The 57,671-nt window shown below is 32.3% G+C and carries 54 protein-coding genes (2 of these 54 running past the window's edge); 34 read left to right on the forward strand and 20 right to left on the reverse strand.

The annotated features are described in order from the left end of the window. The 17 genes from Q0876_RS12810 to Q0876_RS12890 form a co-directional block, all read left to right on the forward strand. Nucleotides 1-560, forward strand: partial view of a glycosyltransferase family A protein gene (locus tag Q0876_RS12810; RefSeq protein ID WP_299228486.1) — the 3' portion only. The gene continues 334 nt to the left of window position 1, outside the view; 560 of the gene's 894 nt are visible here — the last part of the coding sequence; its start codon lies beyond the left edge, outside the window; it ends in the stop codon at nt 558-560. Continuing rightward, the gene (locus Q0876_RS12815) at nt 557-1,309 is read left to right on the forward strand and encodes a DapH/DapD/GlmU-related protein (protein WP_299228488.1); all 753 of its coding nucleotides are present in this window, start codon (nt 557-559) and stop codon (nt 1,307-1,309) included. The genes Q0876_RS12810 and Q0876_RS12815 overlap by 4 nt, the downstream gene beginning before the upstream one ends. After that, nucleotides 1,302-2,642 carry a hypothetical protein gene (locus Q0876_RS12820; protein ID WP_299228490.1) on the forward strand — a complete coding sequence of 447 codons (1,341 nt, stop codon included), beginning with the start codon at nt 1,302-1,304 and terminating at the stop codon, nt 2,640-2,642. The genes Q0876_RS12815 and Q0876_RS12820 overlap by 8 nt, the downstream gene beginning before the upstream one ends. A 30-nt stretch (nt 2,643-2,672) precedes the next feature. Continuing rightward, a complete protein-coding gene (wecB, locus tag Q0876_RS12825; protein ID WP_299228492.1) occupies nt 2,673-3,767 on the forward strand; it encodes a non-hydrolyzing UDP-N-acetylglucosamine 2-epimerase in 1,095 nt (364 codons plus the stop codon). A 12-nt stretch (nt 3,768-3,779) separates the two neighbouring features. Beyond that, on the forward strand, nt 3,780-5,006 hold the full coding sequence (locus Q0876_RS12830) for a hypothetical protein (protein WP_299228493.1): 1,227 nt from the start codon (nt 3,780-3,782) through the stop codon (nt 5,004-5,006). Between the two features lie 99 nt (nt 5,007-5,105). Further along, the gene (locus Q0876_RS12835) at nt 5,106-6,131 is read left to right on the forward strand and encodes an acyltransferase (protein WP_299228495.1); all 1,026 of its coding nucleotides are present in this window, start codon (nt 5,106-5,108) and stop codon (nt 6,129-6,131) included. Nucleotides 6,132-6,141: 10 nt separating this feature from the next. Beyond that, on the forward strand, nt 6,142-7,128 hold the full coding sequence (locus Q0876_RS12840; protein WP_299228497.1) for an acyltransferase: 987 nt from the start codon (nt 6,142-6,144) through the stop codon (nt 7,126-7,128). Nucleotides 7,129-7,187: 59 nt separating this feature from the next. Then, on the forward strand, nt 7,188-8,411 hold the full coding sequence (locus Q0876_RS12845; protein ID WP_299228499.1) for a glycosyltransferase: 1,224 nt from the start codon (nt 7,188-7,190) through the stop codon (nt 8,409-8,411). A gap of 1 nt (nt 8,412) precedes the next feature. Further along, nucleotides 8,413-9,579 (forward strand): glycosyltransferase family 4 protein, encoded by a 1,167-nt coding sequence (locus Q0876_RS12850; protein ID WP_299228501.1) that lies wholly within the window; start codon nt 8,413-8,415, stop codon nt 9,577-9,579. A 5-nt stretch (nt 9,580-9,584) separates the two neighbouring features. Further along, nucleotides 9,585-10,859 carry a hypothetical protein gene (locus tag Q0876_RS12855; protein ID WP_299228502.1) on the forward strand — a complete coding sequence of 425 codons (1,275 nt, stop codon included), beginning with the start codon at nt 9,585-9,587 and terminating at the stop codon, nt 10,857-10,859. Then, nucleotides 10,843-11,832, forward strand: coding sequence for a glycosyltransferase (locus tag Q0876_RS12860; protein WP_299228504.1), 990 nt, complete (start codon nt 10,843-10,845; stop codon nt 11,830-11,832). The genes Q0876_RS12855 and Q0876_RS12860 overlap by 17 nt, the downstream gene beginning before the upstream one ends. Nucleotides 11,833-11,835: 3 nt before the next feature. Further along, entirely contained in the window at nt 11,836-12,975 is a 1,140-nt protein-coding gene (locus Q0876_RS12865; RefSeq protein WP_299228506.1) for a glycosyltransferase family 4 protein, read from the forward strand. After that, entirely contained in the window at nt 12,972-13,520 is a 549-nt protein-coding gene (locus Q0876_RS12870) for a WcaF family extracellular polysaccharide biosynthesis acetyltransferase (protein WP_299228508.1), read from the forward strand. The genes Q0876_RS12865 and Q0876_RS12870 overlap by 4 nt, the downstream gene beginning before the upstream one ends. Beyond that, complete coding sequence (locus tag Q0876_RS12875; RefSeq protein WP_299228510.1) at nt 13,517-14,272, forward strand: glycosyltransferase family 2 protein; 756 nt, start codon at nt 13,517-13,519, stop codon at nt 14,270-14,272. Before Q0876_RS12870 ends, Q0876_RS12875 begins: the two co-directional genes overlap by 4 nt. A 200-nt stretch (nt 14,273-14,472) precedes the next feature. Further along, nucleotides 14,473-15,585 (forward strand): glycosyltransferase family 4 protein, encoded by a 1,113-nt coding sequence (locus tag Q0876_RS12880; RefSeq protein WP_299228512.1) that lies wholly within the window; start codon nt 14,473-14,475, stop codon nt 15,583-15,585. A gap of 84 nt (nt 15,586-15,669) precedes the next feature. Then, nucleotides 15,670-16,431 (forward strand): polysaccharide biosynthesis/export family protein, encoded by a 762-nt coding sequence (locus Q0876_RS12885; RefSeq protein WP_299228514.1) that lies wholly within the window; start codon nt 15,670-15,672, stop codon nt 16,429-16,431. Nucleotides 16,432-16,434: 3 nt separating this feature from the next. Then, nucleotides 16,435-18,777, forward strand: coding sequence for a polysaccharide biosynthesis tyrosine autokinase (locus Q0876_RS12890; RefSeq protein ID WP_299228516.1), 2,343 nt, complete (start codon nt 16,435-16,437; stop codon nt 18,775-18,777). 11 nt (nt 18,778-18,788) lie between these two features. Here the strand turns inward: Q0876_RS12890 and rpe are convergent, their stop codons facing one another. From rpe to Q0876_RS12925, 7 genes are all read right to left on the reverse strand, one after another. Next, complete coding sequence (gene rpe / locus Q0876_RS12895) at nt 18,789-19,451, reverse strand: ribulose-phosphate 3-epimerase (protein WP_299228518.1); 663 nt, start codon at nt 19,449-19,451, stop codon at nt 18,789-18,791. Nucleotides 19,452-19,668: 217 nt separating this feature from the next. Beyond that, nucleotides 19,669-20,532, reverse strand: a complete 864-nt coding sequence (locus Q0876_RS12900) for a sigma-70 family RNA polymerase sigma factor (RefSeq protein ID WP_094967995.1) — start codon at nt 20,530-20,532, stop codon at nt 19,669-19,671. A gap of 90 nt (nt 20,533-20,622) precedes the next feature. After that, nucleotides 20,623-20,997, reverse strand: a complete 375-nt coding sequence (locus tag Q0876_RS12905; protein ID WP_299228520.1) for a hypothetical protein — start codon at nt 20,995-20,997, stop codon at nt 20,623-20,625. A 43-nt stretch (nt 20,998-21,040) separates the two neighbouring features. Beyond that, on the reverse strand, nt 21,041-22,348 hold the full coding sequence (locus Q0876_RS12910) for an outer membrane beta-barrel protein (RefSeq protein WP_299228522.1): 1,308 nt from the start codon (nt 22,346-22,348) through the stop codon (nt 21,041-21,043). Next, nucleotides 22,338-22,898 (reverse strand): sigma-70 family RNA polymerase sigma factor, encoded by a 561-nt coding sequence (locus tag Q0876_RS12915; protein ID WP_299228524.1) that lies wholly within the window; start codon nt 22,896-22,898, stop codon nt 22,338-22,340. Before Q0876_RS12915 ends, Q0876_RS12910 begins: the two co-directional genes overlap by 11 nt. 11 nt (nt 22,899-22,909) lie before the next feature. Further along, nucleotides 22,910-23,872 (reverse strand): hypothetical protein, encoded by a 963-nt coding sequence (locus Q0876_RS12920; RefSeq protein WP_299228526.1) that lies wholly within the window; start codon nt 23,870-23,872, stop codon nt 22,910-22,912. Nucleotides 23,873-23,941: 69 nt separating this feature from the next. Next, nucleotides 23,942-24,910: a hypothetical protein gene (locus Q0876_RS12925; protein WP_299228528.1), complete on the reverse strand. Its 969-nt coding sequence runs from the start codon at nt 24,908-24,910 to the stop codon at nt 23,942-23,944. A gap of 117 nt (nt 24,911-25,027) precedes the next feature. On the opposite strand from Q0876_RS12925, the gene Q0876_RS12930 reads away from it, so the two are divergent. The 4 genes from Q0876_RS12930 to Q0876_RS12945 are packed head-to-tail and all read left to right on the forward strand — an operon-like array spanning nt 25,028 to nt 28,849. After that, nucleotides 25,028-27,334 carry a phosphotransferase gene (locus Q0876_RS12930; protein WP_299228530.1) on the forward strand — a complete coding sequence of 769 codons (2,307 nt, stop codon included), beginning with the start codon at nt 25,028-25,030 and terminating at the stop codon, nt 27,332-27,334. Continuing rightward, nucleotides 27,324-27,842 carry a CDP-archaeol synthase gene (locus Q0876_RS12935; protein WP_299228532.1) on the forward strand — a complete coding sequence of 173 codons (519 nt, stop codon included), beginning with the start codon at nt 27,324-27,326 and terminating at the stop codon, nt 27,840-27,842. The genes Q0876_RS12930 and Q0876_RS12935 overlap by 11 nt, the downstream gene beginning before the upstream one ends. Nucleotides 27,843-27,845: 3 nt before the next feature. Beyond that, nucleotides 27,846-28,427: a CDP-alcohol phosphatidyltransferase family protein gene (locus Q0876_RS12940; protein WP_299228534.1), complete on the forward strand. Its 582-nt coding sequence runs from the start codon at nt 27,846-27,848 to the stop codon at nt 28,425-28,427. 8 nt (nt 28,428-28,435) lie between these two features. Further along, complete coding sequence (locus Q0876_RS12945; protein ID WP_299228536.1) at nt 28,436-28,849, forward strand: GtrA family protein; 414 nt, start codon at nt 28,436-28,438, stop codon at nt 28,847-28,849. A 66-nt stretch (nt 28,850-28,915) separates the two neighbouring features. Here Q0876_RS12945 and Q0876_RS12950 read toward each other — a convergent pair whose 3' ends face one another. Together Q0876_RS12950 and rpsO are read right to left on the reverse strand one after the other, a co-directional pair. Further along, on the reverse strand, nt 28,916-31,165 hold the full coding sequence (locus Q0876_RS12950; protein WP_299228538.1) for a polyribonucleotide nucleotidyltransferase: 2,250 nt from the start codon (nt 31,163-31,165) through the stop codon (nt 28,916-28,918). A gap of 196 nt (nt 31,166-31,361) precedes the next feature. Next, nucleotides 31,362-31,631: a 30S ribosomal protein S15 gene (gene rpsO / locus Q0876_RS12955; protein WP_299228540.1), complete on the reverse strand. Its 270-nt coding sequence runs from the start codon at nt 31,629-31,631 to the stop codon at nt 31,362-31,364. 179 nt (nt 31,632-31,810) lie between these two features. Here rpsO and Q0876_RS12960 point away from each other — a divergent pair, with 179 nt between their 5' ends. Beyond that, nucleotides 31,811-32,647, forward strand: coding sequence for a hypothetical protein (locus Q0876_RS12960; RefSeq protein ID WP_299228541.1), 837 nt, complete (start codon nt 31,811-31,813; stop codon nt 32,645-32,647). 148 nt (nt 32,648-32,795) lie between these two features. Next, nucleotides 32,796-33,899 (forward strand): PAS domain S-box protein, encoded by a 1,104-nt coding sequence (locus Q0876_RS12965; protein WP_299228542.1) that lies wholly within the window; start codon nt 32,796-32,798, stop codon nt 33,897-33,899. 27 nt (nt 33,900-33,926) lie between these two features. Here the strand turns inward: Q0876_RS12965 and accD are convergent, their stop codons facing one another. From accD to Q0876_RS12980, 3 genes are all read right to left on the reverse strand, one after another. Continuing rightward, complete coding sequence (gene accD / locus Q0876_RS12970; RefSeq protein ID WP_299228543.1) at nt 33,927-34,787, reverse strand: acetyl-CoA carboxylase, carboxyltransferase subunit beta; 861 nt, start codon at nt 34,785-34,787, stop codon at nt 33,927-33,929. 36 nt (nt 34,788-34,823) lie between these two features. Continuing rightward, nucleotides 34,824-35,891, reverse strand: coding sequence for a class II fructose-bisphosphate aldolase (fbaA, locus tag Q0876_RS12975; RefSeq protein WP_299228545.1), 1,068 nt, complete (start codon nt 35,889-35,891; stop codon nt 34,824-34,826). A gap of 134 nt (nt 35,892-36,025) precedes the next feature. Next, nucleotides 36,026-38,521: a BamA/TamA family outer membrane protein gene (locus Q0876_RS12980; protein WP_299228547.1), complete on the reverse strand. Its 2,496-nt coding sequence runs from the start codon at nt 38,519-38,521 to the stop codon at nt 36,026-36,028. 161 nt (nt 38,522-38,682) lie between these two features. Between Q0876_RS12980 and Q0876_RS12985 the strand changes: the two genes are divergently transcribed. Next, nucleotides 38,683-39,399 carry an RNA methyltransferase gene (locus Q0876_RS12985; RefSeq protein WP_299228549.1) on the forward strand — a complete coding sequence of 239 codons (717 nt, stop codon included), beginning with the start codon at nt 38,683-38,685 and terminating at the stop codon, nt 39,397-39,399. A gap of 94 nt (nt 39,400-39,493) precedes the next feature. Beyond that, nucleotides 39,494-40,750 carry a DUF5103 domain-containing protein gene (locus Q0876_RS12990; RefSeq protein ID WP_299228550.1) on the forward strand — a complete coding sequence of 419 codons (1,257 nt, stop codon included), beginning with the start codon at nt 39,494-39,496 and terminating at the stop codon, nt 40,748-40,750. On the opposite strand, the gene Q0876_RS12995 is transcribed toward Q0876_RS12990, so the two are convergent. Next, a complete protein-coding gene (locus tag Q0876_RS12995) occupies nt 40,747-41,286 on the reverse strand; it encodes a cysteine dioxygenase family protein (RefSeq protein ID WP_299228553.1) in 540 nt (179 codons plus the stop codon). The two genes, Q0876_RS12990 and Q0876_RS12995, sit on opposite strands and share 4 nt — an antisense overlap. 93 nt (nt 41,287-41,379) lie before the next feature. On the opposite strand from Q0876_RS12995, the gene Q0876_RS13000 reads away from it, so the two are divergent. Beyond that, nucleotides 41,380-42,747, forward strand: a complete 1,368-nt coding sequence (locus tag Q0876_RS13000) for a pyridoxal-dependent decarboxylase (protein ID WP_299228555.1) — start codon at nt 41,380-41,382, stop codon at nt 42,745-42,747. 104 nt (nt 42,748-42,851) lie between these two features. After that, complete coding sequence (gene apaG / locus Q0876_RS13005) at nt 42,852-43,238, forward strand: Co2+/Mg2+ efflux protein ApaG (RefSeq protein ID WP_299228556.1); 387 nt, start codon at nt 42,852-42,854, stop codon at nt 43,236-43,238. Between the two features lie 3 nt (nt 43,239-43,241). Here apaG and Q0876_RS13010 read toward each other — a convergent pair whose 3' ends face one another. Continuing rightward, nucleotides 43,242-44,240, reverse strand: a complete 999-nt coding sequence (locus Q0876_RS13010) for a DUF6695 family protein (RefSeq protein ID WP_299228558.1) — start codon at nt 44,238-44,240, stop codon at nt 43,242-43,244. A 140-nt stretch (nt 44,241-44,380) separates the two neighbouring features. Here Q0876_RS13010 and pruA point away from each other — a divergent pair, with 140 nt between their 5' ends. Next, nucleotides 44,381-46,006 carry an L-glutamate gamma-semialdehyde dehydrogenase gene (gene pruA, locus Q0876_RS13015; RefSeq protein WP_299228560.1) on the forward strand — a complete coding sequence of 542 codons (1,626 nt, stop codon included), beginning with the start codon at nt 44,381-44,383 and terminating at the stop codon, nt 46,004-46,006. Nucleotides 46,007-46,152: 146 nt separating this feature from the next. Next, nucleotides 46,153-47,958 carry a T9SS type A sorting domain-containing protein gene (locus Q0876_RS13020; protein WP_299228562.1) on the forward strand — a complete coding sequence of 602 codons (1,806 nt, stop codon included), beginning with the start codon at nt 46,153-46,155 and terminating at the stop codon, nt 47,956-47,958. 79 nt (nt 47,959-48,037) lie between these two features. Here Q0876_RS13020 and rsmG read toward each other — a convergent pair whose 3' ends face one another. Then, nucleotides 48,038-48,667 carry a 16S rRNA (guanine(527)-N(7))-methyltransferase RsmG gene (gene rsmG, locus Q0876_RS13025; protein ID WP_299228564.1) on the reverse strand — a complete coding sequence of 210 codons (630 nt, stop codon included), beginning with the start codon at nt 48,665-48,667 and terminating at the stop codon, nt 48,038-48,040. Nucleotides 48,668-48,811: 144 nt separating this feature from the next. On the opposite strand from rsmG, the gene Q0876_RS13030 reads away from it, so the two are divergent. Then, a complete protein-coding gene (locus Q0876_RS13030; protein ID WP_299228565.1) occupies nt 48,812-49,912 on the forward strand; it encodes an acyl-CoA desaturase in 1,101 nt (366 codons plus the stop codon). Nucleotides 49,913-49,929: 17 nt separating this feature from the next. Further along, on the forward strand, nt 49,930-51,114 hold the full coding sequence (locus Q0876_RS13035; RefSeq protein WP_299228567.1) for a pyridoxal phosphate-dependent aminotransferase: 1,185 nt from the start codon (nt 49,930-49,932) through the stop codon (nt 51,112-51,114). Between the two features lie 2 nt (nt 51,115-51,116). On the opposite strand, the gene Q0876_RS13040 is transcribed toward Q0876_RS13035, so the two are convergent. From Q0876_RS13040 to trkA, 5 genes are all read right to left on the reverse strand, one after another. Then, on the reverse strand, nt 51,117-51,386 hold the full coding sequence (locus Q0876_RS13040) for a hypothetical protein (RefSeq protein WP_299228569.1): 270 nt from the start codon (nt 51,384-51,386) through the stop codon (nt 51,117-51,119). Nucleotides 51,387-51,405: 19 nt separating this feature from the next. After that, a complete protein-coding gene (locus Q0876_RS13045; RefSeq protein ID WP_299228571.1) occupies nt 51,406-51,666 on the reverse strand; it encodes a hypothetical protein in 261 nt (86 codons plus the stop codon). 174 nt (nt 51,667-51,840) lie between these two features. Continuing rightward, nucleotides 51,841-52,092, reverse strand: a complete 252-nt coding sequence (locus Q0876_RS13050; RefSeq protein ID WP_299228573.1) for a hypothetical protein — start codon at nt 52,090-52,092, stop codon at nt 51,841-51,843. A gap of 153 nt (nt 52,093-52,245) precedes the next feature. Further along, nucleotides 52,246-53,739 (reverse strand): TrkH family potassium uptake protein, encoded by a 1,494-nt coding sequence (locus Q0876_RS13055; protein ID WP_299228575.1) that lies wholly within the window; start codon nt 53,737-53,739, stop codon nt 52,246-52,248. A gap of 8 nt (nt 53,740-53,747) precedes the next feature. Continuing rightward, nucleotides 53,748-55,100: a Trk system potassium transporter TrkA gene (gene trkA, locus Q0876_RS13060; RefSeq protein WP_299228577.1), complete on the reverse strand. Its 1,353-nt coding sequence runs from the start codon at nt 55,098-55,100 to the stop codon at nt 53,748-53,750. 134 nt (nt 55,101-55,234) lie between these two features. On the opposite strand from trkA, the gene ubiE reads away from it, so the two are divergent. The 3 genes from ubiE to Q0876_RS13075 form a co-directional block, all read left to right on the forward strand. Next, the gene (gene ubiE / locus Q0876_RS13065; protein ID WP_299228579.1) at nt 55,235-55,966 is read left to right on the forward strand and encodes a bifunctional demethylmenaquinone methyltransferase/2-methoxy-6-polyprenyl-1,4-benzoquinol methylase UbiE; all 732 of its coding nucleotides are present in this window, start codon (nt 55,235-55,237) and stop codon (nt 55,964-55,966) included. A gap of 32 nt (nt 55,967-55,998) precedes the next feature. Further along, complete coding sequence (locus Q0876_RS13070) at nt 55,999-56,712, forward strand: porin family protein (RefSeq protein WP_299228580.1); 714 nt, start codon at nt 55,999-56,001, stop codon at nt 56,710-56,712. A 184-nt stretch (nt 56,713-56,896) separates the two neighbouring features. Continuing rightward, nucleotides 56,897-57,671: the 5' portion of a Na(+)-translocating NADH-quinone reductase subunit A gene (locus Q0876_RS13075; RefSeq protein ID WP_299228582.1), read on the forward strand. 575 nt of this gene lie beyond the right edge of the window; only the first 775 of its 1,350 coding nucleotides appear in the window; the start codon lies at nt 56,897-56,899; its stop codon lies off the right edge, out of view.

Consider the following 57,671-nt stretch of genomic DNA (forward strand, 5'->3'; position numbering starts at 1 on the left):
TAGTGTATTATATGGAACAATTTCCAAATTCAGGATATGGTTTATGTTCGTTAGATCAAGATAAATATCATATGTTCCCATTTGAGCTTAATCAAAGTGAAGCCTATCACAGACATTATTTCGAACAGCAACTATTTCATAAAGCACCATTGTCGTCAATAATTAAAACGTCAGCTTTTACTGCTGTTGGTGGGTTTTCTGGGAAACAACATTTAGGAGATTTTGAAATGTGGCATGTTTTATCACAGCAGTTCCCAGTGGTTTTAATGCCTCATGGTGTAGTTTGGTACAGAGAGCATGATGCTCAACAAATGAATGATAATTTGAGAGACCCTTACGTTCCGTTTAAATATATTTTATGTGCCAAAGCACTTATTGCTAGTGGAAAATGTCCTTTAGGTGCTCACGAAAAAACAAAGGCATTGAAGGCTTTGAAATATAATGAGGCTAGATCAATACTTTCAGCAGTTAAACATCATTCACTAAAAAAAGCATTAGAATTATATAAGGCTAGCGAACTTAATTTCTTTCAAATCATCAAAAGCATCACTAAGACATGATTAAAATAATTAAATTATTAGTTATCAATACATTTAGTCGCTTTAAACGAAAAGTATACTGGTTATATAGATTGTCGCATTCCCAATTAGGAAATGGGAGTAAGATTGACTTTCCAGTAATTAGAGAAGGGAAAGGCAAACTCAAACTAGGAAAACATAGTTTTTTAGGAAAGTATTCTGAAATTGGTATTGGAGAACAAGCTCATTTATGTTGTGGGAAACATGCGCTCATTGAAACTAAAGGAACTATTTTAATTGATAAAACCTGTAGTCTTACTATTGGAGATGATTTTAAATTGGGACGTAATTCTAGATTGTTTGTAAAAGGGAATTGGACCTTTGGAAATCATATTACTATAGAGACCAACTGTGCTGTTTTTGCTAGAGAGCCAAATGCAAAAGGTGTTTTAAGTATAGGTGATAATACAAATATTGGTGATTTCACTATTCTTGATGTATTTGATGATATTACTATTGGGAATGATGTTGCAATTGGTCCTAATTGTACCATTTATACTCACGACCATATCTATACAAACAAAGAAGTAGCTGCATGGAAAGGCGGAATAGTTACAAAACCTGTACATATCAAAAATGGTGCATGGATAGGTTCTAATGTTACACTTTTACCAGGCGTGACCATAGGAGAAAGAGCTGTAGTAGCTGCAGGGTCAATTGTTACAAAAAGCGTAGAAGCCAATAGTATTTATGGAGGCAATCCGGCAAAATTGATAAAAAATATTGATTAATATACTTTACATAGCTTATCAGTTTCCGCCGTTAAATATTGGAGGGTCAGCACGTCCAGCTAAATTTGCTAAGTATTTAAACGATTTTGGAATTCATCCTATTGTGGTCACATTAGATAGTAATGACTATTCAAAAGTTTACCCAAACCCCAAATCTGATAGCAATTTACTTAAAGGCTATGAAGACAAGTTAGATGTCATTGAAATTCCTACTGAAGATTTATTACAACGTTCGAAAAATAAGATTCGAAATTTTTTAGAAATTTATTTCAATATCTACAGAGGTAATGAAAAAAAGTATTGGGAAGCCAATTATCATAAAGTAATAGCCGATTATTTAAAGCATAATTCTGTATCAGCAATTTTGGTAACAGCACCACCATTTAGTATACTTCCGTTAGCCGTTAAAACTTCAAAAACCTACAAGCTTCCTTTAATTGTCGATATGAGAGACCCTTGGACCATGTGGAACATGTCTCCATACAGTAATTATGTCAATTTTTTAAAAGCAAAGTACACCGAACGAGCTGTTTTTAAACAAGCAAGGAAAATCATTGCAACCTCTAAAGTAACACTCGATGATTTTAAAAGTTTGCATCCATCAATAGCTAAAGAGAAATTTGTATACATTCCAAATGGGTTTGAACATGATGTTCAATTTAAAAGTATTGCGTATAAACCAAAGGCAAAAATCACTATTGGTTATGTAGGGAGTTTTTATTACACACCTGAGAGCAGAGCACAGATTATGATGAAATGGTATAAAAAGAAGGCTCATAGAAAATTACAATATATTCCTCGTAAGGAAGATTGGTTGTATCGAAGTCCGTATATGTTTTTTAAGGCATTGCACCAATTGTTTTTAGAATCTCCTGAATTAGAAGATAGAATCTGCATTAGGTTTGCTGGAAATAGAGAGCCATGGTTTGACAGTATGGTATCTGAGTATAATTTAGAAAATAACATTGAACATTTAGGATGGATATCTAGAGAGGCTTCATTAGAATTTCAAGCGTCATGTGATTTTTTGTTAATGACTTCGGCAAAAGTCATTGGAGGAAGAGATTACAGTATTGCTGGAAAAACATTTGAATATTTTACAATTCAAAAACCTATTCTTGCTTGTGTTGCCGATGGTGCTCAAAAAGACGTTTTAGAGCATTCTAAAATGGCTCATTTTATTGATGTTGATAATGCTAAAAAAGCAGCCAAGCAATTAAAAGATGTGTTTTTGACCGAACGAACTTTGCGTCCTAATGAAGCATATATCAACTCTTTTAAAGTTGAAGAACTAACAAAACAGTTAACAGATGTAATCAAATCTGTGATTTAAAATATATCATCTGAAAAGACAAATAAAAACATGAAAAAATTACTAATAGTTGTAGGTACACGACCTAATTACATAAAGATTACGCAGTTTAAAAAGGTTGCAGAATCTCAATTTAAAGGACAATTTGATGTAAAAATTGTGCACACTGGTCAGCACTTTGATAAGTCTATGGCAGATGTATTCTTCCAACAATTAGATATATGGCCTGATTATTTTCTCAATATTTCTCAGGCATCAGCAAATATACAAATGGGAGAGATCATGGTGCGGCTTGAAAAGGTTATAAGCGACTTTAAACCAGATATGGTCTTAGTACCAGGCGATGTGAATTCAACTTTAGCTGCTGCTTTAACAACCTATAAATTGGGTATAACACTAGGTCACTTAGAAAGTGGATTAAGAAGCTTTGATCGTTCTATGCCAGAGGAGATCAACCGTATTTTGGTTGATGAGATCACAGATCATTTTTTTGTGACAGAGCATAGTGGTATTGATAATCTTATAAAGGAAGGAAAGCCGCAAGGGAAAATTCATTATGTAGGAAATACAATGATCGATACGTTAGTTGCTTTTGAAGCTGCTATAAAAGATAAAGATGTTATGCAAACGCATCAGTTAAAGAAAGATGATTTTATTCTCATGACGATTCATCGTCCAGCTACGGTTGATAATAAAAAAGGCTTAGAAGAATTATTGTCTCTCTTGAAAGACATACCAACGTCTCAAAATATTGTTTTTCCGATGCATCCAAGAACATTGAACAATATTGATAAATTTGGTTTGAAAGCTAAGTTTTCAGAATTAAAAAAACTTATCATAACACCTCCAATGGACTATTTTAGTTTTCAGAACTTAATCCATAACTGTAGTATGGTACTAACTGATAGTGGTGGAATACAGGAAGAGACAACGTTTAAACAAAAACCCTGTTTAACACTTCGCCCAAACACAGAACGACCAAGTACAATAGAAATTGGATCTAATACTTTGTTGCATTTTGATAAGGTCGAGATCCTAAGTCATATTGAAGCTATTATTTCTGGTACATATAAGAAAGGACTAGTGCCTCAATTTTGGGATGGTAAGGCCACACAACGTATATTGAAAATAATTTCAAACTTATAACCATCATAGTAAATGGTCAAAAAGTCTATTTGCATATTCACACAATCACCTTTAACAAAAGCGCCTAGAGTGGTTAAAGAAGCTAATGTATATGCAGAGGCAGGATTCAGTGTAACAGTTTATGGATTGTGGTACGATAAAGCATTATTAGAAAACGATAGAGCATTATTACATTCTGAGATTATTTATAAAGCAGGAATCAACCTTTTAGATTATAATAGCTTTAGATCAAAAATTATACGACTAAAACGAAAGACTGCTCGTGAACTAGTTAAATACTTAAATATTGAAACCATTAATGCTTTAGGGTATAATTATAAGTACTATCTGAAACAATTAGAACAAGAGCAATCATGCATCTACATAGGTCACGAAGAGATGAGTATGGCATTGTCAAAAGCGTTACTTGAAAAAGGCTTTAAGGTTGCATTCGATTTCGAAGATTGGCATTCAAAAGACCTGCTGCCAGAGGATCGCGTTTACAGACCTATTAAATTGTTAGAGCGTTTAGAGGCTTATTTGTTGGAGAAAGCGACCTATTGCTATACCACTTCAGAGGCCATGTCTAAAGCAATGGTTTCATATTATAATACATCAAGAAGACCAAAAGTGGTTTATAATAGTTTTTTAGCTTCAGATCGAGAACTTATAGATGGTTTGAACAAGGACATTATTGATCAAAATTTACCTTCGGTTTTTTGGTTTTCACAAGTTATAAGTGAAGGGAGAGGTTTAGAGTTATTGTTTGATGCGCTTAGCTACTGCAAAGTGTCGTTTCAATTGCATTTAAGAGGGGAAGTTTCTAGAGATTTTAAAGCCAAACTAATTTCTAAAACACCTAAAGAGATAGAGTTATATTTTCATGATCTTGTGTTGCCAAATCAATTAATATCAAGAATAGCAGAACATGATATTGGGATTGCTTTTGAGTCTACTGAGCCTAAAAGTCGCAATTATACCATCACAAATAAAGTGTTTCATTATTTGCAATCAGGTATTGCAATTTTAGCAACTGAAACAGCGGGTCAAAAAGAAATAGAAGCTAAAGCCCCTGAGGCTATATTACTTATTGAAAGAGACTCGAAGGAAATAGCAAAAGCTTTAGATAGGTTATTGTCTGATGCTAATCGCTTAGAGTTAATGAAAACTTCAAGTCGAGAAGCTGGGAAACATAACTTTGCTTTTGAAAGTTCAAAAGAACAATTATTACATATGTTGAACGAAGAATTTGACATTTGACTATAACAATTATTGCGTATTTGTATTTAATCAGTAATATTGTAGTCTTGCATAAATATGTAATTCTTCAGAAGAGATTTACACTTAAAATTAATTAATTTGGAAAAAAGAGCTTATTTACCTTCGGTTACATTCATAAGAGGTATTGCAGCTTTTTCAGTTTGCTTATTTCACTTTACGAAAGGGTTTATATCTGAAATTTCTGGCCCTATACAGTTTGCACCTTATGCTTGGGTTGGTGTTGAGGTGTTTTTTGTGGTGTCTGGGTTTGTTATTCCGTATTATTTATTAGATACAAAATTCAAGACCAAACATTATGGTGGTTATTTGATTAAAAGAATCATAAGAATTGAACCAGCCTATCTAGTATCAATCGCACTAGTGATAGGACTCAATTACGTGTCTAGTTTATTTACCATTTATAAAGGTGAACCCTTTTCTGTATCAGGCAATCAACTCTTATTACATTTAGGGTATTTAATAGATTTTTTTGATGGTACTTGGTTAAATCCAGTTTATTGGACCTTGGCGATAGAATTTCAATATTATATAGTTATTGGTTTTTTAATCATCTTATGGAATAAAAACATTAGATACCTCACAATACTATCAGTGTTACTGTTTCTAGCGCTCTCATTCATACCACAGCATGATGTTAAGTTTTTTAGACATACTGATATTTTTACTATAGGCATTGTATGTGCTTTCTATAAGATTGGACACCTACGCAAGTCGTATTATTTATTAGCTGTAATAGCATTGGGTATAATTATTTATATACACCACAACACAGTAATTACCGTATTGTCACTTATTGCGACATTAGGAATCGCCTTTTTTAATCAGAAAAAGAAAATCGCTTGGCTAGTATTTCTTGGAAACATATCCTATTCATTATACTTAACTCATGTGCCTATTGGAGGTCGAGTTATTAACCTATCTAAACGATTTGCGCTTAATGAATTCAATAAATTATTAGTGATATTATTGGCTATTGTTGTTTCAATTGTTGCAGCATATATCTTTTACATTTTAATTGAAAAACCATCGCATAGATGGTCTAAGAGTATAAAATTTAGAGATAGTTTGAACGAATCAGAAAAAGTAACTGGTAAAACAAATTAAACACAAACATTTGGCAAAGCATAAGTATTTTTCATCTGTTATAGCACTTCGGGGATTAGCTGCCTTGGTTGTTGGTTTATTCCATTTTACAAAAGGGTTTTCACATGATGACTCAGTAATGAAAATGTTAACCTCTTATGGATGGATGGGAGTTGAGGTGTTTTTTGTGATCTCGGGCTTTGTAATTCCATATTCATTATTAAAAAAAGGCTACAAATTAAAACATTACGGAAAGTTCTTACTCAAGCGTATTGTAAGAATACATCCAGCTTACGTGTTAAGCATATTTGGAGTTATTATTTTAAATTATCTATCCACACAGTTCCAAATTTATGAAGGTAAACCTTTTCAATGGTCAACAGAGCTTATTGCACAACACTTTTTTTATGTTGTTGAGTTTTTTGATAATGTTTGGCTTAATCCTGTTTACTGGACATTAGCTGTTGAGTTTCACTATTACATTATCATAGGTTTGCTTATTGCAGTTTGGAATCTTAGCAACAAAAATTGGATCGCGATCACTTTTGTTTTATTTGTGATGTTGTCTTTTGTAAATATTGAAAACGTGAAGTTTTTGAGGTATACGGATATATTTGCAATTGGAACACTATGTGCTTTTCTTAAGAAAGAGATCATTAATAAAGGATTATATCTTATAGCTGCAGCAGTACTAGTTATTATTATAAGTTACAATCACGGAATCATTCTAGGAATACTAACATTTTCGAGTTCTATTATTATGGCATTCTATGATGCAAATTTCAATAAGGGAGCCTTATTGTTCTTAGGAAATATCTCTTATTCGTTATACTTGCTTCATGTACCTATTGGTGGTCGTATTATTAATATTGCCAAGCGTTATGATCTAGGTGAAGCTCAAAAGATTTTAGTAATTTTATTTGCGATGACTGTTTCCATTATTGCAGCTTGGATGTTTTATATTCTAGTTGAAAAACCATCTCATAAATGGTCTCAGCGTATTAAGGTAAATTCCTAAGAGGTATCAAAAAAGTTCTCATTATATCACCACATTTTCCACCAGTAAATGCTGCAGATATGCATCGCGTTAGACAAGGTTTGCCTTATTTCAAATCATTTGGATGGGAACCTACAGTTCTTTGTGTTAAACCTAAGCATGTTGAAATGGCTACAGATAGCTTGTTGAATGAATCAATACCAAAAGCGGTTAGAGTTATTAAGGTCAATGCATTCTCTACGAAATATACTAGAAAGCTAGGTCTAGGTAATTTAGGATTGAGAGCATTTTGGCAGCTCTATAGAAAAGGAAATATGTTGTTAAGATCAGAAAATTTTGATCTCGTGTATTTCAGTACAACTATGTTTGCCTGTATGCCAATAGGTAGATTATGGAAGCGAAAATTTAATGTGCCTTTTATTATAGATATGCAAGATCCATGGCGAAATGATTATTATCTTACAGTGCCTAAGTCTGAGCAACCACCAAAATTTTGGTTTGCACATCGACTTAATTCTACTTTGGAAAAGTTTACCATTCCACATGTTAATGGCATAGTTTCAGTATCACAAGGTTACATAGATATACTTAAAGAACGTTATCCTAGTATTCAAAAGATTCCGTCAAAAGTATTAACCTTTGGCGCAGCAGTAAAAGATTTTGAATTAATACAAGACTTGAAAATACCCCAGACATTAATATTTGACACCAATAAAACCAATATTGTATACGTAGGTAGAGGAGGGCACGATATGAAGCAAAGTTTATCTTTGGTTTTTAAAGCCTTTAAAAATGGATTAGAGCAACACCCGCAATTTAAGAATTGCAAACTGTGGTTTATTGGTACTAGCTATGCTCCTGATGGTCAAGGTAAAAAAACCATTGTACCTTTAGCCGAAACCTATGGGGTAGAAAAATATATTGAAGAAATTACAGATAGAAAGTCATATTTTGAAGTATTGTCTTTGCTTAAAAAGAGTGATGTTATTCTCATACCTGGATCTGAAGATAAGAACTATACAGCTTCTAAGCTTTACCCTAATATACTTGCTAAAAAACCTCTATTGTGTATTTTTCATTCTAATAGTAGTGTAGTCTCAATTGTCAAGAAATTAAATGCAGGTCATGTCGTTGAGTTTGATAAAGCTAATGCATTACAAGAATGTGAAAAAGCTATTTTATCTTTGATAAATAATCATGAGCTAGTCCCAAAAACAAACTGGAACTATTTCGATACATTTACTGCTAAAACAATGACCAAAGCACAATGTGATTTTTTTGAAACTGTAATCAGTACAAACTAAAATGAAGACATTAGCAATTGTTACTACACACCCTATTCAATATAATGCACCTTGGTTTAGAATGCTAGCGCAGCGAAAAAACATCAAGATTAAAGTTTTTTATACCTGGTCTCAAAGTCAAAACTCAGTAAAAGATCATACGTTTGGTAAAGATATTAAATGGGATATTCCTCTTTTGGAAGGTTATGATTATACATTTGTTGAAAATAAAGCTAAACAACCAGGCTCTCATCATTTTTTTGGTATTGATTGCCCTAAATTAATTCCAGAAATTTCAAAGTTACAACCAGATGCAATTTTAATGTTTGGATGGAATTTTAAAAGTCATTTTGCAGTCATGCGATACTTTAAAGGAAAAATTCCTATATGGTTTAGAGGCGACTCAACACTAATAGATGAAGCTAAAGGATTTAAAACTACATTACGACGGTTAGTATTAAAGGTCGTATACAGCTACGTTGATAAAGCACTCTATGTTGGTAAAGCCAATAAGGCGTACTTTTTGAAACATGGTTTAAAACAAAATCAGCTTACCTATGTGCCGCATGCAATAGATAACAATAGGTTTGCAATAGATACATTAGTAGATTATAAGCAAGAGGCTAAAAACTGGAAAATAAATTTAGGTTACAACTTGCAAGATTTGGTTGTTCTATTTGCAGGGAAATTTGAACCAAAAAAACAGCCCGAATTTCTGATAAAAGCAATTGAAAAAGCAAATAAAAAACGAGCTGATAAGCTACATTTATTAATGGTAGGACATGGACCATTAGAAAAAGAGCTCAAAGTTGCCAACAAAGAGAATACGTATATTAAATTTTTGCCATTTCAAAACCAGACAAAAATGCCAATCTTGTATCGAGTTTGTTCAATTTTTTGTTTACCTTCTAAAGGGCCTGGAGAAACTTGGGGTTTAGCTGTAAATGAAGCCATGGCGTCTGGGATTCCAGTTATTGTTACAGATAAAGTAGGTTGTGCATCAGATTTAGTAGCACACAATGAAAATGGATATATCGTACCTTCTAATAATCTAGACGAACTCACTACTATTTTTGTTAACCTCTCAGAGAATGATTTAGATTATATGTCTAAAAATGCAACAAAGACCATAAAAAAATGGAATTTTGTAGATATAGTTGAACCCATTGAACAACTTTTAACTAATTAAAAGCAATGTATTATAGCCTTTTAGGTGTATTATTAATTATTTATGTGGCTATTGTATTCTTTAGAGCACTAGGTAAACGATTGCCAATATTAGAAATGATGCTTTTAATTGCTGGTTTACAGTGGATTATTGGACCTATCATAGAATACAATACAACCTATGAAGATCTTAAATACTATATGTATGTTGATGAGATAGCATATATGAGTTTTGTTGTGCCTGCATATGCATTTTTTGTATTGTTCGTGCTCTACATAAGTAAAAAGTTTGTGGTTAACATACAAGATATTTTAGACTTCAAAAAGTTTTCTAAGTATGGCGTTACCATATTGTTTATTGGTATTGTAGCTGAACTTTTAGGCTTTATTCTACCAGGTGCATTAGCGTTTTTAGTTTTTTTATTAGCTGGATTTAAGTATGTTGGTGCAATAATTTTATACTTTTCAGATAAACGAACACATCGATATATTTTTTATGGCGCTATTTTGTTTCTAGTGTATAATTCTCTTAGAAAAGCTTTATTTCACGATTTTATTTTATGGAGCACATTTTTTTATATGTTTTGGGCAATTAGAAATAAACCAAGTAACAAAATAAAACTATTTACAATCATTGGAGCTTTTTTTATGTTAACCGTTCTACAAGCTATAAAAGCTGATTATCGACTGTTGTTAAAGCAAGGCTTTCAAGGCAATGTAGTTGAATTATTTTTAGGAACTGTAAATCAAAAATATGAAAGTGGTTTTTTTGAAGAAGATCAAAGTCAGGCAGAGTTAAACGTGCGTTTGAATCAAGGTTGGATCATAAGTGCAGTCATGGATCATGTACCAAGAAATCAAGAGTATGCCAATGGTTCTACCATAACCGAAGCCATTAATGCAAGCTTAGTGCCTCGATTTTTAAATCCAGATAAAAAGGAGGCAGGCGGTCAAGAAAATTTCAGAAAGTACACAGGTTTAAGTTTATCTAATGATACATCAATGGGTTTAAGTATTATAGGAGAGTTTTATGCAAACTATGGTAGCTTAGGAGCAACACTCCTTATGGGTGTTTGGGGATTTTTTCTTAGTATGCTTTGGAGATTACTGATCAATAAATCTGCGGTTTTTCCATTGCTAAATTTTTTCTTACCACTTGTATTTTTGCAAGTAGTAAAGGCAGAAACAGAACTCGTAGTTGTACTTAATCACCTATTAAAATCTATTTTGGTGATTGTACTTTTCTTTTGGTTGACTAAACGTTATTTAAAGTGGCAGATCTATAATGAGTTTGAAAATTAATATATTTTTTAGGAAGCGTCAGCCTCAATATAATAGTATTGAAGAGTTGTTTCTAGGCCTTAAGCCAATACTTTCAAAATATATTGAGGTAGATACGGCAGAAGTTCCTTTTTATGGAGGGCATCCTAAGGCCATACTTAAAAATATTAAGTGGGCGAGAACTAGAAAGTCTACAGTTAATCACATTACTGGTGATATTCATTATGTTGCTTTAGCATTTGGTAAGTCATCTGTATTAACTATTCATGATATTAAATCTGCACTAAAAGGGAATCTGATAAAACAGATTTATGTAAAATTATTTTGGTTTTGGCTGCCAGCATTATTTGTAAAACGAATTACGGTGATTTCTAACTTTACAAAGCTGGAGCTAAGTCGTATCATTCCCTTTGCAAAGCATAAAATTAGAGTTGTTTATAATCCTGTAAACCCAAAACTAGAAGCGAATTCTTATGAATTTAATCATAATAAACCTAAATTGTTATTTGTAGGAACTAAGGCAAATAAAAATTTAGAACGATCTCTTGAAGCTATTAAAGATTTAACATGTGAGGCAATTATAGTTGGTCCAATTTCAGAAGATCAACAAGAATTGTTAGAGCGTTTGGAAATTGAATATTATAATCATAACGACCTTACTTTTGATGAGATTATTGAATGTTATAAGGCTTCTGATTTAGTTTGTTTTGCATCAACATACGAAGGTTTTGGCATGCCAATAATTGAAGCTCAAGCTATAGGAAGACCTGTAATTACTTCAAATATTGGAGCTATGGTAGAAATTTCTAATGAAAGTACAAGCCTAGTAAATCCTTACGATAAAGATGCTATAAAACAAGCTGTAGAAAAAATTTGCAACGATGGTAACTATAGAGAAGCATTAATTAAGAAAGGGTTTGCTAATATTAAGCGTTTTTACCCTGAACAAATTGCAAAAGCGTATATTTCAGTTTACAAAGAAGTAGCTCCATAATTAATGAGTAAAAAAAAGATCCTTATCACTATCGATTGGTTTTTGCCAGGCACAAAATCTGGTGGTCCAGTTCGTTCTTATGCTAATATGATTGCACATTTGGCATCGTATTATGATTTTTATATTATCACAAGAGATACTGATTATTGCTCTGATCAACCTTACAATTCTATTGAGTCTAACGCATGGAATACCCTTAGTAATAACACTCAAGTGTATTACATTTCTAAAGACCAGTTGACTAAGAAAACACTTAAAGCAGTCATTTCTAACATTTCGTTCGACATAGCTTATATCAATGGAATTTACAGTTGGTATTTTTCAATTTTGCCATTATTCCTTTTGCCTAAAAGTAAACCAGTTATTGTTGCGGCTAGAGGAATGTTAAACCCTCAGGCATTCTCAGTAAAGCCTTTTAAGAAGCACGTTTTTTTATTTATAGCAAAATTAATAGGTGTGTATAAACATGTAATATTTCATGCCACTAATCAAGATGAGGCTAACCATATCAAAAATCGTATCAGCGTAAATGCTAGTATTAGAATAGCGCCTAATCTTCCTCGAATTTCACGTGATAAAAACCTCACAAAGCGAAGTAAACATGAACCAACACGATTTGTTTGTATCGCTAGAATCTCGGTTGAAAAAGGAACGCTAAAAATGATTAGAGCCTTTAAGCAAATAAAAGAAAAAGCTGTTTTAGATGTATTCGGACCAATTTATGATGATAGTTATTGGACACTATGTAAGAAAGAACTAGCTGATCTTCCATCAAATATTTCAATAAACTATAGAGGCGTTTTGCCTAGTGAAGAAGTTCCTGAGGTATTGACAGATTATGACTTTTTCGTATTACTATCCGAAGGTGAAAATTTTGGACATGCCATACTTGAAGCATTCTTATCAGGATGTCCTGTAATTATTTCAAATAAGACACCTTGGAAAGATCTAGAAAACAAAGGTGTAGGATATGATATTGAACTAAGTCATATTAAAAAAATAACAACTATTTTTGACCAAGTGATAGAGATGTCTCAAATGGAGTATCAAAAACAATCGTTAAATGCTTTTAATTTTTCTAAAACGTTTGTGAATGACCCTAAGCTTTTACAAGCAAATTTAGATTTGTTCGAATTGAAATGAAAACCAACTTATCTACATACAATAATGATTGGTATAGGCCAGGCTCTAAAGTTAAGATCGTACTTTGGTATCTAGTTAACATCCTTTTTTTTAAAAATCCCTTGAATGTCTTTTCTGGACTCAAAGTATTTTGGCTACGTATTTTCGGAGCAAAAATTGGAACAGGAGTTGTCATAAAACCAAGCGTAAATATTAAATATCCTTGGAAATTGACTATCGGAAATTACTGTTGGATAGGCGAAGCGGTATGGATTGATAATTTAGATGAAGTTGTCATTGAAGACCACGTGTGTATTTCGCAAAATGCCTTATTACTCTGTGGTAATCATAATTATAAATCTTCTGAATTTGATTTGATGATAGCTCCAATTGCCTTAAAAGAAGGGAGTTGGATAGGCGCAAAATCGATAGTGAGTTCAGGTGTCATCGTTCACTCTCATGCTGTATTATCTCTTGGTTCTGTAGCAACATCAAACCTAGAGCCATATACCATATATAGAGGGAATCCTGCGGTTAAAGTAAAAAAGAGAATAATAAACTCATGAAGATTTCTATTATTACTGCAACGTTCAATAGCGAAAAAACTATTGATACTTGTATAAATTCAGTTCTTAATCAAACCTATAACGATATTGAGTATCTAATTATTGATGGTAATTCTACAGATAATACGCTAGACATTGTAAAGCAAAAAGCCAAACAGCACCCTCATGTTAAATGCTACTCTGAGCCTGATAAAGGAATTTATGACGCTTTGAATAAAGGAATTTCTAAAGCCTCTGGTTCTATAATTGGTTTCGTGCATTCAGATGATTTTTTAGCTAGTAATTCTATAATTTCTGAAATTGCAAATACATTTATTACACATAATGTTGATGGTGTTTATGGGGATTTGCATTATGTAAAATTTGATAATACCAACCACATTGTTCGTAATTGGAAAAGCCAATCTTTCAAATCAAAATTATTAGCTAAAGGATGGATGCCAGCACACCCAACATTGTATTTGAAAAAAGAAATATATACAAACAACGGCAGCTTCAACCTTGATTATAAGATTGCTGCAGATTATGATTTCGTATTAAGGATTTTTAAACAAGACCAGTTTAAGTTCTTTTATCTGCCTCATACCATTATAAAAATGAGAGTAGGAGGTGTTAGTAATAGAAGTTTAAAAAATTTGATAATGAAGACAAGAGAAGATTTCAAAGCAATAAGACGAAATCAATTGAAATTTCCGTTACTTGTCGTGATGATTAAGAACTTATCTAAAATACCGCAATGGTTTGCTAAATAATTCATTTTGAGACTTGATTGTGTTAAAGTTTGATTGTATTGTATATAGATTGAATTTATTAAATTAATAACTTTGCAAATGGATATAATGTTAGCTTAATCAATCCGATTTCTATATTCTTTTTTTAGGAGTTAGCTCGTATTAGGCTTATATTCGCATTATATTTAACACTTTGCCCTAAGGCTTAAATACTGTAATGAATGATAAAGCAATTACTTGAGTACTTTAATCCAGTAGATTATCTTTATCTATGGTTGCTATTTGCTTTTATAATAGCATTTGTGGTTTCAATTTTTACATTTCCTGCTATATTAAATGTAGCAAGAGCTAAAAACTTGATGGATGAACCTGGTGATAGAAGCATACATGCCACTAGAACACCAACTTTAGGAGGTATAGGGATCTACCTTAGTATGGTTGTGGTTATTACCATCGTTGGCGCATTACTTGATACCAAAGTCTTATTGCTTATTTTAGGAGGTATGACCATACTATTTTTTCTAGGTTTAAAAGATGATCTTTTGATTTTATCGCCAAGAAAAAAGTTTTTCGGACAATTACTGGCTGCATTGTTATTAATTATCTTTACAGATACCCGAATTGCTGGTCTCTCAGGATTATTAGGAATAACTATTCTTCCGTATTGGTTTTCAGTTGTCTTTACGCTTTTTGTTTATGTTTTGATCATTAATGCATATAACTTAATTGATGGTGTAGATGGTTTGGCAGGCACTTTAGCACTTTTTGCGTCAGCAGCTTTTGCATACGTTTTTATTCTTATTGAAGATGTTAGTATGGGCACAATAGCTATTGCTTTAATAGGATCTCTATTACCATTTTTAAGACTTAATTTTTCAAAACGTAATAAGATCTTTATGGGTGACACAGGGTCAATGATCGTGGGCTTTTTAATTGCTTTCTTCGTTATTAGATTTATTGGTCATACACAAATACATCGTGCATCTATATTTTATAATTCATCTCCAATTCTAGCATTAAGTATTGTGTTTTTCCCTTTACTTGATACACTTAGAATATTTTTCATAAGACTTATAGTTCATAAAAAAAGTCCTTTTGTAGCAGATAAAAACCATCTGCACCATCGCTATTTAGAAATTGGCTTCACTCATTTTCAGACGACGTCATGTGTAGTATTAACCAATGCATTGATTTTCATTATAGCTTTTTTATGCAGAAATTTTGAGATTCATTTACAATTTTTGATCTTAATGGTTACAGGCACAGTTTTTTATTCTGTGTTTTTTGTATACGATTGGATATTAAAATATAAAGTAAAAGAACAATTAAATTGATTTTTATTATTTTGCAATAGCTTAGTTTTCTTTGTCAATCGTTTATTTGAACCTATATTTGCAGCTATTTTAATACCCTTTTTGATGAGACCATTTCTTTTTTTGATGACCATCCTTTTTTTAGCAAGCTCGTGTGCTTCAAAAAAAGAGATTTTATATCTTCAAGATTCTGCAGATTATGATAATACGGTTGTTCAATATACAAGTCCAACAATCCAACCAAATGATGTACTAAGAATTACTGTTGGAGCATTAGTGGAAGAGACAGCCATTCCTTACAATAAGCCAACTACTTTTGCAAATCAAGGCGGAAGTGTTGAAATGATGCAATTAGAGGGTTATTTGGTCACAGAAGATCAACAAATTAATTTCCCTCAATTAGGGTTTATTTCTACAGCTAATAAAACAGTTATACAACTCAGAGATGAAATTGCCAAGCGATTGGAAGATGAAGGGCACTTAGTTAGTCCAACAGTTAATGTTAGATTGTTAAATGCTAAAGTAACTGTTCTTGGCGAAGTTAACACACCAGGAACTTATAATTTTACTGAGCAAAACATTAGCATATTACAAGCTTTAGGATACGCAGGTGATTTGACTATAAATGGTAAGCGTGAAGATATTATTTTGGTTAGAGAAATTGATGGCGTTCATAAAATAACACATCTTAATCTTACTTCAGCCGAGTTACTCAAAAGCCCTTATTATTTTATTAAGCCTAATGACGTTATCGTTGTAAATCCTAATAATCCTAAAGTTAAAAGCGCTGGTTTTGTTGGAAATACAGCTACTGTAATTTCTGTAGTTTCTATACTGTTGAGTACTGTTGTTTTAATTACTAGATAAGCTATGAAACAAGAACCAATTAACATAGCTATTAAAAAATCTGACCAAGGTGAGCTCATTAAGCATGAAGCAAGAAAATACCTTAGATATTGGGTTTGGTTTGCAATAGGAGTAGGCTTATGTTTATTACTTGCATTTTTATATTTAAGGTATACCCCAAAAGTTTACAGGTCTAATGCAAAAATACAGATATTAAATAAAGCAAAAGGAATAGAATTACCCTCATCTGCATTTATTTTTAATAGATCAAGTATTAATCTTGAAAATGAAATAGAGATTCTGAAATCCTACAGGATAATGGAGCAAGTGGTTAAAAATTTAGATCTAACCATGGAGTTTTATGAAGAAGGAAATGTACTTACAAGTGAAATTGATCGCTTTCCTTTTTCGATACTCAAGACAGTTAGTAACGATAGTATTTTTAGAGCCGAGTCATTTAGAATTAACATTAAAGAATCTTCATTCGAGATATTTAGAGGTTCTTCAGATAAACCTATCGAATTCAAGCAATACAGTTCATTAGGAGTTAATCATGGTCTACCTTTTGAAATACAGTATAAGAGTTTAAACTCGATAAAGACTAATGTGGGTAAAACATATATTTTAAAATTTATTCCTGTAGCTGCTGCTACTGGGAAGCTAAAAAGCCGCGTAAGTGTTAGTATGTTGGGTAAAAACAGTGATCTTTTACAGCTTGGTCTAGTAAGTGAAAGTAAGCCCAGAGCAGAACGTGTATTGAATCAATTAGTTGAGGTATTCAATCAAGATGGTATTTTAGATAGACAAGAAGTTTCAAAGCGAACCATTGAATTTATTGATGAGCGTTTCATTTACCTCGCTGAAGAATTGGATTCTATTGAAGGCGAAAAACGAGATTTTAAACAATCAAATAACTTAGTTTATATTGAAGCAGATGCTGAATTAGGACTTGATCAACGTACACAATCTGAAAACCAAGTTTTCAAAGTTGAGAATCAATTGTTACTTACCGAAATGCTTAAAGAGTCTATAAATGTTGAAGATAAAGAGTCTGAGCTATTACCAGCAAATATTGGTATAGAAAATTCTAATGTCAACACATTAATAGATGAATATAATACATTGGTTTTTGAGAGAGATAGATACCTGTCAAGTGGAGGGGAGAAGAACCCTTCAGTACAGTTATTAAATACAAAACTTAGAGAAATACTTGGAAATATAAAAGCGTCATTGACATCCTATAAATTGCAGCTAGAAGCTTCGCAAAATCAATTGGTAGATCGAAATCGTAAATTTGCATCTCAAGTATCTAGTTTCCCTGGTAAAGAAAAAATAATGCGATCTATTGATAGACAGCAAGCTATTAAGGAAAGTCTGTACTTGTTTTTATTGCAGAAAAGAGAAGAAGCCGCTATCAATCTTGCCATCACAGAGCCTTCAATAAAAGTTGTAGAGAATGCACTTTCAGTAAATGTTCCTGTATCTCCTAATCCAAAAAATATCTATCTATTTGCACTTGTTGCTGGTTTTCTTATCCCTTTTGGTGTGCTGTATGCTACTATTCTTTTAGATACTAAAATAAAAGGTAAGACAGATATAGAAGAGCGAGTGCCAAATGTTCCTATTCTGGCAGAATTACCAAAAATTAAGGGAAATGATCTTGTCTTTTATGATCCTACCGATCGTTCGGTTCAAGCTGAAGCGTTTAGGATTTTAAGTTCTAACGTCAACTACATGTTGAACTCTACTAAAAGTGATAAAGGAAAAGTTGTGTATTGCACATCCACGATCAAAGGAGAAGGGAAGACCTATGCTGGAACCAATTTGTCATTAGCTATATCAAGTTTAAACAAGAAAGTATTACTAATTGGAGCAGATTTAAGAAATCCTCAAATACATCATTATACTACACCAGAGCGAGATAAAAACGATCCAGGATTGTCTAATTACTTGTATGATAATACATTTGATTGGAAAAAGGCTTTAGTAAAAGGCTTTGCTATGCATCCTGATCATGATATTTTACTATCGGGTAGTATACCTCCAAATCCAGCACATTTACTTACAAATGGTCGATTTGAAAATCTATTAAATGAAGCTAAAGAAATTTATGATTACATCATAGTTGACACTGCACCTACTATTTTAGTTACAGATACACTTCTTATATCTCAATGGGCAGATGTGACCTTGTATTTGGTAAGAGCTGAGGTAACTGAAAAGAACTTACTGGACTTTTCTAAAAACTTGAATGATACCAAGCGTCTCAAGAATATGGCTTACGTGATCAATAGTGTAGGCGCAAGTAAATCTTATGGTTATAGCTATAATTATGGTTATGGTTATGGTTATGGTAGTACAGAATAGAATATAGAGTGTTAAGCGTTCATGATTGCTTTTAAGCCTTTTATAGCTGCTGTTTGATCATCACTTTTAAATACATAACTACCTGCTACCAATACGTCGGCACCAGCGTCAATTAATTGTTTTGCATTTTTATTTGTAACACCACCATCAATCTCAATTTTTGTTCTAGCACCTTTTCGGTTAATAAGTGCTTTTAGTTCTTTTACTTTAGAATAGGTGTTTTCAATAAAACTTTGTCCACCAAAACCAGGATTAACACTCATGATGCATACTAGATCAACATCCATAATAATGTCTTCTAAATGCGCAATTGATGTGTGTGGATTTAACGCAACTCCTGCCTTCATACCTTCAGCTTTTATAGCTTGTAGTGTTCTGTGAAGATGTGTACAAGCCTCAAAATGGACAGTAAGGTTATTAGCACCTAATTCAGCAAAGGTTTTAATATATCTATCTGGATCTATAATCATTAAATGCACATCTATTAATTTGGTTGCATATTTAGTAATTGCTTTTAATACAGGCATTCCAAAAGAAATATTAGGTACAAAAACACCATCCATGATATCTATATGAAACCAATCGGCATCACTGTTATTAACCATTTCTATATCACGTTGGAGGTTGGCAAAATCTGCTGCTAGTATAGATGGCGCTACAAGTTTTAAAGACATAAAATAAGCTGTTGAATTGTTTTCGCAAATATAGTAAACTAAGTTGGAAGCGTGAAGTTTGTGACTTTAAGAAAGCTGGCCATGGTATATTGAAAAACAAACCCACGGTAATCAGCCGTGGGTTCTTTCATCAATCAAAAAACGAACAGTTATGAGATACTCAATTGCTTGAGTGTAACTGTTGTTACTGTTATTAAGTCGTAATAAAATGTAATTACTAACCTAAATATGTTTTTAATATTTTACTTCTAGACGTATGCTTTAAACGTCTAATTGCTTTTTCTTTAATTTGACGTACACGCTCTCGTGTTAAATCGAATGTTTCTCCTATTTCTTCAAGAGTCATTGGATGTTGATTCCCAAGACCAAAATATAAACGAATAACATCTGCCTCACGAGGTGTCAATGTTTCTAAAGCACGTTCAATCTCTGTTCGTAAGGACTCATGTAATAAATCTTTATCAGGATTTGGAGATTCACCACTACGCAAAACATCGTAGAGGTTAGAATCTTCACCTTCAACTAAAGGGGCATCCATTGAGACATGACGACCAGAATTTTTCATAGATTCCTTAACGTCATTAATAGTCATGTCTAATTCTTTAGCGATTTCTTCAGCACTTGGAGGACGCTCATGACTTTGCTCTAAAAATGCAAATGTCTTGTTTATTTTATTTATTGATCCAATCTTATTCAATGGTAATCGTACAATACGAGATTGTTCGGCTAAAGCTTGAAGAATTGATTGACGAATCCACCATACGGCGTATGATATGAATTTAAAGCCTCGAGTTTCATCAAAACGTTGTGCTGCTTTGATTAAACCCAAATTCCCTTCGTTAATTAAATCTGGAAGTGTTAAACCTTGATTTTGATATTGTTTTGCAACAGAAACCACAAAACGTAAGTTGGCCTTAGTTAGCTTTTCTAAAGCAATTTGATCACCAGCCTTGATGCGCTGTGCTAATTCAACCTCTTCATCAGCAGTAATCAGATCAACCTTTCCAATTTCTTGTAGATATTTGTCTAACGATGCAGTTTCCCTATTAGTAACCTGCTTCGTAATTTTTAGTTGTCTCATTTAATTTTCTCCTTTAATTGGGGTAAAAGTATAATACCATATAGTTATACGTAACAAGTACAAAAAATGTTACAAGAATTTAAAATTAATTTAAATTTTAATTAAGGATTTGTTGCTAAGGTTAATATCATCAAGCATTTCGCTTGTAAATTTATAATGCCCTTTTGTTGTAATCAATCTAAAATGATGTGACTTTAGTGCGGTCAACGTATTTAAAAATAACCATTTAGATTTCAATAATTTTGGCTTTTCGCTTTTAAGACTGATGTCAAAATAATGTTTTTTTCCATTTTTGTGAGCTACAATATCTGGCGTGATACTGACATCACTGCCTTTTTTTATAAAAGATTTCGGGGTTTCATAGCCATCAGTATCTGCTTTAATATTTTCAAACCCATGTTGCTCAAGATAGTCTACGGAGTTTTCTAAAATGTCTTTGTATTTTTCTTTATCTGCTTGTATCATAGCTAATAATATAACAAAAACTAGCACATACACAAGTTCTTTGTTAAAAACGATATGTTATACCAAAGTTTATTGATAAAATAAAGGGGTTAATATCTCTGTTTTGTATTAGTGGTTTTAGCTGATAACTAAAGTTTGGCTCTACATTTAGAAAGACATTATTTATTAATTTATGCTCCAAACCAAAACCAAAATTTAATGAAAATGTAGAATTATATTCAAAAGTGTTTTCAGTGTTAATATCCGTATTTTGAAGTTTGAAATAACTTACTCCACCAGTAAGGTAAGGTGAAAGTTTACTCGTTTTTATTGAGTATTTAATTTCTAAAGGAAATTCTAAATATCCTATGTTTCTTTTTAAACTCGTACTGTCTGTACTAATAGTTTGATTAAGTTCTAGCTTTCTAACTCCTAGACGTATATGCGTTTTTTTTGCTATTTTATATCCTGCAGTTATACCATAATTTAGTGAGTAATTGTCAATAGTGTTTTCATTAAAAATGCCAAAATATGAATAGGTTAATCTTGGAGAGATACTCCACCTAGTTTCACTTTTATTACCTATACTATCATTGGTTTTTTCTTCAGAAATAGGCTTAGGTTTTATCTGTTGAAGTATCGAATCATTTGATTTTTCATTTGAAATTATGAGGCTGTCATTAATAACTAGTGAAGTCCTATGTTTTTCATTTATAATCGATTTAGACAGCTGATTATTTTGAGTTGCACTTGTTTTGTTACTGTTTTTAATGTTGTCTATCATCAATAAATTGAGTGCTTGTTCTTTAACATCTTTTTTAGTTTTATCACTATTGCTTTTTGACTTATTAAATTCAGTTGAAGTTTTAGAAAACTTAGTTTTAAATTTCTTATTAAGAAAAGACGCCTTAGTATTTTGTTTATTTTTCAGATTCTCTTTTGTAATATTTGTATGCGTAGTTAATTTATGATTAGACCCTTTATTTGTGCTTTGCTCATTAATAGTAGATTGTTCAAAAGGTTTTATACTATCGTAATTACGCTTCTTTATAGAAGGTATATTTGTGTTTGAATTTATATCTTTAGAATTAATAATAGAGTTAGAAGTGTTCTTATATACTTGATTTTCAACTTTTTTGATGTGAGAATCAGTAGTGCTTCTTAAATTAGATTTTTCTGAAGATTTGATCAAGTACATGGCAAGTATTGAAATTCCTATTGCTAGACCAAAAAACCAAAAAATTAGTCCTTTTCTTTTCTTTCTTTTTATTAAACTAGCCTCTATATTCATCCAAACTAAATCATTAGGACTATCCTTATAGTTCTCTAGCCTACTTTTTAGAGCGGTTCCAATGTCTTTTTTAGTCTCCATTAGATGTCAATTTTTTACTAGGTCTTAACCTAAGTGGTTGTAAATTAATTTTTAAGATGTTTTTCGCTCTATGCAAGTTTGATTTAGAAGTATTAACACTAATACCAAGAAGCTTTGAAATCTCTTTGTGTGTATAATTATCAAGCTCATATAAATTAAATACTAATCGATATTGAGGAGGTAATTCCTGAATATGTTTTAAAATATTACTAATAGGAATACTTTCAAAAGAAGTTGAGTCAAAATGATTATCAATAAGGATATCATTGTTAATCTCGATATTAATGTGTTTATCCCTTTTGTATTTATCTATGGCTTTATTAATTGTTATTCGTTTCATCCAACCTTCGAAAGATCCTTTTCCTTTATAAGATTTTATTTTGCTAAAGATGTTCAGAAAAGCATCTTGTAAATTATCTTGCGCCTCTTCTTTATTTTTACAATACTTTAAGCATAATACATACAAATCATCCTTATACATTTGGTACAACTGACTTTGAGCATCAAGATTTTGCTTTTTACAAGCTTTTATTAACTGTTCTATGTTCAATTTTATGGTTTCTATTCAGATATATATTCTAAAGTGAATTTGTGGAAGTAATCTGTACTGTTACTTGAATAAACTATAAAGTCATCCAATATACTATAGCCATCGTTGTTCAAGGTATTTTCAAACTCTACAGGAAACGCTTCTATATTTATTGAATTAGAAGTAAACGCATTTATTGAATTTGGAGATATAAATCTTGGGTTAAAATTAAATAACAATTGAGGTTCTAAATGGTATAACAGCATAGAGTTCTTGCGCCCAAAAGTTTTTTGATAAATTACCTCTAGCGTATTAATACTTGTATTATAGCCATATGTGTCAAGGCTAATAATAGATGCAGATCCATCTTCAAATTGTGTAGATGTTTCTTCGACTATCATATTATTATTAGTATCATAAGTATTTTTTATAATGTTTATTTGCTCGTTATGTATGTAATCAAATGCTTCAAAATACACTCTATTATTATTTTCATCAAGTATCATTTTCATAGTAGAAATTTGAGTATCGTAATTAATACCATCAAGGCTTTTTTTTCGTTCTACAAAAATTGTATCTTGAGTGTGATTAAATGTATGTTTGTCATAAGATAACTGTAAGGTGTCAGTTTCATTGTATTTTGAAATGTATTCAACTAGGTTGCCACTATTGTCATAATTGTAGTTTGTTTCTTTTATAACTTGATTGTTTTCATAGGTTATGATTTCAGAAATTTTATCATTTAAATAGATGTAAGTGTTAGTTAAAGTGGTGTTTGATGAGTTTCTGTAATATATTGAACTTGTGATTTTATGATCTTCTAATAAATAATTTGTTTGTTCAAATGTATTTAAAGTTAAAGGGTCATAGACCGAATAGATAAATTCAGTAAAGTTAATATTGGCTTCGTTTTCTTGGTTGTTCATTTCTATAGAAGAACACGCATAAATTATTAAAGCAGAAAAGCAGCTAATTATAAATATTGATTTTTTCATAATTGGATATTTACCTATAGTCTTGATAAGAACCAAAAGGTTGCGCGAAAATTGTAAAGCTTTTACTATTTATTCAAAATCTAAAACCTGAGTGGCTTCTATAAGTTGCTTTAAAGCCTCTATTTTTGCATGAATGCGATTATAGAATGTGCGTTTTTCTTTTTCACCAGAAGTATTTAAAAGTTTTGAGTGTTCCAATTGTTGATTTAAATATGCTTCTGCTTGACTACAGGTTAAACGATCACTTGTTAAATAATAAGATAATATTGAAAATGGAACATATAGTGATTTTTGCTCAGGTGTAGACACTAGAACATTGTTGTTCATCAATAATAACTCATTATAATAAAGTTTGTAATAATCAGATTTTTCTTCAACTTTATTAGAAATTTTTTGTATTAGCTTATGTAGTGCATCACATAATTCGACAGCTTTAAGATTAGTTACTAATCCTGCTTGATTGTAAAAGTGAATCTGTTTGAGCGTACTATTTACAGTAGTAATATCCCAAATCTCTGTTGTATGAAGGTTTTGATATAAACTACCCAATGCTTTAGCAGATGTAATAAGTCCAACACTAGGTGAAAATTGGTCAAAGGTTTTATTCGTAAATGATTGATCTAGAAGTTTTAACCATACGTAGATTTTAAATCGACTTAAAACATCATCTCCTATCGTATAGAATAGTGGAATGTCTTTAGCCGAATATAAAATTCGGCTCCCATTTTTTTTTAATAAAGGAAGTAAGGATTCGTATGAATTTTTAAAATAATTTTCAAGTTCTTGTTCATTATGAATTGGTTTTGTTTTCTCAACAGAAATATAATTCTTATCTGTGGTTTCAAACAAACCATCTAATGCAATGTGATAAGTTTTAGCTAAAATGATGCACTCATCAATAGATAATTTACTTTTTAGGCTTGTGCGTCTATGTGCAGCATCGTAACTAATATCTAGTGTTGTTGCAATAGCATCAATTAACGAGCTGTTTTTAGGCAATTGCCTTTGTATTTGTTTTAAAAATTTCAATTGAAACATCGCTTAAATATATATTAATTTGTGATTATCACAAAAATAAATTTAAAACATTGCTCATATAACAAATTAATATGTGATAATAGCAATAATTTTGAACCAGATATAAAGCTTAGTCATATGAAAATACCAATCATTCCAGGAAGAGGACTTGTTACAAGTACATCAACTAATATGCGTTTAGAGTTTCTAAATACGCAAAACATAGACACACACCTAATTTCCGATTCTAAATTAGAGCTTCAAGACATAAGAAATAATATTGAGTCTTACATTGGAAGTACAGAGATACCTATAGGAATTGTTGGTCCATTGCTATTTAACGATGCTCATAAGCAAGAACTGGTTTATTGTCCAGCCGGAACCTTAGAAGGTGCTTTGATAGCAAGTATGAATCGAGGTGCGAAAGTGATTAGTAAAAGTAATGGTTTTACAGCTGAGGTCAAGTGGCAAAAAATGACACGTTCTCCTATGTTTATTTTTAATTCAAAAAAAGAAGCATTAATCTTTAAGAAGTTTGTTGAGACTAATTTCTTTAGGATAAAGAAGACTGCCGAATCTTATTCTAACCATGCTGAACTGGTAAATATAAATAGCATTCAGCTTAACCAAGTTGTTCATTTAAAATTTGAGTATCACACAGGAGACGCTTCAGGTCAAAACATGACAACAACTTGCACATGGCATGCAATGTTATTTATTGTTGAAGCATTTAAAAAGGCTTCAGGAATTGTTCCTATCGATTTCGTTATTGAAGGAAATGGTGCTAGCGACAAAAAAGTATCGCACTATAATATAAAATCTGGTAGAGGAATCCATGTGGTTGCAGAATGTACAATTCCAGAAAAAGTCATAAATGAGGTGTTACGTACAACTTCAGATAAATTAATGGATTGCTTTTATCCATCAAAAAAACTAGCATTAAAAGATGGAATGGTTGGTTATAATATAAATGTTGCCAATTCTATAGCTTCAATTTTTGTTGCTACAGGTCAAGATTTGGCTTCAATTCATGAATCAGGTATTGGTATCTTACATTTAGAAAAGAAGGATGAAGCCCTAAATATTAAGCTAACACTACCCAACTTAGTAATTGGAAGTATAGGTGGTGGAACATCACTCCCAAAACAATCTCAAGCATTAGAAATTATGAACTGTTATGGAAGTGGGAAAGTAAATAGGTTAGCTAAGCTTATCGCTGGTTTTACATTAGGACTAGAAATATCTACCTATGCTGCAATTGTTAGTGGTGAGTTTGCTAAAGCACATGAGAAACTAGGTAGGAATAAACCAGTAAAATGGTTGCTTAAGTCTGAAATCACTACAGATTTTATTCGATCTAGTTTAGGTGCTTTTTTTGAAGATAAGCACATTGAAAATATAGCATTGAGTAGTGATTTGATTGAAAATGGAATACTTACCAATATTGCTTCAAAAGTCAATAAAAAGATAATTGGGTTCATTCCGTTTGAAATCAAATATAAAAATGATAATGAATCGATCATAAAAAAGGCATTGATCAAATCAAAACCTCTAGATGTCGAGGTTATAAAAGGATTACATATTATGGCCGCTTCTATAAATCCAGACCTATCCGATCTATTAAAAATGTCAAAACAAAACTTGGAGTATAAGAATTGTCATCTCAAAGAAGTTGAATTATATGAATACTTACATCACATAGATTTTCAATATTGTCCAAAATATTATGGAAAACATATCAATCCAAAACGAGAGATACATATGATACTTCAAGAATACCTTGAACCTTCCTCTATTGATATTATGAATTCAGAAAACCATCCAGAATGTTGGAAACAAAATCATATTCTTGAGGTCATAACCTCAATTTCAAAATTTCATCAAAATGTATCAACAGACCATTTTAAGCATGTTCAAGAATTTAAACCATGGTTGTCTGTAGAATTGTATAAGAAAATGATGATGATTCTAATTACAGAATGCACATACGATGAGCACATAGTAATATTAAATAGCTTGTATGATGAATTAGATGACTTAGAGGAAGAATTCAGATCTATTAATCTGGAGAGAACCATAATTCATAATGATTTTAATCCGAGAAACATCGCTATTAGAAAAGATGGTACACCAATAATTTACGATTGGGAATTGGCAATGATCGATTTTTCTCATAGAGATATTGTTGAGTTTTTAAGCTTTGTTTTGCCCTTAGATTTTAAAAAAGAAACACTCTTTTTCTATTTAAACGCTCACTATAAATTATACACAACTAGTACTGATTGGAATGAATGGTTAAAGGCATACAGATATAGCTTAAAAGTATATATCATAACCAGACTTTCGTTTTACGAAGTATCAGGATTGTTGGCAAAGTATGACTTCTCAAAGCGTGTTTTAAATACAGCACTAGCAATCCTTAAATGCCTCAAAGATGATAAATAATATATTGCAACATCTAGGAATAGTTTTGTTACCATTACTCATATCCAATGTATTACATATGTTAGTTGTAAAGCATAATTATTTTAAATGTTTAAAACTTCCCGTCTCTAAAAAAGCATTTGGTGAGAATAAAACTTGGAGAGGTTTTGTTTTCGTTTCACTAGTCAATGCTTTCGTATTGTATATAATTGAAGTTTTGACCTTTATAGAAGTACAATATCCATTGTTTTTAGGATTCGTACTTGGGCTAGCATATATGTTATTTGAATTGCCAAACTCTTTGATGAAACGGCAATTAGGAATTCAATCAGGAGTGAAAGCGAGTTCCAATGAAATGTTGTTCACGCTGATTGATAAAACAGATTCAGCTTTAGGGGTAAATCTCATTTATTTTTTTCTTGACTATGTCAATTTTGAGTATGCGATCGTCTTATTTCTATGTTGTAGTATCACTCATTTTTTCATTAGTAAGATACTGTTACATTTCAATTTGAAAAAATCATTTTAATTTATGGAAAAAGAAAACATATACAACGTTCCAAACTTCTTAAGTCTTTATAGATTAATAACGTTTCCTTTGATTCTGTGGCTCATATATATTGAAAAAGAGCAGCTGTTTGCCGTACTTTTATGTGTGAATTTGATAACTGATATCTTAGATGGTTTAATTGCTCGTGTCTTTCATTTAAAAACAGAGTTTGGAGCCAAACTTGATTCGTTAGCAGACAATGGCACATTTATAGCAGCCTTCATTGGTATTTTTACATTTAAAATGGAAGCACTATCTGAATCTATATGGATGCTATGGCTGTTCATTGCTTTTTTTGTTTTAGGATTAATGGTCTCATTTATCAAATTTAAGCAATATCCAAGTTTACATTTATATACCACTAAGATAGGCGGCTATATTCAAGGACTATTCATTTTCGTTCTATTTGCCTGGAACTATAACGAATATCTATTCTGTTTGGCCATGGTGTTAGGGTATATTTCCCATGTTGAAGAACTTATCATCCTTTTAATTTCTAAGCGTATGAAAACTGATGCAAAGGGATTGTATTGGATACTTAAAGAAAAGAGAAATCAGATATAAAATATGATATGCTATATAGATTTTATAACCAATATGAGTTTTTCCGAATGTTAATCATCGCAGTCATTGGAGCAATAATCGGATTTATTACCTATGAAATTATTTACTATTTCAATCCATTTACTCTAAAAGTAACTTTGAGTTGGATTATTGCTTTTATTATAGGAGTAGCAAGACAGCATGCATTGCATAGATATTTTACATTTCGAGACAGAACAAATTATCTTAAAAGTTTGTATCGTGCGTATATTGTAGATATAGGAGCGTTGTTATATAGTACTGGATTAAGTTGGTTACTATCAAAATTCACAAGCTTTAGTTACAGACTAATATGGCTCATATGTTTTTTATCAACAGCTATCATTGGTTTAGCTTTTCTTAAAAGGTATATTTTTAAAGTAAGTCAAGGTTTAGATAAATAAAATTTATTTTGATATAAACTAAAAAACCTCACATATGATGTGAGGTTTTTTTATTAAGAAAAAGAATTAATCTTTTTTGTCTTCTCTAGGCTTACGATCATCACGACGATTATCACGCCCGCGATTATCTCTTCCTTTATTATTATCACGTCCACCTCTGTTATTATCTCTTGGTGGTCTTGGTTGGTAGCCTTCTGGTTTAGGTAAGATGGCTTTTCTAGACACTTTTTCTTTGCGAGTTCTAGAGTCTATACCAAAATACTTTACATCAAAGACGTCACCCATGTTTACAACATCAGATACATTTTCTGTACGTTCCCATGCCAATTCACTTACGTGCAATAATACTTCATTTCCTGGAGCTTCAGTATACTCAACAACAGCACCAAAATCTAACATCTTGATGACTTTTACTTCATAAACGCTTCCAACTTCAGGTTTAAACATCAAGGCATCAATTTTAGCTTCTACAGCAGCAATACCTTCTGGACCAACACCTAGTATTTCTACAACACCTTCTTCGGTCACTGGATCTTCATTAATAACAATAGTTGTATTAGTCTCTTTCTGTAATTCTTGAATGACTTTTCCTCCAGGTCCAATTAAGGCTCCAATAAATTCATTAGGAATACGTCTAGTAATCATTTTTGGAGCATGATCTTTAACATCTGCATTTGGAGCAGCAATGGTATCTGTTAATTTTTCTAAAATATGTAAGCGACCATCACGAGCTTGTTTTAATGCATTCACTAAGATCTCGTATGATAATCCTTTAACTTTGATATCCATTTGGCAAGCTGTAATACCATCTGCAGTACCAGTTACTTTAAAGTCCATATCTCCTAAGTGATCTTCATCACCTAAGATGTCAGACAATACAGCATATTTTCCAGTGTCTGCATCAGAGATCAATCCCATAGCGATACCAGAAACAGGTTTTTTCATTTGCACTCCAGCATCCATTAATGCCATAGTTCCAGAACATACAGTGGCCATAGATGATGAACCATTAGATTCTAGTACTTCAGAAACGACACGAACTGTGTATGGACAATCTTCAGGCACCATACCTTTTAAGGCACGCTGTGCTAAATTACCGTGACCAACTTCACGTCTTGATGTTCCTCTTAAAGGTCGTGCTTCACCTGTTGAGAAAGGAGGAAAGTTGTAATGTAAATAAAAACGTTCTTCACCTTCGTATGAAGGCATATCAATTTGATTAGCTTCTCTCGATGTCCCTAAGGTTACTGTAGCTAGCGCTTGCGTTTCACCTCGTGTAAAGATAGAAGAACCATGAGTTGATGGTAAATAATCTACCTCACACCATATTGGTCTTATTTCATCTGTTTTACGACCATCGAGACGTAACCCTTCATCTAAAGTTAAGTTTCTTATAGCTGCTTTTTGAGCTTTTGCTACATATTTATGAATTAATTTCCCTAATTCATCTTGCTCTTCTTCTGAGAACGACTCGAAAACCTCTTCTTTAATTTCACTAAAAGCTGCACCTCTCTCATGTTTAGAAGAACCTGCTTTAGCAATGGCATAGGTTTTATCATAGACCATATCATGAATTTTCTTTGCTAAGTCTTCATCTTCAATCTCAGGATCGTATTCACGTGTTTCTTTCTTGCCAACTGCTTCAGCTAGTTTTACTTGAGCAGCACATTGTACTTTTATTGCTTCATGTGCAAATTTGATAGCATCTGCCATTTCTTCTTCTGAAATTTCATCCATTTCACCTTCTACCATCATTACAGAATCTGCAGAAGCTCCAATCATCATATCGATATCTGATGCTTCTAGTTGTGCTCGTGTAGGATTGATTATAAATTCACCATTAACACGACCAACTCTTGCTTCAGAGATTGCAGTTTCAAAAGGAATATCTGATAATTGAATTGCTGCAGAAGCAGCTAATCCAGCCATTGCATCTGGCATCACGTCTTCGTCATGAGACATCAGTTGAACCATCACTTGTGTTTCAGCATGATAATCTTTTGGGAATAATGGGCGTAATACACGATCTACTAAACGCATTGTTAAAACTTCTCCATCACTAGGCCTGGCTTCTCTTTTGAAAAAACCGCCAGGATAACGTCCAGCAGATGCAAATTTTTCTCTGTAGTCTACTGTTAATGGTAAAAAGTCAACATCAGCTTGATGATAATTAGATACAACAGTACATAATAACATGCATTTGCCAGATTGAACCACAACGCTACCATGCGCTTGCTTTGCTAATTTTCCGGTTTCAATAGAAATCTCTCTACCGTCACCAAGGTCTATAACCTCTTTAAATGTCTTTGGAATCATAAATTTTTAATTCTAGTTCGGGCAAATATATTTTATGCCAGAACAATGTTAAACAATGGTCGTTGTGTTGTTGTAGTTGTTGTGAGACCTAATGTCTTGACCAATGAAAAACTGTAATTAGCTTCTTATTTACGATGGTTATACTCTATCGTATGAGTTTGTTATATAAAAAAAGAGGCATGAAGCCTCTTTGATATTATTTTCTTAATCCTAACTCTTTAACTATAGCACGATATCTCATGATATCTTTTTTAGTTAAATAGTCAAGTAAAGCACGACGTTTACCTACTAACTTTACTAATGAACGCTCGGTATTATAATCTTTACGATTGTTTTTTAAGTGCTCGGTCAAGTGGTTAATTCTGTATGTGAATAAAGCAATTTGCCCTTCAGCAGAACCAGTGTCTTTTTGGTTTTTGCCATGTTTTTTAAAGATAGCCTCTTTTTCTTTTTGATCTAAATACATGCTAATATTATTGTAAATGATTTTTATGTATGTTGAAAGTCTTTCTTTCAAGCGGCAAATATAGTAATTTTTAATGATTTACAAATTTACCATTCTATAGTTTTTATTTTTTTGCATATGGATTAAACCTTTAAGACAAGTTGAGGTCTTAACATCATATTAACATCAAATATTTAGTCATGAAAACAGTTTTAAGATTTATGTTAGCCTTTATTGCTTTAGGTTTAACTATTACCAGTTGTACTAATGAAGATACAACTACTGAAGAAGAGCAAAATGAAGAGGTTTCTGAAGTGAAATTATCTTCTGAAATTGATACAGCTGCAAGTATAATAGGAGATATTATCATTGAAGCTTACGAAACTGAGGAAAGTGATAACCTTGGTAGAAATGGAAATGGTCAGGGAATGTTACCAAACTGTGTTACAATAACTGTAGTAGCTCAACAGGGTTTTAGGGAAGTTACAGTAGATTTTGGCACTGAAGGTTGTGAAGTAAGAGGACATTTATTGAAAGGACAGATAGTGTTTTCCTATACAAGAAATATTGAAGCACAAGAAGTCATAATCAACTATTCATTGATTGATTTTTACTTTGATGCTAAGCAAGTCATTGGTAGCAGAACGTTATTTAAAGAACGTTCTAATGCTAATGGAAACCCACAATTTACACATACATTAGATATTACGGTTATATGGCCAAATGGAGCTCAAGCCAGTCGAGAAGGACTTAAAGTTAGAGAATGGGTTGAAGGGTTCGAAAGCGGTATATTTAGCGATAATGTCTTTGAGGTAACAGGTAATTGGACGACATCCTTTGTTAATGGTAATGTACATTCTTATGAGGTGCTTACACCTTTGCGTAGAGAAGTTATATGTTCTTATTTTGTTAGTGGTAGCGTTGATGTGCAGCGAACCAATTTTGGAGGTACTTTTGATTATGGTATAGGTGACTGTGATAATGAAGCCACATTTACATTCAATAATGGCAATGAGGTAAATATCATTTTAAATTAAAATATTTCCTAATAGTTAAAAAAAGCGAGCCAAATGACTCGCTTTTTTTATAGAGTTTGTTTTAGAGTTATTAATTTATAAAATAGTGATAATTCTTACAGAGTTTTATGGATTAATTTGTTTGTTATTAATCCATTACCTCAAAATTATGCCAAAAAGATTACATACTGTAAAACAAGAATTATTTGAAAATATCTTTAAAAATGCCCATGGAGGCATAGCAATTGTTGGTCTAGATGGAAGTTGGGTAAAAGTCAATGAAAGCATCATAAATTTATTTGGTTATAAAAAGGATGAATTATACAGCATGTCTTTTCAAGATATTACGCATAAGGATGATTTAGATAAAGACATACAATATGTTCATGATTTATTGGACGGAAAAATAGAAAGTTTTCAAGATGAAAAGCGATATTTCCATAAAGATGGACATGTAATCTGGACATTGATCTCAGTATCATTAATGCGAGATGCTAATAATAAACCGCTTTATTTCATCTCACAAATTATAGATATTTCAGAACAAAAAGAATCTACAAAACAATTAGAGTTATTGATGAATATTGCTAAGCAACAAAATGAAAAGCTCATGAGTTTTGCTCATATTGCAACTCACGATATCAGAACTCATGTAGGTAATTTAAATACAATTACCAACTTCATAGAACAGGAGCATGAGTCTATAAATGAAGATGAGAATTTTGAACTTTTGAAAGATGCTTTGTCTCATCTAAATGAAACATTATTGCACCTCAATAAGGTAAGGAAGCAAGAATTATCTGAAAATGATGGTTTAAAAGCCTTAAATCTTAATGAGTTTATTACTAATGCTATATATAACGTGACTGCCATTGCCAATGTATACAAATTCAAGATAATAAACAATGTGAGCCCAGAAATTGAAGTTATGGCCATTGAAGCATATTTAGATAGTATCATTCTAAATTTTTTGACTAACGCTATTAAGTATAGAGAAGAAGAGCGACAATCGTATCTTAAAATTGATGCGTCTGTTAATAAAGACGATGTGTTAATTACGTTTAAAGATAACGGGATGGGCTTTGATTTAGAAAAAAACAGGAATAAGTTATTCAAACTTAACGCTACATTTCATAAAAAAAAGGACTCTCGTGGCGTAGGTCTATTCATTACAAAAAACCACATAGAAAGTATGGGAGGAAAAATAAACGTTAAAAGTAAGATTAATGTTGGAACTTGTTTTTATGTGCATTTAAAAAAAAACTTGAACTAAAAAAAGCGAGCCATTTGGCTCACTTTTTTATACTGTTCTTAGGGGTTGATTTTTTATCAAATCAATATATAAATTAACCTTGTTTTTTAAATCTTTACGGTGGGTAATAAAATCTAAAAACCCATGTTCTAATAAAAACTCAGATGTTTGAAAACCTTCAGGTAGTTCTTGTCCTGTTGTATCTCTTACAACTCTGGGACCAGCAAAACCAATTAAAGCACCAGGCTCACTAATGTTGATGTCGCCTAACATTGCAAAAGAAGCTGTAGTACCACCAGTTGTTGGGTCTGTACATAACGATATGTATGGAATACCTGCGTCAGCCAACTGAGCTAATTTAACTGATGTTTTAGCTAATTGCATTAATGACAACGCAGCTTCCATCATACGCGCACCTCCTGATTTTGAGATGATCATAAATGGTATTTTTTTCTTTAGTGCGTAGTCTGCAGCACGAGCAATTTTTTCACCTACAACGCTACCCATAGAGCCTCCGATAAAGGAGAAATCCATACATGCAACGACTAAGTCTTCACCTTTAGATTTACCAACAGCAGTTCTAACGGCATCTTTAAGCTTCGTTTTCTCTTGAGCCGCTTTTAATCGATCAGGATACTTTTTTGTGTCTTCAAATCTTAAAGGGTCTTTAGACGTTAAATCTGCATCTAACTCCTTAAACGTATTATCATCGAATAATATTCCGAAATACTCCTTACTGCCAATTCTTACATGATACCCATCTTCAGGGCTTACATAAAAGTTTTGTTCTAATTCTTTGGTGTCAACTATTTTTCCAGTAGGCGATTTATACCATAATCCTTTGGGTGTATCTTTTTTCTCTTCGGTAGAGGTTTGAATACCTTTATCTTTTCTTTTGAACCAAGCCATTGAAATGGATTTAATTAATTAGTTTAGATTGCAAATTTATAAAGTATTTACATTATTAAGGTCATCAAATGCTTTTTTTAAGCGCTCAACAAATGCATCTTCACCTTTACGTAACCAAACTCTTGGATCGTAATATTTTTTATTTGGAACATCATCACCATCTGGATTACCGATTTGTGATTTTAGATAAGCTTCTTTTTCATTCATATAATCTCTTACACCGCTCATAAAAGCATACTGCATATCTGTATCGATATTCATTTTAATTACACCATAACCAATAGCTTCTCTAATTTCTTCAACTGTTGATCCAGAACCACCATGAAATACAAAATCGATATGATTGTGAGGTAAATTGTGTTTCTTTGATAAGAATTCTTGAGAATTCTTTAATATTTTTGGTGTCAATTTTACATTGCCTGGTTTGTATACACCGTGAACATTTCCAAACGCTGCAGCAATTGTAAATTGATCGCTCACTTTACTTAGCTCTTCGTAAGCATAGGCAACTTCTTCAGGTTGCGTATATAATTTAGAATCATCGACGTCTGTATTATCCACGCCGTCTTCTTCGCCACCAGTAATACCAAGTTCTATTTCTAAAGTCATACCCATTTTACTCATGCGTTTAAGGTATGTTTTACAGATTTCAATATTCTCTTCTATAGGCTCTTCAGATAAATCAATCATATGAGAGCTGAAGAGTGATTTTCCTGTTTCAGCATAATGGCGTTCACTTGCTTCTAATAAACCGTCAATCCAAGGTAATAATTTTTTAGCGCAATGGTCTGTATGTAAGATTACAGGTACGTTGTAAGCTTCTGCCATAAGGTGAACGTGTTTCGCACCAGCAATAGAACCAGCAATAGCTGCTTTTTGATATTCATTACTCAAACCCTTACCAGCATTAAATTGAGCACCACCATTAGAAAATTGTATGATTACAGGAGCATTTAAAGCTTTTGCAGTTTCTAAAACACCATTTATAGTATTTGAACCGATGACATTTACTGCTGGTAATGCAAATCCTTTTTCTTTTGCTAAATCAAAGATAGCCTGAACTTCACGACCTGTAGCAACTCCACCTTTTATATTATGACTCATTTTTGTGATATTTAAAGTTGAAAATTAAGTTATCAAAAATAAACAATTTTTAAATACCAATGATTGAATTAAAGAGTTTGATGGCTAATTAATTCATACGAAAACGTTATTGTTAAGAAACAATAATGAAAATATTAAAACGGATAGTTGATACCAATATTATAGACTGCATTTCCGAAGTTGTAATCCTTAAACCAACGACTTCCAGATAGTCTAGAAGGATCATAGGTTTTAAACCCAATATCTAGCCTGAGCACAAAAAAACTAAAATCATATCTTAAACCAAACCCAGAGCCAATAGCAATGTCTTCTAACGATTTAAAACCATCGAAGGTAGCGTTTTCATCTTCAACATCATCAAGCGCATTCCAAATGTTTCCAGCATCAACAAAAACAGCACCATTAAAACGACCAACTAGATTGAATCGTTGTTCGGCACTTAAAGTGATTTTCATATTTGCTTCATTAAATTCGTTAGTAGATAAAGAACTGCCTGGTCCAAGATTATAAGCTGTCCAAGCCCTATTATCATTTGGTCCTCCAGCAAAAAAACTTTCGGCAAATGGGATATTGTCTGAATTACCATAAGGTATCGCAATACCAAAATAACTTCGTATGGCAAAGACATTTTTCTTTCCTAAATTCCAGTGTTTAACATAATCTAACTCCGTTTTTATAAATTGAGAAAACGGAACACCAAAAAGTTCGTATTTGCCATTACTATTCTTATCTAAATTGAAAACACTAGAAAGATTGGCAAATAGATTACCGGCAGTTTCAAGCCTAAATCTAAAAATCGAGAAGTCTTCATCAAAAAGGTTTTCTCTTCTATCCTTTACGTAATTAAAACTTGATGAAAATATAAGGTTGTCTTCGGTAAGGCGATCTTTTCGTTGAGAAATGTTATTTACATCAATATAATTATCTTCCTCTGGAGTTAGCGTCGTATTGTTATTTAGGACATCATTTATAAAATTATCTGCTCCATCAGGAATGGAAAGGTCATTATCAGAGTTGATGTAACCAATATCTTGTGCAATTTGATTTAGCCTATCATAAGAGTTTTGATAGACTCCAAAATAATTATCTGTATTTAAATTTTTAACGAACTGAACATTGAATAGATCAATATTATTGGTCACTTTTTGAGAGGGATACCAGTTGTAGTTGAAAGACCCAGTGAACGTTTGTTTATCGAGTCCAATATTACGCTGACTTGTGGCTCCCATGCTTATACGTGTGCTAGGAGACATGTATTTTGGAATGATCTTATCGGTATTAAAAGGCACAAAAAATCTAGGAATACTTAGTCTTAAATTACCACCTATTTCATTAATGTCAAAAAATTGGTCTTGACCATTTGAAGCATCTTTAGAAGAACCTATTGCTCCTAATGCAGAGATCTCTAAAGTTTCTGCACCTCTGAATATGTTTCTTATAATCAATCCAGTACTGAATGAAAAACCTATAGTTTGTATATTGCTTTGGGTAATATCAAAATCAAAACCTAGATCATATTTTTTTCTAGGCGATAAATAAATGTTTGCAGTTAGAGTCGTATCCGCTTCATTTTCTATATATTCTATGTTTGGGTATCTAAATGCCTTGAGTTCACTTAAATACCTATAAGTCCTTGTTCTGTCAATATCTCTAAAAAGTCCACCTTTAGTGATGAAAATAGCATCAGTTAAGGCTTTAGGTCTATATTTTAATTTTTCGTAGCTGTATAGATTATAGTTGTCGTATTTAACAGAGTCTGTTATAGTAAGGTTGCGATTTTCATATTTATAATCGCTAAAGATATTAACGTCTTTGATCTTATAGATTTTAAATGGAACACGTTGAATAGAATCTTCGGTTCGAATAGCTCTGTTTTTTATTAGTAATTCGGTGTTTACCTTTTTGTTAGTACCTATGGTATCCAAATCAAAACTAATATAATCTTGGCCAAAATGATACAATCCTGAATTTCTGAGTTCTGTAGTTAGCCTGTTTCGTTCTCTTGTGTAGTTGAGTTCATCATATTGCTGTCCTTTTTTTAAAAAGGATGCTCTTTTAAATTTAGAAACATATAACGAGTCTACTATTGGTGAGTCAATGAAAGCCGAAATAGAGTCTAGCACATAAGGCTCGCCTTTAGTTACCTTATAAGTTACAGAGGCTCTTTGGTTACTGTCTTTTTTTACATCAAATGAAGTTTCTACATTAAACCATCCCTTGCTAAAAAAATATTTTTTAAGTTCTAATGATGTTTTTTCAGCTTTTTTTTCATTATAAATTGCAGGAGCCTCTCCAGTTTTTTTTAGCCACTTATTGAAATTCTTTTTAGAATTGATCAAAGCTTCATATTGTTTTATAGATAATAATTTTTTGAGTCCAGTTTTAGGGTTATCTGGATTTCTATATTTAGCATCTAAAATGGAATCTATATTTGGTCTGGCTAAGTTATAGATATGAAGCCTAAGAGGAACACCAAGTAATTTCCCATTAGGCTTTTGATAAATTAAGTTGCTCACCGTTTCTGTCTTGTCTTTTTTATCATCTACTATAACTGTATTTTCTGTAAGAAGATGCTCACTTTCACCAACACGTTTCATAACATCGCAAGAAGTTACAAACAAGGTGGACATTATCAAACATGATATGTAGTAGAGGCTTTTTTTCAACAGAAATTGATTAAAAAAACGATGCAATTCAAATGTACAGTTTTAATATGCTTTAGCATAACAAAAAATAGACCAAAAAAGTATTACTTTGTAAATAGTATGGATGTAACAAAAGTAACTACATTTTGAGTATAACAAAGAATGAGATAAAATTAATTAGAGCCTTACAACAAAAAAAGGTTAGAAATCAAGAGCAATTATTTATTGTTGAGGGTATCAAGGGCGTTAGAGAGTTTTTAAATTCGCATTTTGAATTATATAAATTATTTTCAACAGAATCTATTTTTGATATAGATACGACCTTAATTTCTGAACAGGACTTGCAAAAGATAAGCGCCTTAAAATCGCCTAATACCACGCTGGCTATTTTTAGAAAGCCAATGGAGCAGCCCATACGTGAGAGTGGCTTATTAATTGCTTTAGATGATGTTCGTGATCCTGGAAACTTAGGTACAATTATTCGCCTTTGTGATTGGTATGGTATTGAACATCTAATCTGTAGTTTGGAAACAGTAGATTGCTATAATTCAAAAGTAGTACAGGCAACTATGGGTTCTTTAACGCGAGTGTATGTTCACTACATAAATCTTGGCGACTTTTTAAAGCAAACAAAATTAAATGTGTTTGGTACTTTCATGAATGGAGATAACATCTATTCAGAAACCCTACCTAACGAAGGTGTTATCATAATGGGTAATGAGGCTAATGGCATTTCCCCAAATATAGAGTTACTAGTTGATAAACGTATTGGAATACCACGTTTCGGTAAGCTTAAAGCTATTGAAAGTTTAAATGTTGCTACAGCTACTGCAATTATATTAAGTGCTTTTAAAATGAAATAGCAGTAGAATTAGTATTTGTTTGACACTTAAGTTTATGTTATTCTATTTAATAAAGGCATGGATTTTGCATATCTTTACATTAAAACTTTATTAGATGCAACTAAGAACACTTTGCTTACTATTGACTTTTTGTATGCCATTTTTTATGTGGTCACAGGTAGAAGAGCTTAATCCTCCAGAATATATTAAAACCATTACTTTTAAGAGTAGAAGTACACAACAAGGTCAACTTCCAATCTTAAGATTGAATGAACCTTTCTATATAGAATTTGATGCGCTTACTAATACTGAACCTGATTTTTACTATACCATAGAACATTATAATTATGACTGGACTAGATCTAATCTTGTAAAGATGGAGTATATGGAAGGCTTTGACGATTTTAGAATTGTAGATTATTTCAATTCATATAATGCATACCAAATGTATTCACATTATAAGCTTCAAATCCCCAATCAGCAAACCAGAGCACTTACTAAAACAGGAAATTATTTGATTTCTATTTACAATGAAGATAGAGAACTAGTGTTTACTAGAAAATTTATGATATACAAACAACTATTGGGAGTAGGTGTATCTATAAAGCGATCAAGAGATGTAAGGTTTATTGCAGGTAAACAAACAGTAGATATAAATATCAATACGAGTAGTTTGAATATTAATAATCCATTGCAGACGATTAATACATTGATTATCCAAAACAATAATTTGAATACAGCTATTAAAAACATAAGGCCACAATATACTTTGGGCAGACAGTTGATATACAAATACACAAACGAAACAGCATTTTGGGCTGGTAATGAATTTCGTTTTTTCGAAAATAAAGATGTTAGAGCCGCCAATGTAGGCGTTCAGTTTATAGATCTAAAAGATATTTATCACAATTATTTATTTGTAAACACAGAGCGTGCTAGCCAGCCTTATACCTATAATCCAGATATAAATGGTAATTTTTTGATCAATGCTCTAGATGTTGTTGAAGATGTTGATATTGAAGCAGATTATACCATGATACATTTTGCATTAGCTCATCCAAAGTTTAACGATGGAAGTGAAGTATACGTCTATGGAAATTTTAATAACTATGCCCTCGAAGATATGAATAGAATGTACTACGATAATGACGAGAATTTGTATAAAACAGCTTTTAAACTAAAACAAGGGTTTTATAATTACAAATACGTTGTAGTAGATCCTAAAGGAAATCTAGACGAAGGCTTGATTAGTGGTAATTATTGGCAAACTGAAAACAACTATAAAGTGTTAGTGTACTATAGAGATTTAGGTGCAAGGTATGATGAATTGATTGGTTTTGGTGAAGCGTCCTCAGTAGATATTTCTAATTAATTGCTTTTAGTAACTAATTCAACTTCTCTAAAGGTGTCATATTTGAGTTCACGTTCAATAAACGTTTTTGAAGCTTCATCATAAGACCTACAGTTTTCAATTGGTTTGGCATAAAGATGTAAACTCAAAGATTTTCCTTTATAAGTGTTCTTTAACTTATGCAAACCAATTCTATCATTCATAAATGATAATTGCTTAGGCAATAAGTGATGAGACCCTTCTTCTTTTATATCATTATTTGTTGTTAGCGTGTAATAAACTTCTTCCATACTACCTTCAAGCAAATATACCCAACAATCTTCACCATCATGCCCATGAATTGACGTTGCTTGATTTTCATTCCAACAAAGTAAGATTAACTCAAATTGATGGTCTTTATATAGACAGTTTCTTGTGTATTTTTTTGGAGACCAACTTTCAAAGGGTTTAAAATTTATACATTCAAAATTAAAATTATTAAAAATAGAATTGTAATCTTTTTTAGAAGATTCCGACAATAATGCTATTAATTTGTGAATGTTTTCTGGAGATTTCAATATGCAATAAATATATTTAAAGGGATTTTCATAATATTCCGAAAAAATAGGAATAAATTTACACAAAGCCAAAATTTTAGACTACAACAGCACATGCATAACGATTTAAAATTGTTTACAGAACTCGCTGAGTTTTTACTATCTGAAGAAGAAAACAACCCTGTAGCAATACCAATTGAGACAGGCGAACTTTACAATAGATTAGATCTAGAGCTAACAAACGAACCCTTAATAGGTGAAGATTTTAAAAACCTCTTGAAAGAAGTTATTAAAAGCACACCAAAAACAGCTTCAAAAACATTTTTCAATCAACTCTTTGGTGGTAGAATTTCTAAAGCAACTCTTGGAGATTTGCTATCTGTTATGCTAAATAATAGTATGTACACCTACAAGGTTGCTGGACCTCAGGTTGGTGTAGAGAAAGCGATTTTAAAAGCTGTTGGTGAACGTATTGGTTATGGAGTGCAAAGCGATGGCACTATAGCACCAGGTGGCTCAATGTGTAATTACATGGCAATGTTGATGGCTAGAGATGTTTTTGACGGCTCAATTAGAAATAATGGTATAACTCGAAAGCTAATTGCATACACCTCAGATACATCTCATTATTCAGTAACAAAAAATGCATCATTCGTTGGCATTGGTAGACATCAAGTAAGAGCAGTAAATACTAATAATAGAGGAGAAATGTTAGCAGCAGATTTAGCACGTCAAATCGAAGATGATATCAGTAATGGCTATCATCCATTTTTCGTCAATGCTACCGCTGGCACTACTGTCTTAGGTGCTTTTGATAATATAAAAGATTTAAGTGAAGTGTCTAAAAAGCACCAACTTTGGTTGCACTTAGATGGAGCCTATTGCGGCGCTGTAATTTTTAGTAAGTCTTATAAACATTTGGTAAATGGTATTGAGCTTACAGATTCATTTAGCTTTAATGCACATAAAATGTTAGGGACCCCCTTAAGCTGCTCTATATTAGTGACTCAAAATAAGGAACACTTATACCAATCATTTTCAAATGAAGCAGATTATTTATACCAAACAAGTGACGACGATTTTAATTTAGGAAAGACATCATTGCAATGTGGTCGCCGAAACGATGCGTTAAAACTTTGGACATTATGGAAAGCTGTTGGTAGTAAAGGATTAGAAACAATTGTAGACCATCAATTTCATTTAGCTCATGTTGCTAGAGATTATATTAGTAAACATTCCGATTACACATTATATAGTTTTGAAGATTCGATATCCGTTTGTTTTAATTATAAAAAAATTTCTGCTAAGGTGTTGTGCACAAAATTATATGAACACTCAAAATTAATGGTTGGCTACGGAAACTTTAAAGGAGAAACATTTGTAAGGTTGGTAACAATTAATACTAAAGTTGAAACAAATGACATATTACGTTTTTTTAAAACAATCGAAACATTTGTAGATTCAGAAAATTTGCAATCATGATAAGATTAAATAAACACAGGTGTTAAAAATTTGCTTAATTTAAAAAAAACACTGAAATTAACTGAAAATTAATTATTTTTGCTCTTCTTAGCTAGGATTTAACAATGGTACAACAGGTTACAAGTGGGATAAAGATTTCTGTAGAAACTACTTTCGAAGGTACATTTTATAAAAATTATAAAGTGCATTTTGCCTTTGGATATAAAGTAACTATTGAAAACCAAAGTAAAGACTCTGTTCAACTTAATTCTAGATACTGGAAAGTTCTTGATGCTTTGAATAATGTTGAAGTCATTGAAGGCGAAGGTGTTATTGGTAAAAAGCCCGTCTTAAAACCAGGTGAGTCTCATACTTATAACTCTGGATGTCTATTAACGTCTCCTTTCGGTGCAATGCAAGGGCACTATAATATGGTGAACTTTACAAATACTAATAAATTTAAAGTAATCATACCTTCATTTAAGTTAAGTGCGCCTTTCGCACTAAATTAATACTTAAGTATAGTTTTCTAAATATTCAAATCTCAAAGTCTGATCTTTCTGATTAATATGAAAGAATTTACAATTTGAATAGTGAATAAATTGGTAGTTGGAATAAATATCAAAACTTTCTGAAGCAAGTTTATAAAGACCATCACAATCAACGTTACCGTAAGGAGAAATACGCCTAAATCGAAACTCGTGAGTGCTGCCGATATCATAAATTTCAAACCAAGCTCCAGCAGCAATACCACTAAGCCATTGCGCATGATCACTTTTAATAACATTGGGCTTAGGCTCAAGCGTACCTATCAAACTAGGCTGATAATCGGTTAATGTGTCTAAGAAAAAACGTCTATTTTCTTTGCTAACTGTAGATGTAAATTCTGAAATATCTCCAGTTTCAGTAACAACAAATACATCATTTTCGGTATCTGCAATAATTACGTTACCTATAGTACTTGGCGTAAAACGCTTTGATTTGATCAGTTTTGACTTAATTTTGACATCAGTTGTACTAACTATTAAAGTGTCTGTGACAAATCGAGCACAATTACATGCTTCATTGGCAAAGGCTGCATATCTAATGAATCCTTGATTTTGCATCATGGTAATATGGGTTCTTGCTTTTTTATAATCTATTGCGTTGCAAACTGAGGCATATAACTTGCCATCTCCATGGGTTAATTTGGATTGCGTAGCTAGAAACTTCAATATGCTATCAAGGTTTTTGATTTTATCATTTTCCATTTCAGCAATCAAAGGAAAATTGAGTTCAAAATCGGTTTCTCTTCCTCTAACTCTTCCATTAGGCGATGAGGTAATGTAACGACCAAAATCATGGTATTCTAAAACACCAGTCGCTTTGTCAATTAAAACTAATGCCGCATGGCCAGCTCTTACTGCATTTGGTTTTCCTATGCCTAAATAAGGTAAAAACTTAGAGTACCATTCTTCAGCATGAGAAACAATAGTTTCAGGGTAAGCTAGTGTTAATATAATTCCGTTATTCATATAAAAAATAATTCAAGCAACTTACAAAAATTTATGCAGTAATTTTAACCTGCTTTTAATAGCGATTAATTTAATAGTCGTTAAAAAATCGTAACTTTGCATCTTCAAATAAATAACCAAATTTTTAAACCAAAATTAGGATGGGAAAAGGTTTTTTCAACGTACCAATAGCTATTAATGAGCCAGTAAAATCTTATGCTCCTGGTACTCCAGAGCGTGATGCTGTTTTAGTAGCGTATAAAGAGATGTTCAACAGTAAAGTAGATGTACCGCTTTACATAAATGGTCAAGATATAGAAACAGGTCATACCAAAACTATGTCTGCACCTCATGATCATCAGCATGTTGTTGGTACTTATCATTTAGCTGAAAAGTCACATGTTGAACAAGCAATAAGTACTGCTTTAGAGGCTAGAAATAAATGGGCAAATTTGCCTTGGGAGCAGCGTGCAGGTATTTTTCTAAAGGCGGCCGAATTAATTGCTGGTCCTTACAGAGCAAAAATAAATGCAGCAACGATGATTGCGCAATCAAAAACAGTGCATCAAGCAGAGATAGATGCAGCCTGTGAACTGATAGATTTCTTACGTTTCAATGTGCAATTTATGACAGATATTTATCATGAACAGCCTGAAAGCACAAGTGATGCGTGGAACAGATTAGAATATCGACCACTTGAAGGGTTCACTTATGCAGTGACGCCTTTCAACTTTACTGCCATCTCTGGAAATCTTCCAGCTTGTATGGCAATGATGGGTAATGTTGTCGTTTGGAAACCTAGTGACAGCCAAGTTTATTCTGCTAAAGTGATTATGGACGTCTTCAAGGAGGCTGGAGTGCCAGCTGGAGTTATCAACGTGGTCTTTGGAGACCCAGCGATGATCACTGATACAGTTATGGATAGTCCAGATTTTTCAGGATTGCATTTCACTGGTTCTACATTTATTTTTAAAGAGCTTTGGAAAAAAATAGGAAATAATATCCATAACTATAAAACATATCCAAGAATCGTAGGTGAAACTGGAGGGAAAGATTTTATAATTGCTCATAGAACGGCTAACCCTAAGCAAGTAGCTACTGCTATTTCTAGAGGTGCTTTTGAATTTCAAGGTCAAAAATGTAGTGCAGCCTCACGTGCTTACATTCCTTCAAACCTTTGGGATGAAGTTAAAGATTATGTTATTGAAGATGTTAAGTCTTTCAAAATGGGTTCTCCTGAAGATTTAGATAATTTTATTACCGCTGTAATTCATGAAGGTTCGTTTGATAAATTGGCAAAATATATTGATCAAGCCAAAGCAGATAGTAATGCAGAAATTATTGTTGGAGGTAATTATGATAAGAGCAAGGGATACTTTATTGAGCCAACTGTGATTGTGACGAGTGACCCAAAATATACAACAATGTGTACTGAATTATTTGGTCCAGTAATTACCATATACGTTTATGATGAAGATCAGTATTCTCAAACGTTGAAGCTAGTTGATGAAACTAGCGAATATGCATTAACAGGTGCGGTTTTAGCTACTGATAGATATGCAATTGAAGAAGCTACAAAAGCATTACAAAATTGCGCAGGTAACTTTTACATTAACGATAAACCTACAGGTGCTGTAGTTGGACAACAACCATTTGGAGGTGCTAGAGCTTCTGGAACAAATGATAAAGCAGGTAGTGCTTTGAATTTATTGCGTTGGGTGTCACCAAGAATGATTAAAGAAACATTTGTTACGCCAACAGATTATCGTTATCCATTTTTAGGTTAAAAATTTCAATAATACGCATTTAGAAGGTCTTTAAAATAGTATTTTATAGACCTTTTTTTTACACTTTATCTTATAACTCTAAATATCACATTATTTACTTAATGAAACTTCGTATATTGTTACCACAAACTCTAAATCAATTCATTATGATAAAAAAATACATTTTATTTCTATTCGTATTGCCTTTAATTACTTACGCTCAAACTGTTGAGATCGAATCATCAATTGAGCCTGTATTAGATGCTTATGGAGAAACTAGCTTTTCAGGTTTAGGAGAATACGAAATATTTTTAGACACGAATACTGGAATATTGGATAAGCCAATTATAGTTGTTGATGGCTTTGATCCAGCAGATGGTAGAGATATTCCTGGGTTATATAGCTTATTGAGTTTTACCGGATCTATGGGAGCTCAAAATTTGGCAGATTTAGTAAGAGATGAAGGCTTTGATGTTGTGATTTTGAATTTCCCTCAATATTTAAGATTGTCTGATAATTCTTTATTGAATATAGATGCCGTTACTGATACTAATGGAGATATGATAATCGATGAAGCAGATTTTCCACTAGGTAGTACTTTAATTGATGGAGGTGCAGATTATATGGAGCGTAATGCAATGATCCTTGTCGATTTGATAAATACACTAAATGCTGATAAGGTTGGTGATGAAGAATTAGTCATTATTGGCCCTAGTATGGGAGGATTAATTTCTAGGTACGCATTAAACTATATGGAAAATCAAGCATTAGATCATCAAACAAGGCTTTGGATTTCTTTTGATGCACCACATCATGGCGCAAATGTTCCCTTAGGGTTTCAACACCAATTTAACTTTTTAGGATTTGGATTAGGTGATGGATTAAATGTTACACAACTTCAGCCAATTGTTAATGGCCTATTGAAGTCGCCTGCTGCCAGACAATTACTTGTAGATCATTTTGAATCTCACTTAGCTTCAGGTAGTGAAGTTGATTTTGATCCAGCTAAACTATTACCAGAGGCGCATCCATTCAAAGCTATTTTTGATGCTAGTATTAATGGCCTAACACCTACTGGTTTTCCGCAAAACACTAGAAATGTTTCTATTATTAATGGAAGTGGTATAGGTGCTCCTTATCAAGCAATAAATGGAGACAACATTGAACCAAGCTTTAGCGCTTTATTGCTTCAAGACCTTCCATTACCTGATGCAGGACCAGTAACAAATATTACAGCAGATATTACGGTAAAGCTTACACCTTTTGCAGATCAACAAGATGTCATTAGTGATATTTCTGTGGCAGGTTTTCTTTTTGGTTTCCCGGCGCCTTTAATAAATGTGGAAGTTAATGCTGAATCACCTTTATTTTCTAACGGAGTAGATGCTGCCTCAGGCGGCCTATTTAATCTAGGCGCTTTTACAAATGATTTAGGGACAGACCCATTGGTATTGGGTTTTATTGATGCGTTAAAAATTGATAGGTTCAATTTTATACCTTCTGTAAGTGGTATGGCTCTTGAGATTACAGCTAACAATGAAATTAATTGGTTTCATGATATTGATCTTGGTGATCCTGGAAGTACTGGAGATGTTCTAAATAGCACACCTTTTGTTAATTGGTATATGCCAGATGGTAATGAAGATCATGTTCAGTTAACAGAACAAAATGTTGCATTTGCTTTAACAGAAATAATGCCAGAAACATTATCAAACACAGCTTTTGAAAATGAAAATACGCTTAAGATCGAAAAAAACCCTATCCTTAATGAATTAGTTGTTCTTACAGCATCTCCTATTGAAGAGGCAACTATTCTACTTGTGGATATTACTGGAAAAATAGTGTATAATAGAGATTTTGATTCGCTCAATAGTAGAACTGTAATCCCTTTAAATTTAGATTCTGGATTATATGTATTACATATTACAACTAAAGGTAATTTGAACTATAGAACTAAACTGGTAGTGAAATAGGTTATAACTAAAATGTAAAAGCCGAGCAAGAAATTGTTCGGCTTTTACATTAATACTTAAGATTAATTATAATCTGAGGTTATCCTTTGTACTTTATTGGTAAATGAACAACCTTTTTAGTGTCAAAGAACGATTCTTTAAAATAATCATTCAAATTATAAATTTTAGCCGTTCTGTAAGTTTGTAATTCTTCAGTTAAATCTCCACCTTTTAAATAGAGAATACCATTTTTAAGATCATGCTTTTGTTCTTTAGCAATCTTTCCTTTCACCCAATGTACAAAAGTTGGCATAGCAGCAACAGCTCTACTTACAATAAAATCGAATTGTTCGTTAATATTTTCAACCCTTTCATGAGATGTTTTCACATTATTGAGTTGTAAACCTTCTGTGACTTCATTTACGACTTTAATTTTTTTTGCAATACTATCAACAAGATGAAATTGAGTTTCAGGATATAAAACAGCTAAAGGAATTCCTGGAAACCCTCCACCTGTACCAACATCTAATACCTTGGTATTTGGTAGAAATGATATGACCTTTGCAATACCGAGTGAATGCAGTACATGACGAAGGTATAACTCATCTATATCTTTACGTGATACTACATTTATTTTTAAGTTCCAATCTTTGTAGAGATCTTCTAATGATCTGAACTGCTGCAGCTGCGTATCAGTTAAATTTGGAAAATACTGTTGTATAAGTTGCATGGTTTGGAATTTTCAACAAAAGTATGCAATTTTATGTGGATATTTTTACGATATTCTTAGCATTATGGCAGCATTAATTATTTATATTTGCCACTTTATACGATAGCTAATGGTTTTACGTTAGTACTAAAAAATGCTTAAATTATGACAAAGCAAACCTTATCTTTCTCAAGAACAGACTCTGCAAAATTTTTCAGAACACTTAATAAGCGCGTTAATGATTATTTTAAAGAAAATAATATTAAACGTACAGGTAATTGGAAAATTTGGGTTAAGACTATTGTGATGTTCACCATGTTCTTACTACCTTATTTTTTAATTTTAACACTTGAGATTCCTGGTTGGTTACAGCTGTTGCTTACAGTTGTAATGGGAGTTGGTATGGCCGGAGTTGGTATGAATGTTATGCATGATGGTAACCATGGTTCATATTCAAACAAAGAATGGATTAATCGATTAATGGGAAGTAGTATATACATCCTTGCAGGTAATGTGTATAATTGGAAAGTACAGCATAATGTACTTCATCACACATATACCAATATACATGGTCATGATGAAGATTTAGAAGCTGGACGTATATTGCGTTTTTCTAAACATGCAGAGTGGCATAAACATCATAAGTTTCAACATTATTATTCAATCTTACTTTATGGGCTACTTACTATTAATTGGGCTATTACAACAGATTGGCAGCAAATGAAGCGTTACATGAAACGCAAGTTATCCTATGGTAAATTACCAAACCCTGTAGTTAACTGGAGTAAACTAGTAATATCTAAATTAATTTATGTTGCTATTTGGATAGTAGTACCTATGCTTGTATTAGATATTGCATGGTGGAAAATTTTATTAGGCTTTTTTATCATGCATTATGTAGCAGGATTAATTCTTAGTATTGTTTTTCAGCTTGCGCATGTTATGGACGAAGCAGAAATGCCTCTGCCTGAAAAGAATGGTACAATGAAGAATACTTGGGCCATTCACCAGTTAAAAACTACAGTCAACTTTGGTGCTAAAAGTAAGATCATCAATTGGTATACTGGTGGCTTGAACCATCAGGTTGAACATCATATCTTTCCACATATTAGTCATGTGCACTATGGTAAAATATCTAAAATAGTTAGAGAGACTGCGAAAGAGTTTAATTTGCCTTATAAAGAATACGAAACTACTAGAAAAGCAATCATTGCCCATTTCAAATTTTTGAGAGATATGGGTAGAAAACCTGCACTACAAGTGTAATCAATTAACTTATTTAAATGAGTTTACTTTCAGAAAGAGTGTTAAATATGTCTACTTCTGCTACTTTAGCTATGGCAGCTAAAGCTAGAGAATTAAAGGCAGAAGGAAAGGATATTATTGGACTAAGTCTAGGTGAGCCTGATTTTAATACTCCAGATTTTATAAAAGAGGCTGCAAAGCAAGCTATAGATGATAATTTTAATTCGTACACACCTGTTGATGGATATGTAGAGTTGAAAGAAGCTATTATCACCAAGTTTAAAAGAGATAACAACCTTAATTATGAATTGCCTCAAATTGTTGTGTCAACAGGTGCTAAGCAAGCATTAGCAAATGTGGCTGCAGTAATATTAAATGAAGGAGATGAAGTGATTTTACCTTGTCCATATTGGGTGAGCTATAGTGATATTGTTAAAGTAAATCAAGGCATTCCTGTTGAGGTAAAAACATCAATAGAAAATGATTTTAAACTCACACCAGAACAACTTGAGGCTGCTATTACGCCTAAGACTAAGATGATTTGGTATAGCTCTCCTTGTAATCCTAGTGGTTCAGTATATAGTAAAGAAGAATTAAGAGGATTAGCCGATGTATTACAAAAGTATCCAAACATTATCGTTGTTTCCGATGAGATCTATGAGCATATTAATTTTGTAGGAGGTCATGCTAGTATGGCTCAATTTGATGATATGTATAATAGAACAGTAACTGTAAATGGTGTATCAAAAGCATTTGCAATGACTGGTTGGAGAATAGGTTATATAGGAGCTCCTGCAGAAATAGCAAGAGCTTGTAATAAAATGCAAGGACAAGTGACTAGCGGAGCAAATTGTATAGCACAACGTGCTGTTATCACTGCTCTAAATGCTTCGCCATCTCGAGTGAAGTACATGATTGATGAGTTTGAAGTTAGACGAGAACTTATCTTAAGATTACTAAATGATATTGATGGATTTAAAACCAATAAGCCAGAAGGAGCTTTTTATGTGTTCCCTGATATATCATATTACTTTGGAAAGACTATAAAAGGAGTAACTATAAAAAATGCTACTGACTTCTCATTGTTTTTATTAGAACAGGCAAATGTAGCTACGGTTACAGGTGAAGCTTTTGGAAATCCTAATTGTATTAGAATATCTTATGCTGCGTCACAAGAGCAAATTACTGAGGCTATAAAACGAATTAAAGTAGTGGTTAGTTAGGATTAGACAATGTTGAAATATTGTATTACCAATATACTTCCACTGAAAAATAGGATAAATAACATCGTGAGGATGATTAGAGTTCTTTTATTGTCTTTTTTTATTTTTGTTCTTATTTGTTTTAATAATTGAGGATTTCCTTCAGGAAAATCAAACTCAACTTTTTTCTTTCTTCCATAACCTCCAAGCGTCTTTTTAAACCTAGAGGTTTTATCTAGTGTTATACTTTTATTGCTTTTTAATGAGCTTATCATTGATTCTCCTAGAGGCATAAAATGAAGTTTGAAATATTTAAATAATTATAAATATAATTAATATAGCTATGATGATAAAAATAAAAATAGAGACTATGCGTTCTGATTTTTGGTTTTTAACCATATCTAATTTAATTTTAGTCATAACCTCTGGAGTTGCTTCTGGAAAGTCATAAACAGGCTTCTCACTTCTATGGTTATTGAGGCTATTCTTGCTAAATGGCCTGCGTTGTTTGCGTCTTCTATTATTATTCTTCAAAGACGTTAATGCATGCATCATTGATCCTTCTCCTCCCATAATTGTTTTTTTTATTCTGAAATGCTTCAGATATTTTTAAGTAATGAATTGAATATATAATACTTGCCGAAATAGAAACAGTTAATCGATAAAGTATTAATTCTACGTATAAAAGATAATTTCGAGTGAGAACTCTTTTATGTATCAGTTAAAAGGGCAATTTGCTATGTTACGCTATAAGATAACTGCTAAAGCAATTATAAAAACAGACACTTTCAAAAGGGTTTCGATACTTGAGGTAAAGCTAAGCTGTCTGCTTTTTATACGTTGTTTAATACCAAATATAGAAGTTGAATTTGTGTTGCGTAAATTGCATCTTACAACGTTTTTATAGTTTGAATTCAATAGTCCTTCAGGTCTTACAAATTCGCATTTTAATCTACGTTCGGGTAATGGTTCTAAATCTTGTGATAATACTAATTCCATGATTGGTTATTTTTAATGGTTATACAAATATGACGCACAATCAAATAAAATGTTACAATTGTAATTGTAATTAAACCATTAATAATCAACACTTAAATTTCAATATCACCTATAAATACTGATAGTTTATTAACTTAGATTTTTCAAAAAAAATTATCTATTTCTCCAGAAAAAAGGTGTTAATAATATTAATACGGTAAAGAGTTCAAGACGGCCAATAAGCATTAAAAAAGAAGACCACCATTTTGCTAATGGAGGAAGTGCACTGTAATTATTTACAGGGCCAAAATCACCTAAAGCAGGACCAACATTACCTAGACTAGAAGCAGATAAACCTATGGCAGACTCAAAATCGATTTGAAACATTGAGAATCCTAATGCGCCCACTATAAACGATAGCATATACAATATGAAGAATCCTAAAATATTGAATACAATATCTCCAGGAATAGACCTTTTGTTATATCTAACAGGTAGAATTGCGTTAGGGTGTAGTGCACGTTTAAATTCTAAAAAACCATTTTTAATCATGATCATATGCCTTACTACTTTTACGCCACCAGAAGTGCTGCCTGCAGAACCACCTAAAAACATCAATCCGAAAAAGAAAACAACTAGAAAAGGCGTCCATAAGGTATAGTTTGCTGTCACAAAACCAGTAGTAGTTATAATTGCTAAGACTTGAAATAAAGCATGTCTGAATGAAGCTTCTGCCTCTCCCCAGACCATTGGATGTTCTATTGATGAGATTGAAAAATCTGCTCTCAAATATATGATAAGCGTAGCAATTATTGTAAAAATGGCAATGAACCTAAAATAAAGTTTGAATTCATCATCTCTTAAAACCTTCTGCACTCTACCTTTAAAAGCAAAATAACTCAAAATGAAATTTGTTCCTGCTAAAAACATAAACAAAATAATGATATATTGAATGATAGGCTGTCCATTCCAATAGGCAATACTTGCATTTTTTGTAGAAAAACCTCCAGTAGACAACGTACATAATGAATGGTTTATGGCATCAAAAAACGACATACCTGCTACTTGAAGTAAAATGGTTTCGGCTGCAGTATAGCCAAAGTAGATGAGCCATAATCGTTTTGCTGTATCAGTAATTCTAGGATGTAATTTATCAGCATTTGGCCCTGGAGCTTCCGCCGCAAATAACTGCATTCCGCCAATACCAAGTAACGGTAGTATAGCTATGGCTAAAACGATGATTCCCATACCGCCAATCCAATGAGTAAGGCTTCTCCAAAATAGAACACCTTCAGGTAATGCCTCTATATCATTTAAGATCGAAGCACCAGTAGTAGTGTATCCAGACATGGTTTCAAAAAAGGCATTTGTAAAATTTGGAATTGAACCAGTCAACACATAAGGGATTGTTCCGGTCAATGCCATAACGATCCATCCAAATGCTACTACAATGTAACCTTCACGTTTATTTAATTCTTTTTTGTGGTTTTTTGTTGTAAGCATTATCAAACCACCAGCGATAACTACAAATAATCCCGATAATAAAAGTTGAAACGTAACACCATCATTATAAACGTAACTCATTATAGCTGATAACAGCATAAACCCACCATTAAATAATAATAGTAGACCAAAAAAATGAAAAATAATCTTATAGTTGAGTTTCATTTTATTGCTTAAAAGAAAAACGATTCGACTTTTGTAATCGATCTAGGTAAACAACAAACCACAACTTTGTCGCCTACTTCTATTTGAAAATCACCTAAAGGGATGGTGCCTTTTTCATTTCTAATGACACCTCCAATAATTGCAGATCTAGGAAAATCTAAATCTTTGATACGTTTTTTCGTGATCTTAGAATTTGAAGAATTTACTTCAAATTCTAAGAGTTCAGCATTCATATTGCTTAATTTGGTCATGGCTACAACTTCACCTTTTCTAATATATCTAAAGATGTTATTTGCAGCAAGAAGCTTTTTGTTAATAAGTGTATCAATACCGATAGATTGTGATAATTGATAGTAATCCATGTTTTCAACCAAGGCAATGGTTTTTTTTACCCCTTTAGATTTAGCAACAAGACAAGACATGATGTTGGTTTCTGCATTTCCTGTTACAGAAATAAAAGCATCCATTTCGGTAATACTTTCTTCTTCTAAAAGTTCTACGTTTCTTCCGTCACCATTAATTACCATGGCATTAGGCAGTTCGTCTGCTAGTTCAAATGCTGTGTCCTTGTTTTTTTCAATGATCTTAACGTTGAATTTGCTTTCGCAGAGATCTCTCGTGGTTTTGTAGCCAATTTTACTGCCACCGAGAATCATAACATTTTTAACTTCAGTCTTTACACGTCCAGAAAGTGCAAAAAGTTCATCATCACCACCTTTAGAGGTCATGAAAACGACTTTGTCACCTTCTTTAAATTGTGTGTCTCCTCTAGGTATTATAGTGTATTGAGTTCCAAAGCGTTGAATTGCTATTGGTAAAAAGTGTAATTCTGGGAATACTTGAGCAGCCTCTTTTACTGTTTTGCCAACAAAGGAAGCAGTTCTCGAAAGCCGTAAACTTAACATGGTTAATGCACCATCTTCAAACTCATAAGTATCGTTAAAGCCATATTGATTGAGTAGTAATTCTATTTCTGAAGCAGCTAAAGACTCAGGAGAAATTAATTCGTCAATACCAAACTTTGTAAACCCTACATCGTCTTTATTGTCAATAAATTCAGCATTTGAAATCCTAGCAATGGTACGTTTAGCACCTAATTGCTTGGCTAAAACACAGGCAGTAATATTTGTAGTTTCTGAAGAAGTAACAGCAATAAATAATTCTGATGTGTTGATTCTAGCTTCCTTTAAAATAGCAATAGAAGTAACATCACCTTTAATAACCCTTATATCTAAGTGGTCATTTGCGTAGGTTAAATTATCTTTGTTAATGTCAATAAGCGTGATTTCTTGAGATTCATAAGACAATAGTTTTGCCAAATGAAATCCGACCTCTCCTGCTCCTGCAATGATTATTTTCATTAAGTAAGTTTTGATGAAAAAACATACAAATATACTACAATATTATCTGAATTACATTGGATAGAGTTGGATTATAATTCATTAGGGAATTTTTTAAAGCTAACAGATAGTTGCATATATTTGCAAAAAAATTGATGGCATCTAAAGTAACACCATATAAAGATAGTAATCTGAATAAAAAGAAACAGGTTACGCAAATGTTTGACAATATATCAAAAGAATATGACGGTTTAAATCGAGTGATTTCTTTTGGGATTGATGTTAAATGGCGAAACAAAGTTGTTGATATCATTGCTAAAGCCAATCCTAAAACCATTTTAGATATAGCTACAGGTACTGGAGATCTTGCTATTAGTTTGGCAAAAACCAAGGCAGAAAAAATTATTGGTTTAGATATAAGTGATGGCATGCTTGAAGTTGGTCGTAAAAAAATTGACACAAAAAATCTTCAAGATAGAATTAGTATGGTAATTGGTGATTCTGAAAATCTGCCTTTTGACGATAATTCTTTTGACGCCATTACTGTAGCATTTGGTGTGAGAAATTTCGAAACTCTTGAAAAAGGTCTCGCTGAGATATACAGAGTGCTTAAACCAAAAGGTGTTTTTGTAATACTAGAAACTTCTGTGCCTACTAAAACACCATATAAACAAGGTTACGGTTTTTATACTAAATATATTTTACCTACTATTGGTAAAATGTTTTCTAAAGATCAATCGGCTTATTCCTATTTGTGTGAATCGGCTTCCGTTTTTCCTTTTGGTGAGGCATTAAACAATATTTTACGTAAAATTGGGTTTATTAACGTTGAAGATAAACCTCAAACTTTTGGTGTAGCAACTATATATTCTGCATCTAAAGATTAACATTGAGATTTAATAGGGATTAATGTAAATTTATGAAGAGAGTATTTGTAATCTTAATTTTACTAATTGCATCGCAAACTGTTTCTGCACAACTTTTTAGTAAAGAAAAAATAAAGAATAACGAGAATTTTGATAAGGCCTTATTGTCTTGGGGATTCTTTCTCGGTCTTAATAATTACGACTATCAATTTAATTACGAAGAAGACCTTGAGGATATTCTTGTAGAAACTAATGTAGGTTTTAGTGTTGGTCTTGTTTCTAATTTACGTATTAATGAACATTTAGATCTCAGATTTGAACCTGGATTGTACATAACGCAACGAAATATTCAGTATGATCCAAGTTACTTTAATGGTTTAGAATTTAACGATTCAGATTTACTTCGAGAAGTAAAATCAACATATGTGCATTTTCCATTATTATTAAAAATTTCAACTAAACGGTTAAACAATTTCAAGCCTTTTATTGTTGGCGGTATTTCAACATCACTAAACTTATCAAGTAATGAAGAAAATCCAGACGATAATAGTGTTGGTCAATTTAGAACCAAAAAAAATGTTCTTTTTTATGAATTAGGGTTTGGTATTGATTTTTATAATCAATGGTTTAAGTTTACGCCATCAATTCGTGGTATTTTTGCCCTCAATGATGAAATTGTAAGAGACGTAGATCCAAATAGCCCATGGACAAGTAACGTTACTTCAATGAAAACTAGAGGTGTCTTCTTGAATTTTACATTTCAGTAAAATATGGTCATTAGTGTCTTTCAAATCTTTAACGATTAACTGTTTTTTAGTAGCTATTAAACAGCTTACTTTGATTTATTTAGAATCAATACAAATAATAAACTTCAAGAATATACTGTTTTATTACTCAATAAATTCGTAAATTTGCACGGATTTTTAGACAACTAATTTCAATATAAAGCGTATGTCAAAAGACATTAAAATTAAAAAAGGTCTAGATATAAAACTTGTAGGCGAGGCTGAAAAAACAGTAGAACAAGCCATTATAAGTAATTTCTACACGATAAGGCCTGAAGATTTTCACAGCGTTATTCCAAAACTTATTGCTAAAGAAGGCACTACCTTACAAGCAGGAGACGTTATTTTTTATGATAAGTCAAATGAGGATATAAAGTTCGTTTCTCCAGTTTCTGGAACTGTGGTTGAAGTATTAAGAGGTCCTAAGCGACGAATTGATGCTATCAAAATTCAAGCAGATAAGACACAATCTTTTAAGGATTTTGGGAAATTTAATGCCAATTCTGATGCAGCAACTATTAAAGCGCATTTACTAGCTACAGGTTGTTGGTCATTCATCAAGCAAAGACCTTATGATGTTATTGCCAACCCAGAGAAATCACCCAAGGCGATTTTTATTTCTGGTTGTGCAACGGCACCTCTTGCAGCTGATCTTGATTTTGTATTACAAGGGAAAGAAGCAGAGTTACAAACTGCTGTTTCTGCTCTAGCTAAACTAACAGAAGGCCAAGTACACATTGGTGTAAAATCTAGCAACTCTCCCTTAGCTGGAATGAGTGATGCTACAATCCATAATGTTTTTGGCCCACATCCTGCAGGGAATGTTGGTACACAAATCAATAGAATTGACCCTGTGAATAAAGGTGAAGTGGTTTGGACAGTAAACGCTCAAGATTTAGTTATTATCGGCGAATTATTGATGACTGGTAAATTCAATCCTG

The organism is uncultured Psychroserpens sp., assembly GCF_947503375.1.
Taxonomy (GTDB): Bacteria; Bacteroidota; Bacteroidia; order Flavobacteriales; family Flavobacteriaceae; genus Psychroserpens.

Excerpts from the sequence above, each read along its gene's own strand:
- Q0876_RS12815 (WP_299228488.1), top strand. The coding sequence starts at position 557 with ATGATTAAAATAATTAAATTATTAGTTATCAATACATTTAGTCGCTTT.
- wecB (WP_299228492.1), top strand. The coding sequence starts at position 2,673 with ATGAAAAAATTACTAATAGTTGTAGGTACACGACCTAATTACATAAAG.
- Q0876_RS12830 (WP_299228493.1), top strand. The coding sequence starts at position 3,780 with ATGGTCAAAAAGTCTATTTGCATATTCACACAATCACCTTTAACAAAA.
- Q0876_RS12845 (WP_299228499.1), top strand. The coding sequence starts at position 7,188 with ATGCATCGCGTTAGACAAGGTTTGCCTTATTTCAAATCATTTGGATGG.
- Q0876_RS12850 (WP_299228501.1), top strand. The coding sequence starts at position 8,413 with ATGAAGACATTAGCAATTGTTACTACACACCCTATTCAATATAATGCA.
- Q0876_RS12855 (WP_299228502.1), top strand. The coding sequence starts at position 9,585 with ATGTATTATAGCCTTTTAGGTGTATTATTAATTATTTATGTGGCTATT.
- Q0876_RS12860 (WP_299228504.1), top strand. The coding sequence starts at position 10,843 with ATGAGTTTGAAAATTAATATATTTTTTAGGAAGCGTCAGCCTCAATAT.
- Q0876_RS12865 (WP_299228506.1), top strand. The coding sequence starts at position 11,836 with ATGAGTAAAAAAAAGATCCTTATCACTATCGATTGGTTTTTGCCAGGC.
- Q0876_RS12870 (WP_299228508.1), top strand. The coding sequence starts at position 12,972 with ATGAAAACCAACTTATCTACATACAATAATGATTGGTATAGGCCAGGC.
- Q0876_RS12875 (WP_299228510.1), top strand. The coding sequence starts at position 13,517 with ATGAAGATTTCTATTATTACTGCAACGTTCAATAGCGAAAAAACTATT.
- Q0876_RS12880 (WP_299228512.1), top strand. The coding sequence starts at position 14,473 with ATGATAAAGCAATTACTTGAGTACTTTAATCCAGTAGATTATCTTTAT.
- Q0876_RS12885 (WP_299228514.1), top strand. The coding sequence starts at position 15,670 with ATGAGACCATTTCTTTTTTTGATGACCATCCTTTTTTTAGCAAGCTCG.
- Q0876_RS12890 (WP_299228516.1), top strand. The coding sequence starts at position 16,435 with ATGAAACAAGAACCAATTAACATAGCTATTAAAAAATCTGACCAAGGT.
- rpe (WP_299228518.1), bottom strand. The coding sequence starts at position 19,451 with ATGTCTTTAAAACTTGTAGCGCCATCTATACTAGCAGCAGATTTTGCC.
- Q0876_RS12900 (WP_094967995.1), bottom strand. The coding sequence starts at position 20,532 with ATGAGACAACTAAAAATTACGAAGCAGGTTACTAATAGGGAAACTGCA.
- Q0876_RS12905 (WP_299228520.1), bottom strand. The coding sequence starts at position 20,997 with ATGATACAAGCAGATAAAGAAAAATACAAAGACATTTTAGAAAACTCC.
- Q0876_RS12910 (WP_299228522.1), bottom strand. The coding sequence starts at position 22,348 with ATGGAGACTAAAAAAGACATTGGAACCGCTCTAAAAAGTAGGCTAGAG.
- Q0876_RS12920 (WP_299228526.1), bottom strand. The coding sequence starts at position 23,872 with ATGAAAAAATCAATATTTATAATTAGCTGCTTTTCTGCTTTAATAATT.
- Q0876_RS12925 (WP_299228528.1), bottom strand. The coding sequence starts at position 24,910 with ATGTTTCAATTGAAATTTTTAAAACAAATACAAAGGCAATTGCCTAAA.
- Q0876_RS12930 (WP_299228530.1), top strand. The coding sequence starts at position 25,028 with ATGAAAATACCAATCATTCCAGGAAGAGGACTTGTTACAAGTACATCA.
- Q0876_RS12935 (WP_299228532.1), top strand. The coding sequence starts at position 27,324 with ATGATAAATAATATATTGCAACATCTAGGAATAGTTTTGTTACCATTA.
- Q0876_RS12940 (WP_299228534.1), top strand. The coding sequence starts at position 27,846 with ATGGAAAAAGAAAACATATACAACGTTCCAAACTTCTTAAGTCTTTAT.
- Q0876_RS12945 (WP_299228536.1), top strand. The coding sequence starts at position 28,436 with ATGCTATATAGATTTTATAACCAATATGAGTTTTTCCGAATGTTAATC.
- Q0876_RS12950 (WP_299228538.1), bottom strand. The coding sequence starts at position 31,165 with ATGATTCCAAAGACATTTAAAGAGGTTATAGACCTTGGTGACGGTAGA.
- rpsO (WP_299228540.1), bottom strand. The coding sequence starts at position 31,631 with ATGTATTTAGATCAAAAAGAAAAAGAGGCTATCTTTAAAAAACATGGC.
- Q0876_RS12960 (WP_299228541.1), top strand. The coding sequence starts at position 31,811 with ATGAAAACAGTTTTAAGATTTATGTTAGCCTTTATTGCTTTAGGTTTA.
- Q0876_RS12965 (WP_299228542.1), top strand. The coding sequence starts at position 32,796 with ATGCCAAAAAGATTACATACTGTAAAACAAGAATTATTTGAAAATATC.
- accD (WP_299228543.1), bottom strand. The coding sequence starts at position 34,787 with ATGGCTTGGTTCAAAAGAAAAGATAAAGGTATTCAAACCTCTACCGAA.
- fbaA (WP_299228545.1), bottom strand. The coding sequence starts at position 35,891 with ATGAGTCATAATATAAAAGGTGGAGTTGCTACAGGTCGTGAAGTTCAG.
- Q0876_RS12980 (WP_299228547.1), bottom strand. The coding sequence starts at position 38,521 with ATGTCCACCTTGTTTGTAACTTCTTGCGATGTTATGAAACGTGTTGGT.
- Q0876_RS12990 (WP_299228550.1), top strand. The coding sequence starts at position 39,494 with ATGCAACTAAGAACACTTTGCTTACTATTGACTTTTTGTATGCCATTT.
- Q0876_RS13000 (WP_299228555.1), top strand. The coding sequence starts at position 41,380 with ATGCATAACGATTTAAAATTGTTTACAGAACTCGCTGAGTTTTTACTA.
- apaG (WP_299228556.1), top strand. The coding sequence starts at position 42,852 with ATGGTACAACAGGTTACAAGTGGGATAAAGATTTCTGTAGAAACTACT.
- Q0876_RS13010 (WP_299228558.1), bottom strand. The coding sequence starts at position 44,240 with ATGAATAACGGAATTATATTAACACTAGCTTACCCTGAAACTATTGTT.
- pruA (WP_299228560.1), top strand. The coding sequence starts at position 44,381 with ATGGGAAAAGGTTTTTTCAACGTACCAATAGCTATTAATGAGCCAGTA.
- Q0876_RS13020 (WP_299228562.1), top strand. The coding sequence starts at position 46,153 with ATGATAAAAAAATACATTTTATTTCTATTCGTATTGCCTTTAATTACT.
- rsmG (WP_299228564.1), bottom strand. The coding sequence starts at position 48,667 with ATGCAACTTATACAACAGTATTTTCCAAATTTAACTGATACGCAGCTG.
- Q0876_RS13030 (WP_299228565.1), top strand. The coding sequence starts at position 48,812 with ATGACAAAGCAAACCTTATCTTTCTCAAGAACAGACTCTGCAAAATTT.
- Q0876_RS13035 (WP_299228567.1), top strand. The coding sequence starts at position 49,930 with ATGAGTTTACTTTCAGAAAGAGTGTTAAATATGTCTACTTCTGCTACT.
- Q0876_RS13040 (WP_299228569.1), bottom strand. The coding sequence starts at position 51,386 with ATGCCTCTAGGAGAATCAATGATAAGCTCATTAAAAAGCAATAAAAGT.
- Q0876_RS13045 (WP_299228571.1), bottom strand. The coding sequence starts at position 51,666 with ATGGGAGGAGAAGGATCAATGATGCATGCATTAACGTCTTTGAAGAAT.
- Q0876_RS13050 (WP_299228573.1), bottom strand. The coding sequence starts at position 52,092 with ATGGAATTAGTATTATCACAAGATTTAGAACCATTACCCGAACGTAGA.
- Q0876_RS13055 (WP_299228575.1), bottom strand. The coding sequence starts at position 53,739 with ATGAAACTCAACTATAAGATTATTTTTCATTTTTTTGGTCTACTATTA.
- trkA (WP_299228577.1), bottom strand. The coding sequence starts at position 55,100 with ATGAAAATAATCATTGCAGGAGCAGGAGAGGTCGGATTTCATTTGGCA.
- ubiE (WP_299228579.1), top strand. The coding sequence starts at position 55,235 with ATGGCATCTAAAGTAACACCATATAAAGATAGTAATCTGAATAAAAAG.
- Q0876_RS13070 (WP_299228580.1), top strand. The coding sequence starts at position 55,999 with ATGAAGAGAGTATTTGTAATCTTAATTTTACTAATTGCATCGCAAACT.